At 70.9% G+C, this 57,671-nt stretch carries 50 protein-coding genes and 1 tRNA gene (2 of these 51 running past the window's edge); 13 read left to right on the top strand and 38 right to left on the bottom strand.

Features of this window, described 5'->3' with window-relative positions; all coding sequences use genetic code 11:
* Positions 1-481 carry the 5' portion of a 3-hydroxyacyl-CoA dehydrogenase family protein gene (locus AB0B94_RS19660; protein WP_124773549.1) on the bottom strand. Its footprint begins 368 nt before the window's first position, so the window shows 481 of its 849 coding nt (coding positions 1-481); the start codon lies at positions 479-481; its stop codon lies beyond the left edge, outside the window.
* A 79-nt stretch (positions 482-560) separates the two neighbouring features.
* A complete protein-coding gene (murA, locus tag AB0B94_RS19655; protein WP_357281796.1) occupies positions 561-2,003 on the bottom strand; it encodes a UDP-N-acetylglucosamine 1-carboxyvinyltransferase in 1,443 nt (480 codons plus the stop codon).
* On the opposite strand from murA, the gene AB0B94_RS19650 reads away from it, so the two are divergent.
* Entirely contained in the window at positions 2,002-2,574 is a 573-nt protein-coding gene (locus tag AB0B94_RS19650) for a cob(I)yrinic acid a,c-diamide adenosyltransferase (protein WP_357281793.1), read from the top strand. The two genes, murA and AB0B94_RS19650, sit on opposite strands and share 2 nt — an antisense overlap.
* 325 nt (positions 2,575-2,899) lie before the next feature.
* Here the strand turns inward: AB0B94_RS19650 and AB0B94_RS19645 are convergent, their stop codons facing one another.
* From AB0B94_RS19645 to glyA, 13 genes are all read right to left on the bottom strand, one after another.
* The gene (locus tag AB0B94_RS19645) at positions 2,900-3,355 is read right to left on the bottom strand and encodes a DUF2550 domain-containing protein (RefSeq protein ID WP_124857610.1); all 456 of its coding nucleotides are present in this window, start codon (positions 3,353-3,355) and stop codon (positions 2,900-2,902) included.
* A gap of 12 nt (positions 3,356-3,367) precedes the next feature.
* Positions 3,368-3,649: a F0F1 ATP synthase subunit epsilon gene (locus tag AB0B94_RS19640; protein WP_030488054.1), complete on the bottom strand. Its 282-nt coding sequence runs from the start codon at positions 3,647-3,649 to the stop codon at positions 3,368-3,370.
* Positions 3,650-3,737: 88 nt separating this feature from the next.
* Positions 3,738-4,880 (bottom strand): LCP family protein, encoded by a 1,143-nt coding sequence (locus AB0B94_RS19635; RefSeq protein WP_357281788.1) that lies wholly within the window; start codon positions 4,878-4,880, stop codon positions 3,738-3,740.
* A gap of 223 nt (positions 4,881-5,103) precedes the next feature.
* On the bottom strand, positions 5,104-6,540 hold the full coding sequence (gene atpD, locus AB0B94_RS19630; RefSeq protein WP_350858522.1) for a F0F1 ATP synthase subunit beta: 1,437 nt from the start codon (positions 6,538-6,540) through the stop codon (positions 5,104-5,106).
* Positions 6,540-7,469, bottom strand: coding sequence for a F0F1 ATP synthase subunit gamma (locus AB0B94_RS19625; protein WP_328652358.1), 930 nt, complete (start codon positions 7,467-7,469; stop codon positions 6,540-6,542). Before AB0B94_RS19625 ends, atpD begins: the two co-directional genes overlap by 1 nt.
* Positions 7,470-7,473: 4 nt before the next feature.
* Complete coding sequence (gene atpA, locus AB0B94_RS19620; RefSeq protein WP_357281783.1) at positions 7,474-9,126, bottom strand: F0F1 ATP synthase subunit alpha; 1,653 nt, start codon at positions 9,124-9,126, stop codon at positions 7,474-7,476.
* 165 nt (positions 9,127-9,291) lie between these two features.
* Positions 9,292-10,113, bottom strand: a complete 822-nt coding sequence (locus AB0B94_RS19615; protein ID WP_357281780.1) for a F0F1 ATP synthase subunit delta — start codon at positions 10,111-10,113, stop codon at positions 9,292-9,294.
* Complete coding sequence (locus AB0B94_RS19610) at positions 10,113-10,652, bottom strand: F0F1 ATP synthase subunit B (protein WP_112584053.1); 540 nt, start codon at positions 10,650-10,652, stop codon at positions 10,113-10,115. Before AB0B94_RS19610 ends, AB0B94_RS19615 begins: the two co-directional genes overlap by 1 nt.
* A 32-nt stretch (positions 10,653-10,684) precedes the next feature.
* Complete coding sequence (locus tag AB0B94_RS19605) at positions 10,685-10,918, bottom strand: ATP synthase F0 subunit C (RefSeq protein WP_091405890.1); 234 nt, start codon at positions 10,916-10,918, stop codon at positions 10,685-10,687.
* A gap of 65 nt (positions 10,919-10,983) precedes the next feature.
* Positions 10,984-11,781 carry a F0F1 ATP synthase subunit A gene (gene atpB / locus AB0B94_RS19600; RefSeq protein ID WP_091405892.1) on the bottom strand — a complete coding sequence of 266 codons (798 nt, stop codon included), beginning with the start codon at positions 11,779-11,781 and terminating at the stop codon, positions 10,984-10,986.
* A gap of 11 nt (positions 11,782-11,792) precedes the next feature.
* Entirely contained in the window at positions 11,793-12,029 is a 237-nt protein-coding gene (locus AB0B94_RS19595) for an AtpZ/AtpI family protein (RefSeq protein WP_091405894.1), read from the bottom strand.
* A gap of 181 nt (positions 12,030-12,210) precedes the next feature.
* On the bottom strand, positions 12,211-12,636 hold the full coding sequence (locus AB0B94_RS19590) for a hypothetical protein (protein WP_357281776.1): 426 nt from the start codon (positions 12,634-12,636) through the stop codon (positions 12,211-12,213).
* Positions 12,629-13,918, bottom strand: coding sequence for a serine hydroxymethyltransferase (gene glyA / locus AB0B94_RS19585; RefSeq protein WP_357281773.1), 1,290 nt, complete (start codon positions 13,916-13,918; stop codon positions 12,629-12,631). Before glyA ends, AB0B94_RS19590 begins: the two co-directional genes overlap by 8 nt.
* A 35-nt stretch (positions 13,919-13,953) precedes the next feature.
* Here glyA and AB0B94_RS19580 point away from each other — a divergent pair, with 35 nt between their 5' ends.
* Positions 13,954-15,417 carry an SDR family oxidoreductase gene (locus tag AB0B94_RS19580; RefSeq protein ID WP_357281769.1) on the top strand — a complete coding sequence of 488 codons (1,464 nt, stop codon included), beginning with the start codon at positions 13,954-13,956 and terminating at the stop codon, positions 15,415-15,417.
* 171 nt (positions 15,418-15,588) lie between these two features.
* On the opposite strand, the gene AB0B94_RS19575 is transcribed toward AB0B94_RS19580, so the two are convergent.
* The 4 genes from AB0B94_RS19575 to prmC form a co-directional block, all read right to left on the bottom strand.
* A complete protein-coding gene (locus AB0B94_RS19575; RefSeq protein WP_357281767.1) occupies positions 15,589-17,700 on the bottom strand; it encodes a transglycosylase domain-containing protein in 2,112 nt (703 codons plus the stop codon).
* Between the two features lie 106 nt (positions 17,701-17,806).
* Positions 17,807-18,418: a phosphotyrosine protein phosphatase gene (locus tag AB0B94_RS19570; protein ID WP_357281765.1), complete on the bottom strand. Its 612-nt coding sequence runs from the start codon at positions 18,416-18,418 to the stop codon at positions 17,807-17,809.
* Positions 18,419-19,066 (bottom strand): L-threonylcarbamoyladenylate synthase, encoded by a 648-nt coding sequence (locus AB0B94_RS19565; RefSeq protein WP_091406475.1) that lies wholly within the window; start codon positions 19,064-19,066, stop codon positions 18,419-18,421.
* Positions 19,066-20,013 carry a peptide chain release factor N(5)-glutamine methyltransferase gene (gene prmC / locus AB0B94_RS19560; RefSeq protein WP_357281762.1) on the bottom strand — a complete coding sequence of 316 codons (948 nt, stop codon included), beginning with the start codon at positions 20,011-20,013 and terminating at the stop codon, positions 19,066-19,068. Before prmC ends, AB0B94_RS19565 begins: the two co-directional genes overlap by 1 nt.
* A gap of 73 nt (positions 20,014-20,086) precedes the next feature.
* Between prmC and AB0B94_RS19555 the strand changes: the two genes are divergently transcribed.
* A complete protein-coding gene (locus AB0B94_RS19555; RefSeq protein WP_238670541.1) occupies positions 20,087-21,631 on the top strand; it encodes a GGDEF domain-containing protein in 1,545 nt (514 codons plus the stop codon).
* Between the two features lie 154 nt (positions 21,632-21,785).
* On the opposite strand, the gene prfA is transcribed toward AB0B94_RS19555, so the two are convergent.
* Positions 21,786-22,874, bottom strand: a complete 1,089-nt coding sequence (gene prfA / locus AB0B94_RS19550) for a peptide chain release factor 1 (protein WP_238670542.1) — start codon at positions 22,872-22,874, stop codon at positions 21,786-21,788.
* 133 nt (positions 22,875-23,007) lie between these two features.
* Positions 23,008-23,232, bottom strand: coding sequence for a 50S ribosomal protein L31 (gene rpmE / locus AB0B94_RS19545; RefSeq protein WP_030333150.1), 225 nt, complete (start codon positions 23,230-23,232; stop codon positions 23,008-23,010).
* Positions 23,233-23,507: 275 nt separating this feature from the next.
* Here rpmE and AB0B94_RS19540 point away from each other — a divergent pair, with 275 nt between their 5' ends.
* Positions 23,508-24,404, top strand: coding sequence for an AAA family ATPase (locus AB0B94_RS19540; RefSeq protein WP_357281758.1), 897 nt, complete (start codon positions 23,508-23,510; stop codon positions 24,402-24,404).
* A 43-nt stretch (positions 24,405-24,447) separates the two neighbouring features.
* Here the strand turns inward: AB0B94_RS19540 and AB0B94_RS19535 are convergent, their stop codons facing one another.
* The 10 genes from AB0B94_RS19535 to argS form a co-directional block, all read right to left on the bottom strand.
* A complete protein-coding gene (locus tag AB0B94_RS19535) occupies positions 24,448-27,942 on the bottom strand; it encodes a phosphodiester glycosidase family protein (protein ID WP_357281756.1) in 3,495 nt (1,164 codons plus the stop codon).
* Positions 27,943-28,125: 183 nt separating this feature from the next.
* Positions 28,126-30,288 (bottom strand): transcription termination factor Rho, encoded by a 2,163-nt coding sequence (rho, locus tag AB0B94_RS19530; protein WP_357281752.1) that lies wholly within the window; start codon positions 30,286-30,288, stop codon positions 28,126-28,128.
* A 297-nt stretch (positions 30,289-30,585) separates the two neighbouring features.
* Positions 30,586-31,530 (bottom strand): homoserine kinase, encoded by a 945-nt coding sequence (gene thrB, locus AB0B94_RS19525; protein ID WP_357281749.1) that lies wholly within the window; start codon positions 31,528-31,530, stop codon positions 30,586-30,588.
* A 64-nt stretch (positions 31,531-31,594) separates the two neighbouring features.
* A complete protein-coding gene (locus tag AB0B94_RS19520) occupies positions 31,595-32,839 on the bottom strand; it encodes an MFS transporter (protein WP_357281746.1) in 1,245 nt (414 codons plus the stop codon).
* A gap of 11 nt (positions 32,840-32,850) precedes the next feature.
* Complete coding sequence (locus AB0B94_RS19515; RefSeq protein WP_357281743.1) at positions 32,851-33,693, bottom strand: polysaccharide deacetylase family protein; 843 nt, start codon at positions 33,691-33,693, stop codon at positions 32,851-32,853.
* A 135-nt stretch (positions 33,694-33,828) separates the two neighbouring features.
* Positions 33,829-37,107 (bottom strand): efflux RND transporter permease subunit, encoded by a 3,279-nt coding sequence (locus AB0B94_RS19510; RefSeq protein ID WP_357281740.1) that lies wholly within the window; start codon positions 37,105-37,107, stop codon positions 33,829-33,831.
* 140 nt (positions 37,108-37,247) lie between these two features.
* Positions 37,248-38,297: a threonine synthase gene (gene thrC, locus AB0B94_RS19505; RefSeq protein WP_112625875.1), complete on the bottom strand. Its 1,050-nt coding sequence runs from the start codon at positions 38,295-38,297 to the stop codon at positions 37,248-37,250.
* 138 nt (positions 38,298-38,435) lie between these two features.
* Positions 38,436-39,746, bottom strand: coding sequence for a homoserine dehydrogenase (locus AB0B94_RS19500; RefSeq protein WP_357282151.1), 1,311 nt, complete (start codon positions 39,744-39,746; stop codon positions 38,436-38,438).
* An 8-nt stretch (positions 39,747-39,754) separates the two neighbouring features.
* Positions 39,755-41,140: a diaminopimelate decarboxylase gene (gene lysA / locus AB0B94_RS19495; RefSeq protein ID WP_357281736.1), complete on the bottom strand. Its 1,386-nt coding sequence runs from the start codon at positions 41,138-41,140 to the stop codon at positions 39,755-39,757.
* A gap of 1 nt (position 41,141) precedes the next feature.
* Entirely contained in the window at positions 41,142-42,809 is a 1,668-nt protein-coding gene (argS, locus tag AB0B94_RS19490) for an arginine--tRNA ligase (protein WP_357281733.1), read from the bottom strand.
* Between the two features lie 97 nt (positions 42,810-42,906).
* Between argS and AB0B94_RS19485 the strand changes: the two genes are divergently transcribed.
* The 5 genes from AB0B94_RS19485 to AB0B94_RS19465 all read left to right on the top strand — a co-directional run bounded on the left by AB0B94_RS19485 (position 42,907) and on the right by AB0B94_RS19465 (position 46,240).
* The gene (locus tag AB0B94_RS19485; protein ID WP_357281730.1) at positions 42,907-43,710 is read left to right on the top strand and encodes a DUF3105 domain-containing protein; all 804 of its coding nucleotides are present in this window, start codon (positions 42,907-42,909) and stop codon (positions 43,708-43,710) included.
* Between the two features lie 8 nt (positions 43,711-43,718).
* The gene (locus tag AB0B94_RS19480) at positions 43,719-44,387 is read left to right on the top strand and encodes a DUF305 domain-containing protein (protein ID WP_238670554.1); all 669 of its coding nucleotides are present in this window, start codon (positions 43,719-43,721) and stop codon (positions 44,385-44,387) included.
* Positions 44,388-44,837: 450 nt separating this feature from the next.
* Positions 44,838-45,530, top strand: coding sequence for a winged helix-turn-helix domain-containing protein (locus tag AB0B94_RS19475; protein WP_238670588.1), 693 nt, complete (start codon positions 44,838-44,840; stop codon positions 45,528-45,530).
* A 90-nt stretch (positions 45,531-45,620) separates the two neighbouring features.
* Positions 45,621-45,695, top strand: a tRNA-Arg gene (locus tag AB0B94_RS19470).
* An 86-nt stretch (positions 45,696-45,781) separates the two neighbouring features.
* The gene (locus AB0B94_RS19465) at positions 45,782-46,240 is read left to right on the top strand and encodes a hypothetical protein (RefSeq protein ID WP_357281726.1); all 459 of its coding nucleotides are present in this window, start codon (positions 45,782-45,784) and stop codon (positions 46,238-46,240) included.
* Positions 46,241-46,250: 10 nt separating this feature from the next.
* On the opposite strand, the gene AB0B94_RS19460 is transcribed toward AB0B94_RS19465, so the two are convergent.
* The 5 genes from AB0B94_RS19460 to AB0B94_RS19440 form a co-directional block, all read right to left on the bottom strand.
* Complete coding sequence (locus AB0B94_RS19460; RefSeq protein ID WP_357281724.1) at positions 46,251-48,632, bottom strand: excinuclease ABC subunit UvrA; 2,382 nt, start codon at positions 48,630-48,632, stop codon at positions 46,251-46,253.
* 29 nt (positions 48,633-48,661) lie between these two features.
* Positions 48,662-49,072 (bottom strand): VOC family protein, encoded by a 411-nt coding sequence (locus tag AB0B94_RS19455; protein ID WP_238657381.1) that lies wholly within the window; start codon positions 49,070-49,072, stop codon positions 48,662-48,664.
* A 5-nt stretch (positions 49,073-49,077) separates the two neighbouring features.
* The gene (locus AB0B94_RS19450; RefSeq protein WP_357281721.1) at positions 49,078-49,527 is read right to left on the bottom strand and encodes a helix-turn-helix transcriptional regulator; all 450 of its coding nucleotides are present in this window, start codon (positions 49,525-49,527) and stop codon (positions 49,078-49,080) included.
* Between the two features lie 70 nt (positions 49,528-49,597).
* Positions 49,598-50,557, bottom strand: a complete 960-nt coding sequence (locus AB0B94_RS19445; protein WP_357281719.1) for an ATP-dependent DNA ligase — start codon at positions 50,555-50,557, stop codon at positions 49,598-49,600.
* Positions 50,558-50,588: 31 nt separating this feature from the next.
* Positions 50,589-52,073: an MFS transporter gene (locus AB0B94_RS19440; protein WP_357281717.1), complete on the bottom strand. Its 1,485-nt coding sequence runs from the start codon at positions 52,071-52,073 to the stop codon at positions 50,589-50,591.
* A gap of 73 nt (positions 52,074-52,146) precedes the next feature.
* On the opposite strand from AB0B94_RS19440, the gene AB0B94_RS19435 reads away from it, so the two are divergent.
* From AB0B94_RS19435 to AB0B94_RS19425, 3 genes are all read left to right on the top strand, one after another.
* Entirely contained in the window at positions 52,147-52,581 is a 435-nt protein-coding gene (locus AB0B94_RS19435) for a helix-turn-helix domain-containing protein (RefSeq protein WP_238670560.1), read from the top strand.
* A gap of 101 nt (positions 52,582-52,682) precedes the next feature.
* The gene (locus AB0B94_RS19430; protein ID WP_238670561.1) at positions 52,683-53,270 is read left to right on the top strand and encodes a TetR/AcrR family transcriptional regulator; all 588 of its coding nucleotides are present in this window, start codon (positions 52,683-52,685) and stop codon (positions 53,268-53,270) included.
* The gene (locus AB0B94_RS19425; protein ID WP_357281712.1) at positions 53,270-55,495 is read left to right on the top strand and encodes an MMPL family transporter; all 2,226 of its coding nucleotides are present in this window, start codon (positions 53,270-53,272) and stop codon (positions 55,493-55,495) included. The genes AB0B94_RS19430 and AB0B94_RS19425 overlap by 1 nt, the downstream gene beginning before the upstream one ends.
* Before the next feature lie 104 nt (positions 55,496-55,599).
* On the opposite strand, the gene AB0B94_RS19420 is transcribed toward AB0B94_RS19425, so the two are convergent.
* Positions 55,600-56,856, bottom strand: a complete 1,257-nt coding sequence (locus tag AB0B94_RS19420; protein ID WP_357281709.1) for an erythromycin esterase family protein — start codon at positions 56,854-56,856, stop codon at positions 55,600-55,602.
* Positions 56,857-56,983: 127 nt separating this feature from the next.
* Here AB0B94_RS19420 and AB0B94_RS19415 point away from each other — a divergent pair, with 127 nt between their 5' ends.
* Positions 56,984-57,175 carry a DUF2795 domain-containing protein gene (locus AB0B94_RS19415; RefSeq protein ID WP_238670564.1) on the top strand — a complete coding sequence of 64 codons (192 nt, stop codon included), beginning with the start codon at positions 56,984-56,986 and terminating at the stop codon, positions 57,173-57,175.
* A 129-nt stretch (positions 57,176-57,304) separates the two neighbouring features.
* On the opposite strand, the gene AB0B94_RS19410 is transcribed toward AB0B94_RS19415, so the two are convergent.
* Positions 57,305-57,671: the final stretch of a Gfo/Idh/MocA family oxidoreductase gene (locus AB0B94_RS19410; protein WP_357281706.1), read on the bottom strand. Its footprint extends 536 nt past the window's final position; the window shows 367 of its 903 coding nt (coding positions 537-903); the start codon falls outside the window, past its right edge; it ends in the stop codon at positions 57,305-57,307.

Below are 57,671 nucleotides of genomic sequence, written 5' to 3'. Positions count from 1 at the left end.
CGTCGCTGGTCTTGTAACCGCGCACCAACTCGCAGAGCTGCATCATCGGCACCGGGGAGAAGAAGTGCGTGCCGACGACAGCCTCGGGCCGCTCGGTCACCGCGGCGATCTGGGTGACCGGGATCGCCGACGTGTTGGTGGCGAGCACCGCGTCCGACTTGCAGATCTTGTCCAGGGCGCGGAACACCTCGTGCTTGATCTCCAGGCGCTCGAATACCGCCTCGACCACGATGTCCGCGTCCGCCGCCGCCTCCAGGTCGGTGGTCGGGGTGATCCGAGCCAGCGTCGCCTCGACCTCGGACGCCTCGATCTTGCCCTTCTCGGCGAACTTCTCCAGTGACTTCCGAATACCGCCCAGACCCCGGGTGGTGGCCGCGTCGTCCAGGTCGCGCAGCGTCACCTGCCAGCCCGCCTGCGCCGCCACCTGGGCGATGCCGGAACCCATCAACCCGGCCCCGACGACCGCGAGTCGACCCGCCATCTGCTTCTCCCTCGCTGCGATTGAGTGCCTGCCTGCACCCTAGTCGGCGAGACTGAACGATGACTAAGTGGCGGGGCCGTCAGATCTCCAGTGCCGGCTCCTCCGGCGTGGTGCCCCGCTCGACAGCCACCCCGAGCGCACGCAGGTCGGCAACGAAGTCCGGGTAACCCCGGTCGACGTGGTGCACGTGGGAGACCTCGGTGACCCCCTCCGCGCAGAGCCCGGCAATGATCAACCCCGCGCCGGCCCGGATGTCGGTGGCCCGCACCGGGGCACCGGAGAGCCGGTCCCGTCCCCGGACCACCGCGTGATGCCCGTCGGTCTTGATGTCCGCGCCGAGCCGCATCATCTCGTTGGCGAACATGAACCGGCCGTCGAAGATGTTCTCGGTGATCAGGGAGGCGCCGTCGCTGACGGCCGCCAGCCCGATCGCCATCGGCAGCAGGTCGGTGGCGAAGCCGGGGTACGGCAGCGTCACCACGTCCACCGCCCGGGGTCGCTCGTCCATCCGTACGCGGAAGCCGTCTCCCCGGGTCTCCACCAGCCCACCCGCGGCCACCACCTTGTCCAGGGCGACCTCCAGGAAGGCCGGGTCCAGCCCGGTCACCGTCACGTCGCCCCGGGTCATCGCCGCGCCGAACGCCCAGGTGCCAGCGACGATCCGGTCCCCCACCGTGGCGTGGCGCACCGGACGCAGACCAGGCACACCGGTGATCCGCAACGTGGACGTGCCCGCGCCGACGATGCGCGCGCCCATCTGGTTGAGCATCGTGCAGATGTCGACGATCTCCGGCTCCCGGGCCGCGTTGTCGATCATCGTGGTGCCCTGGGCCAGCACCGCCGCCATCACCAGGTTCTCGGTCGCGCCGACACTGGGGAAATCCAGCACGATGTCAGCGCCCCGCAGACCGTGCGGGGCGGAGGCGATGACGAACCCGTGCTCACCGGAGATCTCCGCGCCCATCCGGGTCAGCCCGGAGATGTGCATGTCCAACCCCCGCGACCCGATCGCGTCGCCGCCGGGATGGGCCACCCGCACGTACCCTCGGCGGGCCAGCAACGGGCCGAGCACGCAGATCGACGCGCGCAACCGTCGGACCAGGTCGTAGTCGGCCTCCGCGCCCGGCTGCTCGGGCACGTCGATCGTCACCGACCGGGACCGGGCCACGCCGCCACTGGCGACCATCGGGTCGACCGGGTCGTCGGCGTCGAACTGGACGTCGCAGCCCAGCCGACGCAGCACCTCCCCCATGATCGCGATGTCGGTGATCCGGGGGACGTTGGTGATCACGCTGCGGCCCGGCGCGAGCAGCGCGGCGGCCATCAACTTCAACGCCGAGTTCTTGGCACCGACCACGTGCACGGTGCCGGACAGTCGGGCGTCACCGCGTACCCGGATGACGTCGACATCGCTGACCGCCGAATCGCCGGCGTCGCCGGGGCCCACCACCACCGGCCAGCCGGCGGTGCTGTCCGGCCGCGCCGGGATCGTCAGGTCGGGAATCCGTAGGCTGTGCGTCATGGCCGTCCACCTCACGCGCATCTACACCAAGGCCGGCGACGCCGGCATGACCAGGCTGAGCAACAACGAGCAGGTGCCGAAGACCGATCCACGGATCGCCGCGTACGCGGATGTCGACGAGTGCAACGCGGCGATCGGCGTCGCGCTCGCGCTGGGAGACCTCGACAAGGAGCTTCGCGGCGTGCTGGGGTCGGTGCAGAACGACCTGTTCGACGTCGGCGCCGACCTGGCCACCCCGGTCGAGCCGGAGCCGAAGTACCCGCCGCTGCGGGTGACCGAGGAGTACGTCGAGCGCCTGGAGGGCTGGTGCGACGAGTACAACGCACGCCTGAGCAAGCTCGACTCCTTCATCCTCCCCGGCGGCACCGCAGGTGCGGCGCTGCTGCACGTGGCGCGGACCGTCGCCCGGCGTGCCGAACGGGCAGCGTGGGCGCTGGTGAGCCACGATCCGGAACGAACCAGCACGCTCCCGGCAAAGTATCTCAACCGGCTCTCCGATCTGCTCTTTATCCTGTCAAGAACGGCAAATCCGGCAGGAGACGTGCTATGGGTGCCGGGCGGCAAGCGCTGAACGTCGGGCGCTCCGCACCACGTCGAGGTCTGGGTTCCCACTCTGCCCGCCACCACGCGTAGCCAGGGCCGACTCGTCCTCCGGGCGACCCCCGCCAGGGCCGGGGCGAGTCAGCGTCGAGATCGACTCGGGTTCCATGAAGTCGGGCCATCCTGGCCACCACGACACCACGGTTTCAAGAAACCCGAAAAACGCGCCAGAACGGCGGACAGTGCCCACGAAGGGGTTTGCGGGGGGAGCCCGCCCGGCGCAGGGATCAAGCCTGACCGCCCGGAGCCGGGCGGGCTCCCCCGCAAACCCAGAAGAGCAACCACAGAAGAGCGGATCAGGCGGCAGGCCAGTCCTGGGAGGCCATACGCGGCGAGACCGCCCCCGGAGGGGCGGCCTCGAGCCAGGAGAGAAAACCGGTGACTGTCGATCGCGCCATGGCGATCTCCACCGGTGCGTGGTGACTGGTACAGCGGAGGATCACCCAGTCGGCCGGCATGGAGAACCGTTCCTGACCTTCGGGCAACCGGCGGCGCTCCACTGCCAACCCCTTGCGGGAGAGCACCCGCTTGGGCCGGATCGCGAAGCTGAACATCCGGTACCAGCGCAGCTCGTCACCGGCGAACCGGCCGAAGCCGGGCGACCAGCCGCGGCCGTCGAGCATGGTGGAGACCCGGACGCTGAGCCGGATGATGCCACCGCTGCGGGTGACCAGAGCTCGCCGGACGAAGAGGATCAGAAGCGCGCCGAGGATGACGACAACGCCGATTCCGAATCCTTCGACGATCTCCATCCCCGGTGTGGCTCAGCGGCTCTGCGCGGAGACCGGGGTTGCGCTCTCGGCCAGCACTGTGACACCGTCGGCGCTCACCGAGAGGAAGCCGCCGGCCACCTCGTAGGCGATCTGCTCGCCGCCGGCGAGCTTGATACGCACCTGGCCGGGCTCGGCGAGTTGGCCGAGTAGCGGCGCGTGCCCCGGCAGGACACCGAGCTCGCCTTCGGTCGTCCGGGCGACGACCATCTCGGCGTCACCGGACCAGACCTTCTCCTCGACGGCGACGAGCTCGACGTGAAGCTGCTGTGCCACGCTGTCTCCTTGCTGCGGCTACGGATTGCCGAAAGTCTAGCCTGACGACGCGGCGCGCCCAACGCGGGTGGCGACAACGCCTACCTGACTACTTGGTCTTGTTGACGAATTCCGGGTGCTCCAGCAGGAACGGGTCGAGTTGCTCGTTGTGTAGGGCGGTGAAGAAGTCCGGGACACCGTCCTGGAACTGCTCGCCCAGGTACTTCTGACCCTCGAAGACCCCGCCACCGGGCAGCTTGATCATCTCGATGGTGTTCGGGCGGATGTCCTTCAGGGCGAGGCCGAAGTCGACCACGCTGTTGCCTCGACCGTTGAAGATCAACGACTGGCCGGCGGCGCGGAGCACCTTGTCCAGCTTGATCGGATTGGACACCACGTCGGCGCTGAACGCCTGGCCGACCATGGCCTTGACGAACTGCTGCTGGTGGCGCTGCCGACCGTAGTCGGAATCCGGAACGCCGTTCTTCGGGTAGCGCTGCCGGACGTAGTCCAACGCCTGCCACCCACTCAGGTGCCGGTTGCCCTTCTTGTAGAGCGCCTGCGGGCCGACGTAGCCCTCACCACGGGTGTTGCCCGGCCGTGGCTTGCCGTCCGGCTGCTTGTGCTCGGACTTCACGTCGCGCTCGATGTACATGTCGACACCGCCCATGGCGTCGACGATCTTCTGGAAACCGGTGAAGTTGATGATCGCGCCAGCGTCGAAGCGCTTGATGCCCGTGACGTTCTGCACTGTGGTGGCCAGCAACTCGAAGCCCCGTGCCGCGTCGGGGTTGCCTCCCGGCACCTTGCTGCCGAACGACATCGCGGCGTTGATCTTCGTGGTCTCGCCCGGGAAGTCAGCCTTCTTGAACGCCGGGATCCGCACGTAGAGGTCACGCGGCAGCGAGAACAGGTAGGCCCGGTCCATCGAGGCCGGCACGTGCAGCACCATGATCGAGTCGGCCAGCGGCGCGGCGGTCGGCGTACGCGGGTCGATGCCGACGAGCAGGATGTTGAGCGGGCCCTTGATGTCGCTCTTCTTCGCCTGGGCGCCCGCCGCCTGGTCGCCGAAGAGGTCTGCCTTGCCGACGGACCCCTCGTAGCGGGCCATCAGCACCTCGGTGCCGACCAGCACAGCGCCGCTGAGCACGGCCAGCACGGTGCCGAACACGGTGCAGATCCTGGCCCACCGCGGCACACCTCGCCAGATGGACGGCTTGCGGCCCCTCTTGCCGGCCTTACCCACGAGCATCTCCGTTCGTTACGCCCACGACGAGGAAGACGGGCGCACGTCGCCGAAAGGTTGCAAAGATCAACGCTCGTTCAGGTGAGCGCGGAACGAACCGTAGCTCGGGAGCCTCCAAAGTGACGACCACGAGTAACGGACCGCGACGATGGTAGGACGCGAACATGAACAAAAGACTGCCCCGGCATTGCCGGGGCAGTCTTTTTGCTACAGATCGGACGAGGGCTGGTCAGCCCTTCATCAGCTCCTCAGCCTTACGCTCCAGGTCCTCGAGACCGCCGCACATGAAGAACGCCTGCTCGGGGAAGTGATCGTACTCACCCTCGCTGATCTTACGGAACGCCTCGATGGTCTCCTTGATCGGGACCGTCGAGCCCGGCACGCCGGTGAACTGCTCCGCCGCGTAGGTGTTCTGCGAGAGGAAGCGCTCGATCCGCCGGGCGCGCGCCACGGTGATCTTGTCTTCCTCGGAGAGCTCCTCGATACCGAGGATGGCGATGATGTCCTGCAGGTCGCGGTAGCGCTGCAGGATCCGCTTCACCTCGGTGGCAACCTGGAAGTGCTCGTTGCCGACGAACTCCGGGGCGAGGATCCGGGACGAGGACGCCAGCGGGTCCACGGCCGGGTAGATGCCCTTGTCGGAGATCGACCGCTCCAGGTTGGTGGTCGCGTCCAGGTGGGCGAACGTGGTGGCCGGGGCGGGGTCGGTGTAGTCGTCCGCCGGCACGTAGATCGCCTGCATGGAGGTGATGGCCTGGCCCCGGACGGAGGTGATCCGCTCCTGGAGCTCGCCCATCTCGTCGGCCAGGGTCGGCTGGTAACCCACCGCGCTCGGCATACGGCCGAGCAGGGTGGACACCTCCGAACCGGCCTGCGTGAAGCGGAAGATGTTGTCGATGAAGAGCAGCACCTCCTGCTTCTTCACGTCCCGGAAGTACTCGGCCATGGTCAGCGCGGAGAGCGCCACCCGCAGCCGGGTGCCCGGCGGCTCGTCCATCTGGCCGTAGACCAGCGCGGTCTTGTCGATGACGCCGGACTCGGTCATCTCGGCGATGAGGTCGTTGCCCTCACGGGTGCGCTCACCCACGCCGGCGAAGACCGAGGTACCACCGAAGTTGCGGGCAACACGGGTGATCATCTCCTGGATGAGCACCGTCTTGCCCACGCCCGCGCCGCCGAACAGGCCGATCTTGCCGCCCTTGACGTACGGGGCGAGCAGGTCGATGACCTTGATGCCGGTCTCCAGCATCTCGGTCTTCGGCTCAAGGTCGGCGAAGGCCGGGGCCTTGCGGTGGATGCCCCACCGGTCGTCGGCCTCGAACGTCTCGCCCTCGGTGAGGTTGAGCACCTCGCCGATCGCGTTGAACACCTTGCCCTTGACCGCGTCGCCCACCGGCACCGTGATCGGCTCGCCGCGGTCGCGCACCTCGGCGCCCCGGACCAGGCCGTCGGTCGGCTGCATCGAGATGGCACGGACCAGGTTGTCACCCAGGTGCTGGGCAACCTCCAGGGTCAGCGTCTTCTCACCGCCGGACAGGTTCACCTTCACGTTCAGGGCGTTGAACAGGGCCGGCATGGCGTCGCGCGGGAACTCGGCGTCGACGACCGGGCCGATGACCCGGACCACGCGACCCGTGGCCGTCTTGGTCTCTACTGGTGCAGTCATCACACTTCACTTCCCGACGCGGCCAGCGCGTTGGCGCCGCCGACGATCTCGCTGATCTCCTGGGTGATCCCGGCCTGGCGAGCCGAGTTCATCTCGCGCGTGTACTTCTCGATCATCTCTTCGGCGTTGTCGGTGGCGCTCTTCATCGCCCGCCGCCGTGCCGCCGACTCACTCGCCGCCGACTCGATCAACGCCGCGTAGATCCGCGTGTTGATGTACCTCGGCAGGAGCGCGTCGAGCAGCGCCTCCGCCTCCGGCTCGAACTCGTACGCCGGCAGCAACCCCTCGGAGCGCGGCCGGTCCTCCACCTGCATCGGACCGATGACCTTGGTAACCGGGCTCTGCGTCATGAGCGAGTGGAACTCGGTGTAGACGATGTGCAACTCGTCGACGCCGAGCACCCCGTCCGCTCCGGCGCCGCCGTCGACGTCGTCCGCACCGGCCGTGAACGCCTTGATCAGCGTCTCACCAACGGTACGGGCGTCCTCGAACGACGGCTGCTCGCTGAAGCCGGTCCAGTTCGCCTCGATCGGCCGCTCGCGGAAGCGGTAGAACCCGACGCCCTTGCGCCCGATGACGTAGAGCACCGGCTCCTTGCCGTCCGCCTTGAGCCGCGCGATCAGCGACTCCGCCATCCTGATCGCGTTGGAGCTGTAACCGCCGGCCAGGCCACGGTCGCTGGTGACCAACAGGACGCCGGCCCGCCGCACCCGCTCACGCGGGGTGAGCAGCGGGTGGTCGATCCGCGCGTTGGACGCCAGCGCCGTGAGCACGCCGGTGATGGCCTGGGCGTACGGCAGGGACGCCTGCACCCGGGCCTGAGCCTTGGCGATCCGGCTCGTCGCCACGAGCTCCATCGCCTTGGTGATCTTCTTCATCGACTTCGCCGAGCGGATCCGTTGACGAAGAACGCGTACCTGGGCCGCCACGGGATCAGCTCTCGGCCGGGCGGTCGGTCGCGCCGTCGCGGAAGCGGGTCACCGTCTCGCGGTTCTCGTCGCCCTCAAGCGGCGCGGCCGGCGCGTCGTTGACCTTGCGCTCGTCCTCCTTGCCGAGGAAGACCTGCTTGAACTCGGCGATCGCGCTGTCCAGGGAGCCGATGATGTCATCGTTCCACTGGTTGTCCGCGATGCCGGCCAGCACACCCTCGTGCTTGTGCCGCAGGTACTGGAGGAACTCCGACTCGAAGCGCCGCACCTCACCCACCGGAACGTCGTCCAGCTTGCCCTCGGTGCCGGCCCAGACCGAGACGACCTGCTCCTGCACCGGGAACGGCGAGTAGTTCGGCTGCTTGAGCAGCTCGACAAGGCGCGAACCGCGGTCCAGCTGGGCACGGGAGGCCCGGTCCAGGTCGGAGGCGAAGGCGGCGAACGCCTCCAGCTCGCGGTACTGGGCCAGGTTGAGCCGCAGCGAACCGGCGACCTTCTTCATCGGCTTCACCTGCGCGGCGCCACCGACCCGGGAGACCGAGGTACCGACGTTGATCGCCGGACGGACGCCCTGGTTGAACAGGTCGGTCTCCAGGAAGATCTGGCCGTCGGTGATCGAGATGACGTTGGTCGGGATGAAGGCCGAGATGTCGTTGGCCTTCGTCTCGATGATCGGCAGACCGGTCATCGAGCCGCCACCCAGCTCGTCGGAGAGCTTCGCGCAGCGCTCCAGCAGGCGGGAGTGCAGGTAGAAGACGTCACCCGGGTACGCCTCACGGCCCGGCGGGCGACGCAGCAGCAGCGACACGGCGCGGTACGCCTCGGCCTGCTTGCTCAGGTCGTCGAAGACGATCAGAACGTGCTTGCCGCCGTACATCCAGTGCTGCCCGATGGACGAGCCGGTGTACGGGGCGAGGTACTTGAACCCAGCCGGGTCGGAGGCCGGCGAGGCGACGATGGTCGTGTACTCCATCGCGCCCGCCTCCTCCAACTGCCCCTTGATGGAGGCGATCGTGGAGGCCTTCTGGCCGATGGCGACGTAGATGCAGCGAACCTGCTTCTTCGGGTCGCCGGTGCGCCAGTTGTCCCGCTGGTTGAGGATGGCATCCAGAGCGACAGTGGTCTTACCGGTCTTCCGGTCACCGATGATCAGCTGCCGCTGACCCCGACCGATCGGGGTCATCGCGTCGATGGCCTTGATGCCGGTCTGCAGCGGCTCGTCGACGGACTGCCGGGACATCACGTTCGGAGCCTGCAGCTCCAGCTCGCGGAAGCCCTCGTTGGCGATGTCGCCGAGCGCGTCGATCGGCTCACCGAGCGCGTTGACCACGCGGCCGAGGAAGGCGTCGCCGACCGGAACGGAGAGAACCCGCTCGGTGCGCTTGACGCGCTGCCCTTCCTCCAGCTTGGCGGAGTCACCGAGAACGACGACACCGATCTCCCGGACGTCGAGGTTCAACGCCACGCCGAGCGTGCCGTCCTCGAACTCCAGGAGCTCGTTGGTCATGGTCGAAGGCAGGCCCTCGACGTGGGCGATACCGTCACCGGTGTCGGCGACGGTGCCGACCTCCTCGCGGGAGACGTCGGACGAGTAGGAAGAGACGTAGCGCTCCAGGGCGCCGCGGATCTCCTCCGTCGAGATGGTCAGCTCGGCCATCCTCTGCTTCCTTAAAATTCAGGGGCCCGGGATACCTAGTACCGACCGGTCCGAATGGCGTCTGTCATTCCGGGCGCTGAGCGGTCCAGCCACCCCGATGCTGGGCGGCGGAGCCGCTCAGCGGCGGGGCGGCGAAGCCACCGCATTGCTGGGCGGCGGAGCCGCTCAGCGCTTCGCGAGCGCGTTGCGGGTCTCGTTGAGGCGGCGCAGGATGGTGCCGTCGTACAGGTCGGAGCCGACCCGCACGCTCACGCCACCCAGGACGTGGGGGTCCACCGTCTGCTTGACGGAGACCTCTCGACCGTATATCGCGCTGAGGCTCGCACCCAGCCGGCGCTCGTCCTCGTCACTCAACGGGGCCGCGACGATCACGTACGCCACCTGCCGGTCACGTCGCTCGGCGGCGAGTTCCACCAGCCGGGTGAGCGCGCCGGTGAAGGAGCGCCCGCCGTACCCGCCCAGTGCTACCTCGACGAGGCGGACGGTGACCGGACGGGCCTTGTCGGCGAGCAGCTCGCGGGCCAGGGTGGCCCGCTGCTCGACCGGGGCGACCGGGTCGGCGAGCGTGTTGCTCAGCGCCGACTGACCGGCCACTACCTGGCCGAAGCGGAACAGCTCGTCCTCGACCTCGCCCAGCTCGCCGGCGGAGTCGGCGCTGGCCAGCAGCGCCTCCACGCCCAGGCGCTCGGCGCCGTCGAGCAACTCCGACGGTGCCGACCACCGGCCGGAGACCAGCGACACGAGCAGGTCGAGCGCGTCCGCGCCGATCCGCCCGCCCAGCATGTCGCCGAGCAGAGCGCCGCGATCCTCGCCGGACCGGGACGGCTCGGAGAGCGCCCGGCGCAGCCGCGGCTCACGCCGCAGCAGGGTCGCCACGGAGAGGATGGCGTCGGCGGTGGAGGCCACCGCTGACGGCTCCGCGCCGCGGACGTACGTGTCGAGGCGCTCGGCCGCGACCTTGTACGACTCCCGGCTGGCGGCCTGCATCAGCGGGCCCCCGTGCTCTCGAGACCGCTCAGGAACCGGTCGACGGTGCCCTTACGCCGCGCCTCGTCGGCCAGCGACTCGCCAACGATCTTGCTGGCCAGGTCCACCGCGATGGTGCCGACCTCCGCGCGCAGCTCGCGCACGATGGTGGCCCGCTCGGCGGCGAGCGCGTCCTTGCCCGCCTGGATGACCCGGTCGGACTCTTCCCGCGCCTTGGCGAGGATGTCCTGCCGGATGCCCTCGGCGTCGGCCCGCGCGTCGTCACGGATCTTGGCGGCGTCGGTCCGGGCCTCGGCGAGCTGGGCACGGTACTGCTCGAGCAGCTGGTTCGCCTCGGCCTGGGCGGCCTCGGCGCGCTTGATGCCGCCCTCGATCGCGTCGACCCGAGCCTGGAACGTCTGCTCCATACGCGGGAAGACGAACTTCATCAGCACGAAGCAGAGCACGGCGAAGGCGACCGTGCCGACCACGATCTCCTGCCAGATCGGAATGATCGGGTTGTGGTCTGACTCACCACCCTCGGCGGCGAGGAGGAACAACATGGGTGACCTCCCGGTCGGAAGGGGCGGAATCAGCCGGCCCAGATGAAGCCGAAGGCGATGCCGAACAGCGCGAGCGCCTCGATGACGGCGAAGCCGATCCAGACGTACGGCAGGGTCATGCGCGACGACTCGGGCTGCCGGGCGGTCGACTGGATGTAGGCGGCGAAGACCAGGCCAACGCCGATGCCCGGGCCGATGGCGGCGAGACCGTAGCCGATGGCAGCGGTGCTACCGGTGACCTCGGCGAGAACGCTAGCGTCCATTGGTGTGGTTCCTCCTGGTTATCACGCGTGACTCTCACGCGGGACGACAACGGTTGGTGCGTGGATCAGTGCTCTTCGGCGAGCGCACCCTGGATGTAGCTGGCGCTCAGCACGGTGAAGACGTAGGCCTGCAGGACGATGACCAGCGCCTCGAGGAGGGTCAGCGCCACGGTCATCACCCAGGAGACCACCGAGATCGGCGCCAGCCAGGCGTTGGCGTTGAGCATCGCGAAGCCGCCGAGCGTGAAGACCAGCAGGAGCATGTGGCCGGCGAACATGTTGGCGAAGAGACGAACGGCCAGCGAGAACGGCCGGATGATGAAGGTCGAGAACGCCTCGATCGGGATCAGCAGCGGCAGGATGTACCACGGTGCCGGTGGGATCAGGGCGTGCTTGAAGTATTTGCCGAAGCCGTGGTGCCGGATGCCGATGTAGTTGAACAGCACGTAGCTGATCACCGCGAGGATCGCCGGGAAGGCGATGTGCGAGTTCGGCGAGATCTGGAAGAGCGGAATGATCGCGAACGCGTTCGTCAGCAACACGAAGCAGAACAGCGTCGTGAAGTACGGAGCGAACCGCACGCCCTGGTGACCGATCATGTCGACCGAGATGTTGTTCCGGACGAATCCGTAGATCGACTCGGCGAACCACTGCTTCTTGGTCGGCACCAACTTCGGGTTCCGGTACGTCGCCAGGAAGAAGATGATCAGAACGCCGACCGCGATCCAGATCATCAGCGTGAACTTGGTGAACCACGGAGCGTTCTCCACACCCCAGGGCGCGATCGCGGGCAGGTAGAAGTCGTCCACACTGGGTGGGAATGCCGCCTGGCCCGCTGCCAGAACGTTCGCCTGTCCGAACACCGTGTCCCTTCCTAAGTAGGCGTGCCGAGCCGACGGACGACGAGGATGATCCCCCCGGTCACGCCGAGCACGACGCCGATCCCGGTGGCGACGCCACCGGTATCGAGCCACTGGTCGACCAGCCAGCCGATGAAACCCCACACGAGCATTCCTCCGATGAGGTAGCTGAGCGCGGTCCAACCCTGACCGGCGCCGGACGGATAATCGTCCGGTTCACCGGCGGGACGGGGGGTTTGGTCACCAGCCATGACGGGGCGAACGATATCAGCCGGGAAGACGAGGCTGTGCCTCACCCCCCGCACAACCGTCGTTGTGTGGGCTTCTCGTGGGCGCCGTCGTCTGTGGGCACGCTACTCCCCTTCCGCCCGTCGGAAAATGACCGGAGGCCGACACATTGCGGCGCGTCCGCTGGTTGGGACGACCGCCAGGTCAGCCGCGGGGCCGGCGAGCGTGCACCGCGGTCAGCCACCAGAGGTGTACCGCTGTCCACACTGCCACCCCGGCGACGATGCCAAGGCAGAGAGGGATCAAACCGGGCCAACCGGTCGACGCCACAGCCACCAGCACCACACCCAGCAGGCTGAACTTCAGCACGTACAGGCCCACCCCGAGCGGCAGCAGCAACTGCGGGTTGATCTGGTCGGCCCGGGCCAGTACCACAGTGGTGAGGGTGTAGCTGAGCACCGTGACGCCCACGCCGGCCGCCGCGCCGAGCGCCCCCGTCACGCCGCCGGTCACAGCGCCCACCACCGCGGCGACAACGGCGAGCGCCGCCGACGCGCCCAACAACACCGGCAGGTGCCGCAGCCGCCACCGCCGGTCGGTGCCCGGCTCGACCACCCCGGGCTCAGCCACGGGGGTACGCCGGAAACGCCGCTACCAGCTCGGACACCTCGGCACCGAGCCGGACCAACTCGTCGGCCCCACCCGGGGCACCGGGATCGGTGCGCACCGCACGGGCGATCAGGGTGGCCACCTGGCGCAGCTCCCCCTCGCGCATCCCCTGCGTGGTGACGCTCGGGGTGCCCACCCGGATGCCGGAGGCCACCATCGGCGGCTGCGGGTCGTACGGGATGGCGTTCTTGTTCAGGGTGATCGACGCGGCGTCGCAGCGTCGCTCGGCCTCCGTGCCGGTCACCCCCAGCTCGCGCAGGTCGATCAGGGCGAGATGGGTGTCGGTGCCACCGGACACCGGGCGCATCCCCTCGTCGGCCAGCCCGGCGGCGAGCGCCTGGGCGTTGCTGACCACCTGCCGGGCGTAGGTCTGGAACTCCGGCTGGGCGGCCTCGCGCAACGCCACCGCCTTCGCCGCCACCGCGTGCATCAGCGGACCGCCCTGGGTGAACGGGAAGACCGCCTTGTCGATCCGCTGGGCCAGCGACTCGCGGCACAGGATCATGCCGCCGCGCGGGCCGCGCAGCACCTTGTGGGTGGTGGCGCAGACGACATCGGCGTACGGCACCGGGGACGGGATCGCCCGGCCGGCGACCAGGCCGATGAAGTGCGCCGCGTCCACCATCAGGTACGCGCCGACCTCGTCGGCGATCTCCCGGAACCGCGCGAAGTCGATCAGGCGCGGGTACGCGGTGGCCCCACAGATGATCAGCTTGGGTCGGTGCGCCCGCGCCAGGTCCCGTACCTCGTCGTAGTCGATCTGCTCGGTGTCCGGCCGGACCGGGTAGCCGACCGGGTGGAACCACTTGCCGGAGAAGTTCACCCGGCTGCCGTGGGTGAGGTGCCCGCCGTGCGGCAGGTCCATCGCCAGCACCGTGTCCCCCGGCTGCACCAGCGCGGCGTACGCGGCCAGGTTGGCGCTCGCCCCGGAGTGCGGCTGCAGGTTGGCGTGCTCGGCCCCGAACAACTCCTTGGCCCGGGCGATGCCGATCTCCTCGGCCCGGTCCACCTCGGCGCAGCCACCGTAGTAGCGCCGGCCCGGGTAACCCTCGGCGTACTTGTTGGTCAGTGTCGAACCGAGCGCGGCCAGCACCGCCGGCGAGGTCAGATTTTCGCTGGCGATGAGCTGAAGGCCGCCCCGCAACCGGTCCAGCTCGCCGAGGACCACCCCGGCGATCTCCGGATCGGTGGCCCTGAGCTGCGCGAAATCCGGCCCCCAGAAGGTGCTCGTCTCGGTCTCCACAGCGAACGAGTCTAGGGGGCCGCAGACTGGGACCTGTGAGATGCCTCGTCACCGGAGCGACCGGCTACATCGGCGGGCGGCTGACGCCGCTGCTGCTCGCCGATGGGCACACAGTGCGTTGCCTCGCCCGCAAGGCGGTGCGACTGCGCGACGTGCCCTGGGCCTCGGCGGCCGAAATCGTCGAAGGGGACCTGAGTCGACCGGAGACGCTGACCGCCGCGTTCGCCGACGTGGACGTCGCGTACTTCCTGGTGCACTCGTTGGGCCGCTCCGACTTCGAGGCGGCCGACCGAACGGCGGCGACCAACTTCGCGGCGGCGGCGCGCGCGGCCGGCGTACGGCGGATCGTCTACCTGGGCGGCCCGGAGCCGGCGTCCGACGCGGAGGTGCCCTCCCCGCACCTGCGGTCCCGTGCCGAGGTCGGTCGGATCCTGCTGGAGAGCGGGGTGCCCACCGCGGTGCTCCGTGCCGCAGTGATCATCGGGTCCGGCTCGGCGTCGTTCGAGATGCTGCGTTACCTGACCGAGCGGCTGCCCGCCATGATCACCCCACGCTGGGTCCGCAACCGGATCCAACCGATCGCGGTCCGCGATGTGCTGCACTACCTGGCCGGCTGCGCCGAACTGCCGGCCGAGGTCAACCGGGGCTTCGACGTCGGCGGGCCGGACGTGCTGACCTTCCGCGAGATGATGCAGCGCTACGCCCGGGTTGCTGGGCTGCGCCAGCGGATCATCGTGCCGGTCCGCCCGCTCACCCCGTCGCTCTCCTCGCACTGGGTCGGTCTGATCACCCCGGTGCCGAACAAGATCGCCCGCCCGCTGGTGGAGAGCCTGATCCACGAGGCGATCGCCCACGAACACGACATCGCCCGCTACGTCCCCGACCCGGCCGGCGGGCTCACCGGCTTCGACGAGGCGGTGGCGCTGGCGCTGGCCAAGGTGCGCGACGCCCAGGTGGAGACCCGCTGGTCCACAGCGAGCGGCCCGGACGCCCCCGCCGAGCCACTGCCCAGCGACCCGGTGTGGTCCGGTGGCACCGCCTACACCGACGTCCGGGAACGGGTCGTGGACGCGCCGCCCGCGGCGCTCTGGCGGGTCGTCGAGGGCGTCGGCGGCGAACACGGCTGGTACTCGTTCCCCCTCGCCTGGTCGATCCGCGGCTGGCTGGACCGGCTGGTCGGCGGGGTCGGGCTACGCCGGGGTCGACGCGACCCGCACCGCCTCCAGGTCGGTGAGGCGCTGGACTTCTGGCGGGTCGAGGAGATCGTCCCGGGCGAGTTGCTGCGACTGCGCGCCGAGATGCGGCTACCCGGCCGGGCCTGGCTGGAAATGCGGGTACTACCGGCCGACGACGGCAGCAGCCGCTACCAGCAACGCGCCGTCTTCCTGCCGCGTGGCCTGCCGGGGCACGCCTACTGGAAGTCGGTGGCCCCGTTCCACGCTGTGGTCTTCGGCGGAATGGCCCGCAACATAGCCCGCAACGCCGAACAACCCCGCTAACCCGCTCCCCGCTCCCCGCTCCCCGCTCCCCGCTCCCCGCTCCCCGCTCCCCGCTCCCCGCTCCCCGCTCCCCGCGATCTTGCCCTTTGTGTTGGCGATTTGCAGACCTTGGCGCCTTTTGTCGCGGCAGAAAGTGCAAGATCGGCGAGCGGGGTGGGGTGGGGTGCGGGGTTAGTTGCCGGCTTGGGGTTGGGTTTGGAAGGCGGTTCGTTCGCTCGGCGGGACGAAGTCGCGGACCGGTTGGTCGCGCAGGGCGAAGGCGAGCACCTCACCGACCGCGTTCACTATCTGGGCCTGCACCGTCTGACCGACAGCGTCCCGGGGATCGTCCGGGTTCGCGGCCATCGAGGCGACCGCGAGCTGCGGCGTGAACGCCACCACCGTCTCCGTCTCGTACCGCTCCGAGCTGCCCGTCTTTCCCGCCACCGGACGGCCGAGCTTCGCCCGCAACCCGGGTGCTGTGGCGCCGTCGCAGCGTCCGTACATCGACTGGTCGCCGACCGGGCAGCGGGCCGCGTCGGTGGCCGCCCGCGCCACGTCGGGGTCGAGCACCTGTCGGCAGTCCGGCTTGGCGGCGTCGACCGGCCGGCCGCCCGAGTCGGTGATCGAGACCACCGGCAGCGGCGCGCACCAGGTCCCCTCGGCCGCCACGGTGGCGTACGCGCTGGCCAGGTCCAACGGGGTGGTCGCGGCCACGCCCAGGGTGAACGGACCCCAGTCCTTCGCGCCGTAGCGGGCCAGCTTGGCGTCGGATTCGGCCCGCAACACGATGCCGAGCCGTTCGGCCATCTCCACCACCCGGTCGGCGCCGACCTTCTCGGTGAGCCAGGCGAAGTACGTGTTCACCGAGCGGCCGAACGCGCTCCACATGGTGCGGGGGCCGTCCATCGACGACGGGCTGGCGTTCGCCGGGCACCACCGTCCGTCGCAGCTCGCCTCCCCGGTCACCGGAAAGCGGGTGAGCAACTGCGTCGGCGCCACGAAGCTTGTCGACAGCGGCAGGCCGGACTCCAGCGCGGCCAGCAGGGTGAAGAGCTTGAACGTCGAACCGCCCTGGTACCCCTCGATCGCGCCGCCGCCGGCGACCAACTGGTTGACGGTGTTCGGGCGGTTCTTCTGCCCGACCGGGTTGTCCGCCACGCTGTAGGCACGGTTCACCGACATCGCCAGCACCCGCCCGGTGCCCGGTTGCACCACTGCGGTGGGCACCGCCTCGGCCCTCGTCGTCGGATAGATCTTCAGCACCTGCTCGGTGGTGGCCCGTTGGACCGCCGGGTCCAGCGACGACACGATGGAGAAGCCGCCCCGGCGCAGCGCGCGCTGCCGGTCGTCGGCGGTCGCCCCGAACGCGGACTGGCTGCTCCACCAGCGGGTGAACCAGTCACAGAAGAAGCCCCAGTCGTTGTGCCCGTCGGGCACTCCCGTGCAGTCGTTCGGGGTCTCGCTGGGCCGCAGTTGCAGCGGTTCGGCGCGGGCCGCCGCCGCCGCGTCCGCCGGCACCTGCCCCGTCTCCACCAGCCGCTCCAACACGTACGACCGTCGGGCAACGGCGCTGTCGGCGTCGCCGTTGATCGGATCGTCGCTGTCCGGCGAACGCACCAGACCGGCGAGCAGTGCCGCCTGGGCCAGTGTCAACTCGGCCGGGGACCGGGAGAAGTACCGCTTGCTGGCCGCCGCGATGCCGTACGCCCCGGCACCGAAGTAGGCGATGTTGAGGTAGCGGGTGAGGATCTCGTCCTTGTCGAGTTCCCGCTCCAACGCGAGCGCGTACCGCATCTCCTGGAGTTTGCGGACTGTGGTGAGTTCGGTGGCGGCGTCCCGTTGCGCCTCGGTCAGCCGAGGGTCGTTGCTGAGCACGTTGCGGACGTACTGCATGGTCAGCGTGGAGGCGCCCTGCCGGGTCTGGCCGTCGCGCTTGTTGACTGTGAACGCGCGCACCACGCCCCGCAGGTCGACCCCGCTGTGCTGGTAGAACCGGACGTCCTCGGCGGCCACGATCGCCCGGCGCATCACCGGAGCCACCTCGTGCAGCGGCACGTCCACCCGGTCCTCCTGGTAGAAGGAGGTGATCAGTGTGGTGCCGTCGTTGGCGTAGAGGTTGGAGCGCTGCGCGGTGGGCGGCGTCCGGAGTGTGTTCGGCAGCTCCGAGTACGGCGTCGACAGGGCGCTGAAGCCGATCCCGAAGACCAGGGCTGCTGGCAGTGCGGCGGCGGCCAGCACCAACCCGGCCAGCACTCCGGCGATCACCACGGTCAGCAGTTTGTCGAATTGGGCCCGGATCATCAGCTCTCCCCGCAGGAGCCGGTCACGCTAGGACCCGTTCAGAATGACCCGGAACGCCCCTTTAGCCCTGGGTTTTCCCCAAACCCGGAGGAAACTCGCACCACGCTCAGGGCAGCAGCGCGCCGGCCAGCGGGTGGACCGTCTCCTCGATCTCGTCGGCGACCCGGCTGAAGCACTGGTCGCCACGACCCCACGGGTCGTCAAGATCATCGGTGGTCAGCGCCGAGGCGCCGAGGCGCGCGTCGTGAGCCGCCGCCACCAGTGCCACTCCACGGGCGTAAACGGCCTCCGGAGTGGCGTCACCCGGCGGCAGCGCGGTGGCGTCCACAGCAGCCAGCAGCCGACCGAACTCGCCCAGCACGAATGTGCGGGCCGCCGCGTCCGGACGAAGCGCCACCACGTACTCCTGCTGATCGGCGGTGGCGGTCAGGACCAGGTCGGCGGCGTCGATGTGGTCCGAGCGCAGCTTGCGCGCGGCGAACCCTTCCACGTCCCCACCACGGCCGGTGACCTGCCGTGCCGCCGGCGGGTTCATCTCCTCGCCCGCGTGCCAGCCACCCGTGCCGGCGCTGTGGCTGTGCACCAGCTCCTCGGCCTGGGCCGGGTCCTGCGAACGCCGGGTCAGCCGCTCCCGCACCGCCAGGGCGAGCAGCCGCTCCGCCATCGGTGAGCGGCAGATGTTGCCCATGCAGACGTGCAGAACAGTGAAGGGGGGCACTCAGACCGCCCGACCGTCGACGAGGTCCGGAACCACGTCGCGCAGCTTCTCCAGCGGGATCGCCCCGGCCCGCAGGAGCTGTGGCACCTCACCGGTCAGATCCACGATCGTGCTCGGCACCGGATCCGGGCAGGGACCGGCCTCCAGGTAGGCCCGCACCGAGTAGCTGAGCTGGTCACGCGCCTCGTCGGCGGTGACGGCTGCCGGCTGGCCGGTCTTGTTGGCCGACGAGACCGCCATCGGACCGGTCTCGCGCAGCACCTCCAACGCGACCGGGTGCAGCGGCATCCGCACCGCCACCGTGCCGGTCTTGTCGCCCAGGTCCCACTGCAGGCTCGGCGAGTGCTCGACCACGATCGTCAGGGCACCCGGCCAGAACGCCTCCACGAGGTCCCGTGCGGCGGTGGGCAGCGAGAAGACCAACCCGTCCAGGGTGTGCCGCGAGCCGATCAACACCGGCGGCGGCATCTGCCGACCCCGGCCCTTGGCATCGAGCAGCGCCTTCACCGCGTACGGGGTGAACGCGTCCGCGCCGATCCCATACACGGTGTCCGTCGGAAGAACAACCAGCTCGCCGTTCTTGACCGCCTCGATCGCCGCAGCGATGCCGCGGTCCCGATCGGCGGGCGACCGGCAGTCGTAGAGCATCACGAGGAGTCAGTCTGCCACGCCGCCCCGATCGGGGCGTGCTGGCCGTCCGCCCGTCGGGACGCCGTCGCGTAGCGGGGACGCCCGGTGAGGTCCAGATGCTCCGCGACAGCGGTGAAGCCGTCGCCCTGGGCGAGCAGCTCGGGCACCGCCACACCGTGGGTGTCGTCGTGCTCGACGCCGAACACGCCGCCCGGGCGCAACAGCACCGCCGCCCGGGCGACGACCGGTCGGATCACCACCAGACCGTCCGCGCCGCCGAAGACCGCTTCCGCGGGGTCGTGCCCGGCCACCTCCGGCGGGACCACCACGTCGTCCGGCACGTACGGCGGGTTGCAGAGCAGCACGTCCACCCGGCCCACCAGCTCGGCCAGCAGGTCCGGCGCTGTCACGTCGGCCTCTACCACCTCGATCGGGCGGTCCCCCGCCGCGGCGCGCTCCGCCGCGTTGCGGCGCAGCCAGGCCAGCGCCTCCGGGGACCGCTCCACCGCAATCACCCGCGCTCCCGGCAGCTCCTGAGCCACCGCCAACGCGATCGCACCCGAGCCGCTGCACAGGTCCACCACCACCGGGTCGGGTCGACCCTGGGCCTGCTCGACACCCCAGCCGGCCAACAGCTCGGTCTCCGGCCGGGGCACGAAGACACCGGGGCCGACCGACAACTCCAGGTGCCGGAACGCGGCCCTACCGGTCAGGTACTGCAACGGCTCGCGCGCGGCGCGGCGGCGCGTCAACCCGTCGAGCCGCACCAACTGGTCGTCGCTCAGGTCGTCGGCGAGAGCCAACCGACCCCGGGGAACCCCCAGCACGTACGCCGTCAGCAACTCGGCCTCCACCCGGGCGGACCCGACCCCGGCGGCGGCGAGCGCGCGGGCCACTCGGGCCACCGCGGCGGACGGCCGGATGGGGCCTGTCCCTTCGGGGGGGTGTTGCGGCAAAGTACTCACGACATAATCATGAAGCGTCGCGGGCGACGTGACGAACAGGTGCGCCCGGGCGCGCACGACAGGAGGTTGACGGGTGGGCTGGCTCGACCGGGTCGATGACCAGGTTGACGCCCTGACGCACGCCCGGGCGTTGCAGGAGGCCAGCCGCTCTGCGGAGGCGTACGTCCTGCTGGAGCGTGTGATCCGCACCACCAACGACCCGGCGGCGCGAGCGGACGCGATGGTGCAGCGCCTCTCCGCGCTGATCAATCTCGGTCGGACCGCGGAGTTCACCCGGGCCATCGAAGAGGCGTCGGCGGCGGTCCGCGACCTCGCCGAGCCCTATCTGCACGGTCACCTCAACGCCCTCGCCGCGCTCGCCGCGCACCACCAGGGCGCACTGGACCGCTGCGTCATGCACCTCGTCCGAGCGGCCCGGGCGCTGGGCGCCGTCGCCGACCCGGACCGGGACACCGCCTGGGGCTGGCACGACCTGGCCATGGCCTACAGCTACCTCAGCTTCCACGGGTACGCCCTGGGCGCCATCGAACGGGCCCGGCAGCTCGGGCTGACCGCCGGGATCCCGGAGGAGACGTTCGCCGCGCCGGGCATCCGGCTGCGCAACGCCGTGGCCCTTGACCACAACGGCGACAGCGATGGGTGCCTGCGGGTGCTCCGGGACGTGGCCGCCGACCTGACCCGCTTCGTCCGTGCCGGCCGGGCCGGCCAGCTACGCCCGAGCAGCCTCGCCGCGTACGGCTACGCGGCGGCCCGACAGGCGGCGCTCGGCGACCAGGTGGCGACCGAGGGCCCCGAGCCGGCCCGGTTGATCACCCATGGCGGGGACAGCGCCCGCGCCCGCGACCTGCGTCAGCTAGGGCAGGTGTGCCTCGCCGTCGCCGACGGTCGGCCGATCGAGGCGGTCGCGCGACTGGACACCGTCCAGGTCTCCAACGAGACGCTCGGGGCGGCCGAGCCGGCCCGGCTGCGCAGCATCGCGTTGACCCGCGCCGGGGACCACCTGGCGGCGCACCGGGCCGACCGGCTGGCGTTCCGGCTCGCCGCGCAGCGCAACGACAGACTGCGCGACGTCTACATCGACGGCATCGCCGCCCGCATCGACCACGAGGAGATGCGCCGCGAGGCGGCGCGCTTCGAGGGCGAGGCGTTGACCGACCCGCTCACCGGGCTGCCGAACCGCCGCCGGCTGGAGCGCTACATCACGGCCGTGGTCACCCGCGGCGATCGGGTGGTGATCGGCGTCTGCGACCTGGACGGCTTCAAGGCGGTGAACACCCGGCACGGGCACCACTCGGGCGACCTGGTGCTGCAACGCATCGCTGGCGTGATCAACCGGGTGATGCGCCGGGGCGACTTCGTGGCCCGCTACGGCGGTGACGAGTTCGTTGTGGTGCTGCCGGACACCGGCATGACCGAGGCCACCGAGGTGGCCCGCCGGATCGAGGCCGCGGTCCGCCTGGAGGACTGGGAGTCGTTGGTCCCGGGCACCCCGGTCGGGGTCAGCATCGGCTTCGCCGAGGTCTCCGGTGGCAGCGGGCTGCGCGACGCGCTCAGCGTCGCGTTCGAGCAGGCCGACCGCGAGATGCTCCGCGCCAAGACCCGCCCCCGCGCGAGCTGATCGCCCCCCCACCCGGCGGGGTCGATCAAGGAGTTGTGGTGCCTCAGAAAAGCCCCACGACACCACAGTCGACCCACCACGACTCCATGATCGACCGGGTGGGCCGGCGCCAGCTCGGTGCCGCGGTCAGCGGCGGGTCAGCTCGGTGCCGCGGTCAGCGGCGGGTCAGCTCGGTGTCGCCGGCGAGCCGGGCGGCCCGGTCGGCCTCGGTGAGGGCGTCCAGCACCCCGTCCAGCTCGCCGCCGAGCGCCAGGTCCAGGTTGTACGCGGTGTAGCCGATCCGGTGATCGGTGATCCGGTTCTGCGGGAAGTTGTAGGTGCGGATCCGCTCCGAGCGGTCCACGGTGCGCACCTGCGCCTTGCGCGCGTCCGAGGCGGCGGCGTCGGCCTGCTCCTGGGCAGCGGCGAGCAGCCGGGCCCGCAGGATCCGCATCGCCTGCTCCCGGTTCTGCAACTGGGACTTCTCGTTCTGACAGGAGACGACGATGCCGGTCGGCAGGTGGGTGATCCGCACCGCCGAGTCGGTGGTGTTCACCGACTGGCCACCCGGGCCGGACGAGCGGAACACGTCGATGCGCAGTTCGTTCTGGTCGATCGTGACGTCGACGTCCTCGGCCTCCGGCAGCACCAGCACTCCGGCGGCGCTGGTGTGGATCCGGCCCTGCGACTCGGTCACCGGGACACGCTGCACCCGGTGCACGCCGCCCTCCCACTTGAGCCGCGACCAGACGCCGTTGCCGCCGTCCGGCACCCCCTTGGTCTTGATCGCCAGGGAGACGTCCTTGACCCCGCCGAGGTCGGAATCCTGCGCGTCGATCACCTCGGTGACCCAGCCGTGCCGCTCGGCGTACCGGGTGTACATCCGCAGCAGGTCACCGGCGAACAGCGCCGACTCCTCGCCACCCTCACCGGCCTTGATCTCGACGATCACGTCCTTGGCGTCGTGCGGGTCGCGCGGAATGAGCAGCTCGGCGAGCCGCTCCTCCAGCACCGGCAGGGACCCGGCGATGGCATCCGCCTCACCCGCGAAGGACGGGTCCTCGGCGGCCAGCTCGCGGGCCGCTGCCAGATCGGCGCGGGCCTGCTCCAACTCGTCGGCGGCCTTGTGCAGCGGCACCAGCTCGGCGTACCGGCGGCCGACCCTGCGCGCGGTCGCCTGGTCGGCGTGGATGGCCGGGTCGGCCAACCGCTTCTCCAGCTCCGCGTACTCGTCGAGAAGGCCGGCCAGACGCTCGCTGCTCATGCTGCGGATGCTCCTTCGACGGTGCGCGACGACCGGGCCGGGGCCGGGGGGCCAGCGGCCGGGCGGAAGTGGAGGAAAACGCGGACGGCGCCCGCGTCCGGTGAAAAACCGGACGCGGGCGCCGAACGAGGAGTTACTTGGCCTTCTTGGCCTGAACCTTGGCGTACTTCTGCTGGAACTTCGCGACCCGGCCGGCGGTGTCGAGGACGCGCTGCTTACCGGTGTAGAACGGGTGGCAGGCGCTGCAGGTCTCGGCGTGGATCGCCCCGCCCTTGGCGGTGCTGCGGGTCGTGAACGTGTTGCCACAGGAGCAGCTGACCTCGGTGGTCACGTACTCCGGGTGGATGTTTGCCTTCATGTCGCCTCGGTCCTCTCGTTGGTGGTCGCCGGGTCGCCGTCATCACTCGTCGCGCCGTACGCGACGGGCTCGGGCGTGAACCGGAACCGGTGGCCGATTGACCAGTGTGCCATGGGCCTGAGCCCACCCGGTAATCGGGCCGCACACCTCGTCCGGCATCGTCAACACGGGCCTACCCGTCCGCATTCCCGCCGGCTGGTGGGGCATTCGCGCGTCCGGCGGACCGCCGCCAGGTACCCCGGCCGGGGTACGCCCGTCGAGCCGGAGGTGCGCCGATGACACGCCTGATCGCCACCCGGGGACTGCCCGCCTCCGGCAAGACGACGTTCGCCCGTACGCTCCAGCCGTCGGTGCTCCGGGTCAACCGGGACGATCTGCGCCGGATGCTGCACGGCGAGCGGTTGTTCACGCAGTGGGCCGAGGCGCAGGTGACCGCCGTACAGCGGGCTCAGGTCGAGGCGCTGCTGCGGGCCCGAGCGGACGTCTGCGTGGACGACACCAACCTGCGCGCGCGAACCCTGCGGGGCTGGGCCGAGCTGGCCGCCCGCCACGGCGCCGACTTCGAGGTGCACGACTTCACCGACGTGCCGCTGGACGAGTGCCTGCGCCGCGACGCCGCCCGTCCGGCCGCCGAGCAGGTCGGCGCGGACGCGATCCGCCGGCTGCACGAGCGGTACCTACAGGGGCGGGAGTTGCCGTTGCCGGTGCCGCAGGCCCGCACCGGACGCCCCGCCGTGGTGCACCCGCCGTCGACCGAGCCACCGGAGATCGTCCTGGTGGACATCGACGGCACCGTCGCGCTGGCCGTCTCCCGCAGCCCGTACGACATGACCCGGGTGGACCAGGACGCGCCGAACCCGGCGGTGATCGCGGCGGTCCGGGCGATGCACGCGGCCGGGTACGGGGTGGTCTTCTGCTCGGGGAGGGACGCCTCCGCCCGCCCGGCCACCGAGGCGTGGCTGGCCCGGCACGTACGTGTGCCCTACCTGGGCCTGCACCTGCGGGCCGTCGGCGATGCCCGGAAGGACTCGATAGTCAAGCGGGAGATCTACGACCGGGAGATCCGGGACCGTTACCGGGTGGCGGGCGTCTTCGACGACCGTGTCCAGGTGGTCCAGATGTGGCGATCTCTCGGTCTCGCCGTCTTCCAGGTGGCCGACGGCGACTTCTGAGGTGTCCGGACGGGCCCCGCGCGTGGGGGCCCGTCCGGACAGTTCACCCGGTGACGGTGGTGATGGCCTCGGCGCGGACCCCGTTGACCTCGACCGTCAGCCGGATCGGCGCGCCGGGCCGCAGCGCCGTCAGGGTGCCGGTGGCCGGGTCGAATCGGGCCGTGTGCCACTGGCGCACCCCGGCCGCCGAGCCGACGTGCACTCCCGGCGAGGCCGACCAGTCGGCGCTGACCGGGGCGGCCACCGGGACCGTACGCCCACCGGGTTGGGTCAGCATGGCGGTGACCGACGCCGGGGTGCCGACCGCGACGCTGGCCGGGGCGGTCAGCGCGAGCCGATCGGTGTGCGCGTGGAACTCCGCGTCCACCCAGCGCGGGCCCTCGGCGAGCGGGTCACGACGGGCCCGGTCGGCCTCGGCCGGGGTCACCGGGTCCACGCCGAACTCCGTCCAACCGGTGAAGCCCCCCTGGTCGGCAGGGGTGGACGGCGTCTTGCCCGCGTTGCCGTTGATCACGTACGGCACCCCGTCCACCCGGTCGGCGTGGAAGGTGCCGACGTGCCCGCCCACGAACAGCGCGCCCTTGCCGGTGCGGTGCTGGAAGTCGGCCAGCCACTGCTCCAGCAGCGCCGCCTCCTTGCGGTCGCCGAGCTGGCTGGCCTGCGCCGGGCTGGGGTCACGCGGCGGGTGGTGGTGCAGGACGACGACCGAACCCACGCGCCGGTCGGTGGCCGCCGCGTCCAGCGTTTCGCGCAGCATCCGTACCTGGTCGAAGCCGCCGCCGCGCAGCGTCCCGGTGGACGAGTTCAGCGTGACGAACCGGGTGCCGTTGTGGTCGAACACCCGGGAGGTGGCACCGAAGGCGGCAGCGAAGTTGCTGATCGGGGCGCCCATGATCTCGTGGTTGCCGGGCACGTAGTACCAGGGCAGCGCGTCGCCCAACTCCTCGTCGAGGATCCGCCGGGCCAGCGCGAAGTCCGCCGGGTAGGCGGTGTCCACGAAGTCGCCGTTGATCAGGAGGAAGTCCGGCCGGGCCGCCCGCACCTCGCGCAACGTCCGCCGGGCCTGGGCAACGAGGTCACTGTCCGGGTCGGCGGCGACGAACTGGGCGTCGGAGAGCACCGCGAACCGCCACGGCGCGCCGTCCACGGTGCCGTCGCGCACCACCACCCGATCGGTACGCGGGGCCACCGCCGGCACGTCGACAGTCGGTGGCACCTTCGCCACCAGGTCGTCGATGATCACCTCGCTGGTGTACTGCGCCGCGGCGTTCGTCTCGGCCACGTAGAAGCGGCGTACCCGCACCGGGTACTGCACCCCGGCCGGCACCGCGAACTCCACGTACCGCCAGCCCGTCCAGGTGATCAGTGGGCCACGCAGCACGTGCTGGGTGTCCTGGGCGTCGTGCAGGTGCAGGCTGGGCCACTCCCCGGTGCCGTTGCCGTGGATCCACATCCCGAACGCCTGCGGCTGACCGGGCACCTCGATCCAGGCGGGCGGGTCGGCGTACGCGGCCCGGGTGCCAGTGGACTGGCCGAAGTCGTACGACATTCGCAGGCCGGTGCCGCTGTGCCCGGGGGCCGGCGCCACCGAACCACTGGCCCGGGCCTGGCTGAACCGCCAGGACGCGGCGTCGTCGAAACCGGCGACCGGCACGTCGGTCAGCCCGACGGTGACCGGCAGGACAGCGCTCGTGCGTCCGACGTGAACGGTCACCAGGCCCGAGCCGGTGTCCCGCAACGCGGCGATGGACAGGTTGCCGTCCCTCGTGGGGGTGATCCGCAGCAGGTCCCGGTCGTAGTCGAGGGTGAGGTCGGCCGGCTCGATCGGCGCGGTGTTGCCTTCGGCGTCGTACCCGACCACGCCGACCACCGCGTTAGCGTCCCGGCCGACCAGTCCGACCCGCGGCGCGGTGGCCCCGATCCGGGCCAGCGGGCCGAGCACCGTGAGGTTCAGCGAGCCGGTGACCCGCCCCCGTGCGGCGGTGACGGTGCTGGCCCCCGGCGCGCCGGCGTGGAACACGCCGTCACTGTCGACCCGGCCGCGTACCGCCGGGGTCGCCCGCCAGGTGGGGGCGCCGGCCGCCGGGCCGTACGTCTCGTCGTAGCCGGATGCGGTGATGGTGCGGGTCAGCCCGGGGAAGACCCGGTCGGGCCGCCCGCCTCGCACCGGTGAGACGCCCGGGGCGGCGGTGGGGTCGCTGGCCGTCTCGACCCAGTAGCCGGTGAGTCGCCCGCTGCCCTTCGGCGCGTAGATGGCCAGGCCGTTGGGCACGGCCCGCTCGCTGCCGTCGGAGGGGCCGTTCTCCAGTTGCACGGCGGGCGCGCCCGGCTCCCGGGCCAGCAGCGTGGACGATCCGCCACCGTCCAGGTTGAGCGCGTGGTGGGCGCCCAGTTCGGCCATCATCCGGCCCATCTCGGTCTGCGTCACGCCACGGCTGTCGACCTGACGCCCGTCCACCGTCAACATGATCATCTTGCGGCCGTCGGCGCTGAACCCGACGGCGGTGCGGGGGGCGAGGGTCGGGTCGGCGATGCTCTGCACGACGCCGTCGCGGACCAGGACGTTGCCGCCCCCGACCGCCGCGTGCAGGGTGCTGCCGTCGGCGGGCTTCGGCCGCCAGGCCACCGCCACCGGGTCACCGGGGCGCAGGGCGGCCAGCGCGTCCGCGCCGAGGTCGCGGCCGAGCAGCACGGTGCTCCCCGCGACGATCGGGCCGCTGCCGGCCACGCTTCCCACAGCGGCCACCCGGCCGCCGGTCACTGTGACCTCGACCACCCGGTCCGCGCCCTCGACGGCACGCTGCCGGGAGTACGTCCCCCACAGCTCGGTGAAGGCGCCGATGCCGTCGGCCTGCACCATGTTGTTGAACTGGGTCAGCGGGACCGGCCCGGTGGGCAGTGTGGCGCTGCCGTCGAAGTTCACCTCGATCACCCGCCCGAGCCCGTTCGTGGTGACCGCCACCGCGTTGCGGTGACCGCTGACCGCCGACTGGATCAGCTCGCCGTCACGGACGCCGACGCCCTGGGCGGCGCCGGAGTTGTTGATGTCGAAGAAGTCGCCGTTGACCGCGGCGACGGCGTGCGTCTGGTCCACCGCCTCCCGCAGCGGCTCGGCCCGGCTGACAGCGCCGGAGTTGACGTAGTCGACGGTGGAGCCGCCGGCCAGGTCGGTGGTGAGCGCATCGGCGCGCAGCCAGCCCTCGGCGTCGTACCTGTCGAAGGACGTCAGCTGCACGCCCGGCGCGACCGGCCGGGTGGCCTTCGTGGTCTCCAGCCCGCCGGCCGGCTCCAGACCACCGGCGCCGGTGGTCGGGGCGGTCGCGGCTGTCGGGGCGGCGGCCAGGCTGACCGAGCCGGCCGGACGGGAGGACGCGGGCGGCGCGTCCTCGGCGATGGTGGGTGAGGCCACTGACGTTGCGGCCACTGTGGGCGGGTCGATGGTGGGCGCGGCGGTGGCCGGCGGCGACAGGGCCAGGGCGAGCAGCGGCGTCAGCAGCAGGACGCCGGTGCGGCGGGCGGATCGTCTGCGGGTACGCATGGACGACAGTCAACCCGGCAATGAATAGAAGTTTCAATACCTGTCGACTTAACCGAAGGAAAATTCCATCACCTCACGCCGCAAGCGTCATCTCCCGCCCGCCGACCGCGGATGTCGGCCAGCGGACATGACGAAGGGGCACGGCCGCGATGGCCGTGCCCCTTCGTCGTCACGCGGGGATGGTTACTCCCCCGGCGTCGACTTCGCGATCTGCATCAGGAACTCGATGTTCGTGCGGGACTGCTTGAGCCGGTCCAGCAGGAGATCCATCGCGGCCTGCGAGTCCAGCGAGTGCAGCACCTTCCGGAGCTTGTGGATGATGGCCAGCTCTTCCGGTGCGAGCAGGACCTCTTCCTTACGCGTACCGGACGGGTTGATGTCGATGGCCGGGAAGGTCCGCTTGTCGGCGATCTTCCGGTCCAGCTTCAACTCGGCGTTGCCGGTGCCCTTGAACTCCTCGAAGATGACCGTGTCGGCCATGGAACCGGTCTCCACCAGCGCCGTGGCGATGATGGTCAGCGACCCACCGTTCTCGATGTTGCGGGCCGCGCCGAGGAAGCGCTTCGGCGGGTAGAGCGCCGTGGAGTCGATACCACCCGACATGATCCGGCCGCTGGCCGGCGCCGCCAGGTTGTACGACCGACCGAGCCGGGTCACCGAGTCGAGCAGCACGACGACGTCGTGTCCAAGCTCGACGAGGCGCTTGGCCCGCTCGATGGCCAACTCCGCCACTGTGGTGTGGTCCTGCGGCGGACGGTCGAACGTGGCCGCGATGACCTCGCCCTTGATCGACCGCTGCATGTCGGTGACCTCTTCAGGCCGCTCGTCCACCAGCACCACCATCAGGTGGCACTCCGGGTTGTTGCGGGTGATCGCGTTCGCGATCGCCTGCAGCACCATCGTCTTACCCGCCTTGGGCGGAGACTGGATGAGTGCCCGCTGGCCCTTGCCGATCGGCATGACCAGGTCGATGACCCGGGTGGTCAGGATGTGCGGCTCGGTCTCCAACCGCAGGCGCTCCTGCGGGTAGAGCGGGGTGAGCTTGTAGAACTCCGGACGACGCCGCGCCTCCTCCGGCTCCATCCCGTTGATCGTGTCCAGCCGCATCAGCGGGTTGTACTTGTCGCGCCGCTGGTCGCCGCTGTTGCCGCCCTCTCGGGCCGCCCGCACCGCACCGGTGATCGCGTCACCGCGGCGCAGGCCGTACTTCTTGATCTGGGACATCGAGACGTACACGTCGTTCGGGCCGGCCAGGTAACCGGTCGTCCGCACGAAGGCGTAGTTGTCGAGCACGTCGATGATGCCGGCCACCGGGACGAGCACGTCGTCGTCGTTGACCTGCGGCTCACGTCCGCCGGTGTCGGCACCGGTCTCGGTGCGCTCGCCGCGCCCGCGGCGACGGTCCCGGAAGCGGCTGCGCCGGCCGCGCCGGCCGCCACCCTCGTCGTCGTCGTCGCTGTCCCGCTCGGCACGCTGACCACGGTCGTTCCGGTCGTTGCGGTCGTTGCGGTCGTTGCGGTCACCGCGGTCGGGTCGGTCGTTGCGCTCGGCACGCTCGCCCCGATCGGCACGCTCGCCCCGGTCGTTGCGCTCGGCCCGCTCGCCCCGATCGGCACGCTCGCCCCGGTCGTTGCGCTCGGCCCGCTCGCCCCGATCGGCACGCTCGCTCCGGTCGTTGCGCTCGCCCCGCTCGGCACGCTCGCCCCGGTCGGCACGGTCGCCCCGGTCGGCACGGTCGCCCCGGTCGGCACGCTCGCCCCGGTCGCCCCGCTCGGCGCGCTCCGGACGCTCGGCCCGCTCGCGGCGGTTCTCGCCACGGTCGGCCCGCTCGCCGGCTTCCGCCTCGTCGGTACGCGGCTCGGTCGCCCGCGCTTCGGTCGCCCGCGGCTCGGTCGCCCGCGCCTCAGCGGGGCGAGCCTCGGTGGTGCGGGCCTCCGCCGTTGCGGTCCGGCTCCGCCGGGTGCGGCTACGGCCCTCGGTCTCGGCGGCCGGCTCGGCCGGCGCCTGCTCGGCACCGCGTCCTTCGGCTGCCGGCCGGTCGGCGGTCTCCCGCACCTCGGCGCGCACTCCCTCACGGGTCGGGGCGGCCGCGGCCGCGACCTCGGCCCGTGGTCGAGGGGTCCCGGCGGCGTTGCCGCCCTGCCGCTCGGAAATCGCGGCGATCAGCTCGCCCTTGCGCATGCGAGCCGTGCCGGAGATGCCGAGCGACGCAGCCAGGCTCTGCAGCTCCGGCAGCAGCATCGCCGACAGACCGGTGCCGCTACGCCGACGACGGGCGGGAGCGGCTGCGGTGGCATCGCCAGCGACGTTGGAAACATCCGACGTCACGTCGGTGGTGTCGCTCAATGGATTCCTTCCCTCGATAAGGCCGGGACTGCCCGGAGTCGGAACTCAGGTGGCCGGGCGGCCTCGGTGCACCCGCCTCGCAAGGACGCGTCGCGGGAGTCTGTGACACAGCAGCCGGTCGGTATCCCGACTCACCAACGTCGGTGAGCAGGTCTCGCCGTCTGCGGCGACCTGTGGAAACTGCGGTGCGGCGTGGGCCTTTGGCAGGGGTAGACGGGCTGACCGCCGAGAGCTTCGGGGGTGCGCCGCCCCGCAGGAGATCGCGTGCTTCGCGGCTGTGCTAGGTCTAGAGCGTAATCAACTCTTCCGACCTGCGGCAACAGGGTCCCGCTCGGCGTGTCCAAGTCTACCCCGAGCGACCCGCGCGCCGCTGACGTCTATCGGTAACTGCCAGATCTCCCAGTCTGTTCCCACCGGGAAGCCCGCTGGAGGCTGGCTGAGCGCCAGCACAGTCGGCCCCGCCCCACTGACCACAGCTGCCACATCGGCCGCACGCAACGCGCTGACCAGGGCAGACGTGCTTGGCATCCCGGCGGCGCGGTAATCCTGGTGGAGTCGGTCGACGGTGGCCGGCAGCAGCAGGGACGGGTCCGTGGTGAGCGCGTGCACCAGCAGCGCCGCCCGCCCGGCGGTCAACGCGGCGTCACCATGAGGCACGGTTGCCGGCAGAGCCGCCCGCGCGGTCGCCGTCAAACCACGCTCCGCCGGGACGAAAACAGTGGGGCGCACCGCCGCGGCGACCGGCAGGGAGACCGCCCGGGCACCGCCCGGCTCGGACCAGGCCAGCGTGAAACCGCCGAGCAGGCACGGCGCCACATTGTCGGGGTGGCCCTCGATCTCGGCGCACAGCCGCAGCGCAGCGGCGTCGTCGAGGCGGTCCTCCCCATCGACGACGAGGGCACGGGCCAGCAGCACCCCGGCGACGATCGCAGCGGACGAGGAGCCCAGCCCTCGTGCCTGGGGGATCCGGTTGACGCACTCCACGCTCAGCCCCGCGGGGTGGGCCCCGAGCACGTCGAACGCGGCGCGCATGGCACGCACCACCAGGTGCCGGTCGTCGTCTGGCAGCTCACCGGCGCCCTGCCCGGTCACTGTCACCCGGACACCACCCGAGGCGATCTCGGCGGCCACGTCGTCGTAGAGCCCGAGCGCGAGACCCAGCGCGTCGAAGCCTGGGCCCAGGTTGGCGCTGGTCGCCGGGGTGCGGACCCGGACCGGCTCGGCGGTGAAGTTCGTCGGCACGCGCTCATGCTAGGGCCCGGGACCGACGAGTTGGTCCCGCGCCCGCTGCCTGGGACCGCCGAGTTCAGCCGGCGGGGTCCGGGACCGGCTCGACGGCCGGGTCGGTGAGCGACAGCCGACGGGTGGCGATCCGCCAGCCGACCGCGTACACGAGAGTGATCAGACCGCAGCCGGCGAGCACCACCCGTTCGTCGACCGAGTCCACCACCAGGGCCACCGCCAGCTGACTCACCGAGATCGCCAGCGTCGCCAGCATCATGTCGGTGGCGAAGACGCGGCCCCGCAACCGGTCCGGAACTTCCCCCTGGAGGGCGAAGTTCGACATCACCCAGTTGCTGCCACCCGCGAAGTGCGCCACGAAGACCAGCAGCAGCACCAGCGGAAACCATCGCACCACCGAGGTGCCCAGGTAGGACAGGCCGTAGAGCGACATGGACAGCGCGAGCCCGGGCAGCAGCCAGGCCCGGTTGGTCAACACCCGGCGCATCAGGATCGGCCCCACCAACGCTCCCGCGCCGCGTACGGCGAAGAGCAGGCCGGCGCCGAGCGGGCCCACCCCGTACACGCCGGCCAGCAGCGGAAACACTGTCAGCACGCCGTTGCCCAGGCCCACCGCGGACTTGACGGTGACCAGCGCGAGCACCCGGGGGCGGTGGCCGATGTAGCCGAGCGCCTCGCGGACCGCCGACCACGTTCGCTGGGCTGGTTGGTCGGCGTCCCGGGGCGCCTGCAACGGCCGGCGGATCCGGGTGGCGAGGGTCGCGGCAACCGCGAGGCTCGCCGCCGCCACCCAGAAGCAGACGTACGGGCCGGCAGCGGTGCTGAGCACGCCGCCGAGCGAGGCACCGACCACTGTCATGGTGCCCCAGGCCGAACCGGCGACGGCGTTGCCCGCGGCGAGTTCGTGCGGCTCCAGCACGTTGGGCAGCGCGGCCTGGGCGGCCGGCGAGTAGAACGCCTTGGCGACCGCCACCGCGCCGATCGCCACCAGCGCCAGCCACGCCGTTCCGGCGTTGCGCACGCCGAGCAGCAGCAACACGCCCGCGAGCGCGGCCACGTTCGCGGCGATCATGATCTTCCGGCGGTCGAAGCGGTCAGCGATCGTGCCCGTGTACGGAAGCAGCAACGCCACGATGCCGGTGTCCACCGCCAACACCAGTGCGCCCCAGACGCCGCTGCCGGTCAGTTGCGGCAGCAGCACCAGCAGCGGCACCATGACGAACCAGTCGGCGCCGAAGACCACCAACTCGGCGAGGAACAGGTTGCGGAAGCTCCGATTGCCGGTCAGAACCGAGAGGGTGGACGCCACGGAGCGCGACCCTACCTGGTCGGTGTCGGAGCCACACCTGCTCCCAGCAGCGCCGAAACCGTGACGAAGGTGTAACCGCGCGACCGTAACCCGTCGATCATGTCGGTCAGACCCCGCAGCGCGACCAGCCGCCGGCGGGCCCCCACATCGTGGCCGAGCACTATCGTTCCCGGTCGAACCTCGGCCACCATCCGTTGGGCGTGACCGGCCGGATCGTCGGGGAACTGGCGCTCCACCATCTGCAACGACCAGAGCACCAGCCGATAGTCCAGCCGGGCCGCCGCGTGCAGCACCGCCCCGCCCAGGTGGCCGTACGGCGGGCGCAGGAGCGCCGGCGGCACCCCGGTCAGGTCCGTGATCGCGTCGTGGCTGCGGCGCAGGTCGTCGTACGCCTCGGCGGCGTCCAGTTCGGCCAGGTCCCGGTGTTCCCAGCTGTGGTTGCCCACCTCGTGCCCGGCCAGCCGGTCCCGGACGACGTCGGCGTGCCGGCGGACCTGCGCCCCGACCATGAAGAAGGTGGCCGGAACCCGGTGCTGGGCCAGGGTGTCGAGCACCATGGGTGTCCACTGTGGTGCTGGGCCGTCGTCGAAGGTGAGGGCCACCAGGCGTTGGCTGGTCCGCCCGGACCAGACGACCTCCAGCGCGCCGGGGCCGACATCCTGTTGACCGCTACCGAGGGTGGCGCTGGCGGGGCCGCCGGCGATCGGCATCCGGCGATGAGTGATCCACCACGCCTCGGACGTCCCGGCGCCGATGGTCACACCGCCCACCACCAGGAGGCCACGGCGCAGCAGGTCGCGTCGCCCCCACCCGCGCGCGCCCCCGGCCACCTGCCCGCCCCGCTTCACCCACACCCCCCACCTGTCTACGAGGAGTATGCAAGAAGTTACACAAAGTATGGGGTGGTCGAGTCGGAGTGTTTTCGGTCGAATGAACCTGGAACGCCCCCGGCGAACACTCGCCGGGGGCGTTCCGAAACGCGCTGCGACCTACTCGGTCGGCTCCGCCGGAGGCAACGGCGAGGTACGGCTACGCGGCAACCGCAGCACCTCGAACTGGTCCGTACCCTCCACCAACGCGGCCGACGGCGCGGGTCGCCCGGCCGGCTGCTCACCCTCGGCAGCGACCGGGGCGGGCGCGCCGCTCGGCACCGCGACCTGGTTCGGCGCTGGCACCTCGTCGGTCTGCGTCGTGGTCTCCGCCGACCCTCCGGAACGACGCCGTGCACGCCGAGCCCGCAGCGACTCCTTGGTGTGCTCCACCATCGTGTAGAGCGTCGGCACCAGGATCAACGTGAGCAGCGTCGAGCTGAGCAGACCACCGATCACCACGACCGCCAGCGGCTGAGAGATGAAGCCGCCCTCACCGGTCAACCCGAACGCCATCGGCAGCAGCGCGAAGATGGTCGCCACCGCCGTCATCAGGATCGGGCGCAGCCGGCGACGGCCACCTTCGACCACCGCCTCCCGGACCCCCATGCCCTGCGCCCGGTACTGGTTGATCAGGTCGAGCAACACGATCGCGTTGGTCACCACGATGCCGACCAGCATCAGCACACCGATCAGCGCCGGCACGCCGAGCGGCGTCCCGGTGACCAACAGCAGACCGATGGCACCGGTCGCCGCGAACGGGATGGAGATCAGCAGGATGAGCGCCTGGGTGAGGCTGCGGAACGTGGCCACCATGATCAGGAAGACGATGGCGATCGCGGCCAGCACCGCCAGGCCCAGGTCCGCGAAGGCATCCGCCTGATCCGCGCTGACACCACCGATGGTGAAGCTCGCACCCGGCACGTTGATGGCGTCCAGCCGCTTCTGCAACTCCTGGCTGGTAGCGCCCAGGTTCGACCCGGTCGCCGCGCCGGTCACCGACACGCTGCGCTCACCGTCGATGCGGGTGACCTGCTGCGGGCCTTCGCCCTGGGTGACCTGCGCGATGTCGCCCAGCTTGACCGGACCAACAGGCAGCGCCCGCAGCTCCTCCACTGTCATCGGCGGCTGCGTGCCCAACCGCAGCACCACGTTCTGCTGCTGGCCGTCGAGCGCTACCTGACCCAGCGGCGCTCCCCGGAACGCCTGCGACACGAGCTGCCCCACGGCGGCCTCGGTGAGCCCGACCCGACCGGCGGCGACCCGGTCGACCACCACGTCGACCCGCGGCACCCGCGCTGCCAGGCTGGTGGAGACGTCCTCGACGTCCGGGACGCCGTCCATCGCGGCCCGCACCTCCTCGGCGGCCCGGGTCAGCGTCTCCGGGTCGCTGGCCTGGACGATCACCTCAAGCTGGCTGGTCGACGCCTCCTGCCCGCCACCGAAGCTGATCTCACCCACACCGGCGCCGAGCTTGTCGAACTCCTTGCGCAGCACCTCACGCATCTGCTTCGCGTCGGTGTCACCGTCGAGCGCCAGCGACCAGCTGGCGACGTTGTTGCCGCCGCCGCCCGCCCACGGGTTGTCCCCACCGCCGGCTGTCACCTGGTACGTCTCGACACCGTCGGTGCGGGACAGCACCGACTCGACCTGCTTGGCCGCCGCGTCGGTGGCCGCCAGGCCACTGCCGGCCGGCAGTTCCTGGCTCATGTTGAGGGTGTCCTGGCCGGAGTCGTCCAGGAAGTTGGTCTCCAACTTCTGCGCCAGACCGAAGGTGCCGAAGAGCACCAGCAGGCCGAGCCCGACGGTGATCCAACGGGTCGACCGCTTGCGGGTGGCGAACCCGATCACGGGCAGGTACGCCCGCTGCAACGGGCTGCGCAGCTCCTTCTCCTCCGCGGCGTGCCGTACCGCCTCGTCGTCAGCGGTGCCGCCGCGCGGCTTGAGGAACCAGTACGCGAGGACCGGGATCACGGTCAGCGACACCAGCAGCGAGGCGAGCAGAGCCACCGTCACGGTGATCGCGAACGGCGCGAAGAGTTGGCCCACGAACCCGCCGACCAGTGCGATCGGCGCGAACACCGCCACCGTGGTGAGGGTGGACGCGGTCACCGCACCGGCGACCTCCCGGACGCCGGTGATGATGGCGTGCCGTTTCTCCTCGCCGTACTCCAGATGCCGTTTGATGTTCTCCAACACGACGATCGAGTCGTCGACCACCCGACCGACCGCGATGGTCAACGCGCCGAGGGTGAGCAGGTTGAGCGAGTAGTCACCGATCCACAGGGCGATCAGCGCCACCAGCACGGAGAGCGGGATGGAGACCGCGGTGACCACCGTCGAGCGCACCGACAGCAGGAAGACCAGGATGACGATGACCGCCATCACCAGGCCGAGCAGGCCCTCCGTGGTCAGCGACTCGATCGACTTCTCGACGAACGGCGCCTGGTCGAAGACCACTGTCAGCTCCGCGCCGGAGGCGTCCTTCAGGTCGTCGAGCCGGTCCCTGATCTCGTGCGAGATCTCCACGGCGTTGCCGTCCGGCGAGGCGGTGACCGCGATGCCGAGGCTGTCCTTGCCGTTGGTCCGGGTGATCGCCGTGGCCGGCGCGAGCTGCTGCTCGACCGTCGCCACGTCACCGAGGCGAACCGGTGCCGCGGCCGGGGCGACAACGATGCCGCGCAACTCCTCCAGGGTGGCGATCGGCGTGCCGACCTGCACCGGGAGGGCCAACGCGCCGTCGGTCACCGCGCCGGCCGGAACCGCCACGCCGTTGGTCTTCAGCGCCGCGCCGATCGCCGTCGGCTGGATCTTCGCGGCGGCCAGCTTCGCCGGGTCCGGGGTGACCACCACGACGTTGTCGCGGGTGCCGGTCACCTCGACAGTGCGTACCCCCTCGATGCCCTCCAGCTCCGGCAGCACAGTCGCGCGCAGCTTCTCGGCGAGCGCCCGCTCGTCCGCCGCGCCGGCCGCGGCCAGCACCACCGCCGGCAGGTCGTCGGTGCTACCCGCGATGACCTGTGGGTCGACGCCCTCCGGCAGTTGGGCGTCGATCCGGCTCAACGCGGTCTGCATCTTGTTGACCACGTCGTCGAGGTCGGTGCCGAACTCGTAGGTCACCTGGACGGTGGCCGCCCCCTCGCGTGAGGTGGAGGTGACCTGGTCCAGCCCCGGGATGCCCTGGAGGGCGTTCTCGATCGGCTCGGTCACCTGCGACTCGACGATCTCGGGGCCGGCGCCGGGGTAGGGAGCCACGATGAACGCGGCCGGGAACTCGAGCGACGGCAGCAGTTGCTGCTTCAGCGACGGCACGGCGAACACTCCGAACACCGTGGTCACCACCGCGATGAGGGCAATCAGCCCTCGGTTGGCGAGGCTGAATCTGGCGAGCAGCGACATCGGCCTGGCTCACTCCTGAACGAGAATGCGGGCGGGGATACCCGAAAGTGTGCCGGACTCGCATACCTCGGCCCCCGCCGCCCCCGGACCGTCGCGCCGTCCAGCCACCCGCCGTCGGTCACCACCCGGAGGTGACGCGCTCAGGCCAGGTCGAGGGCGCGCGCCGCAGCCAGCGGGTCGTTCGCGATGGTCACCGGCGCCGGCGCGGTGGAAATCGCCCATTCCGGGTCCTTCAGCCCGTGACCGGTCACCGTGCAGACCACAGTGGAACCAGGCGGCACCGCGCCCGCCGCTGCCTGCTGCAACAGGCCGGCCACGCTGGCCGCGCTGCCCAGCTCGACGAAGACCCCCACCTCACGGGCGAGCAGACGGTACGCGGAGAGGATCTCCCGGTCGGTCACCGACGCGATCAGGCCACCGGAGGCGTCCCGGGCGTCCAACGCCTTGGTCCAGCTGGCCGGGTTGCCGATCCGGATCGCGGTGGCGATGGTGGACGGCTCCGGCACCACCTGCCCGGTCACGATCGGGGCCGCCCCGGCGGCCTGGAAGCCGTACATCTTCGGGGTGCGGGTGGTGGCGCCGGCGGCCAGCTCCTCCGCGTATCCCATCCAGTACGCGGAGATGTTGCCGGCGTTGCCGACCGGCAGGCAGTGGATGTCGGGCGCGTCACCGAGCGCCTCGACGATCTCGAAGGCGGCGGTCTTCTGGCCGTGCAGCCGGTCGATGTTCACCGAGTTGACCAACGCGACCGGGTAGTCCTGGGCAAGCTTGGCGGCCGTCGCCAGGCAGTCGTCGAAGTTGCCGTTCACCTGCAGCAACTTCGCGCCGTGCACCAGCGCCTGGGCCAGCTTGCCCAGCGCGATCTTGCCCTGCGGCACCAGCACGGCGCAGGTCAACCCGGCCCGGGCCGCGTACGCCGCGGCGGAGGCGCTGGTGTTGCCGGTGGAGGCGCAGATGATGGCCTTGTTGCCGGCCTCGACCGCCTTGGACACCGCGAGGGTCATCCCCCGGTCCTTGAAGGAGCCGGTCGGGTTGGCGCCCTCCACCTTGAGGTGCACGTCGCAACCGAGCCGCGCGGACAGCACCGGCGCCGGCAACAGCGGGGTGTTGCCCTCGTGCAGCGTGACGACCGGCGTGGCCGCAGTGACCGGCAGCCGATCCCGGTACGCCTCGATCAGACCCCGCCACATGTCGCTCTCCTCGCTTCTACCGCTGCACCCACCCGATATCAGGGCCACCTTGGACCAGCCTGCTGGAGTGGTCAATGGCACACCCCCGCCTACCCACCTGGCGGGACGCGCGAGCCGTTCCGTCGATGATGCAACGACTCAGGCGTCGCCCTCGACCCGCAGCACACTGGTCACCGACCGGACAGTGTCCAGACCGCGCAGCTCGCCGACTGTCGCGGCGAGCGCGGCGTCCGGTGCCACATGCGTGACGATGACCAGCTCGGCGTCGCCGTCGCGGCCCGCTGGCCCGCCCGCCGAGCCCTGCCGCACCGTCGCGATCGACACGTCGTGCCGGGCGAAGACGCCCGCCACCGAGGCCAGCACACCCGGGCGGTCGGCCACGTCGAGGCTCACGTGGTAGCGGGTCAACGCCTCACCCATCGGCCGTACCGCGAGGGCCGCGTACGCGCTCTCGCTGGCCGCACGCACCCCGGCGAGCCGGTTGCGGGACACCGCGACCACGTCACCGAGTACCGCGCTGGCGGTGGGCGCGCCACCGGCGCCCCGACCGTAGAACATCAACTGCCCGGCCGCGTCCGCCTCCACGAAGACCGCGTTGAACGCGTCCCCGACGCTGGCCAGCGGGTGGCTGCGCGGGATCATCGCCGGGTGTACCCGGACGCTGACCGTCTCCCGGCCGGTGGGGTCGACACCCCGGGCCGCGATGCAGAGCAGTTTGATTGTGCAGCCCATCGCCTGGGCGCTGGCCATGTCCGCGGCGGTCACCTCGGTGATGCCCTCGCGGTGCACGTCGGCGGCGCCGACCCGGGTGTGGAACGCCAGCGAGGCGAGGATCGCCGCCTTCGCCGCCGCGTCGAAACCCTCCACGTCGGCGGTCGGATCGGCCTCCGCGTACCCCAGGGAGGTGGCCTCTTCGAGGGCCTCGGCGAAGCCGGCCCCGGTCGCGTCCATCGCGGAGAGGATGAAGTTGGTGGTGCCGTTGACGATGCCGGTGACCCGGTTGATCCGATCGCCGTGCAGCGACTCCCGTAGCGGGCGCAGCAGCGGGATGGCCCCGGCCACTGACGCCTCGTAGTAGAGGTCGCCGCCGCCCTCGGCCGCCGCCTCGTGCAGGGCCACGCCGTCCTCGGCGAGCAGCGCCTTGTTGGCGGTGACCACGCTCTTGCCGGCCCGCAGCGCCTCGACCAGCCAACTCCGGGCCGGTTCGATGCCACCGACCACCTCGATCACCACGTCCACGTCGTCGCGCTTGATCAGGCCAAGCGCGTCGGTGGTGAACAGGTCCTCGTCGACCGGCAGGTCACCCCGGTTGCGGCCGAGCCGGCGGACGGCGATGCCGGCGATCTCCAGCGGAGCGCCGATCCGCGCGGCGAGGTCGGCCGACTGCTCGTGCAGCAGCCGGACCACCTCCTGGCCGACAGTGCCACAGCCGAGCAGCGCCAAGCGCACAGGTGACGTCATCCAACATCCAATGCGAGCAGGTCCTCTTCGGTTTCCCGCCGGACGATCAGGCGCGCCTGGCCGTCGCGCACCGCCACCACCGGTGGCCGGGGCACATGGTTGTAGTTGCTGGCCATGCTTCGGCAGTACGCACCGGTGCCGGGCACTGCTACAAGATCTCCGGGCTGCACGTCGGCGGGCAGGAATTCATCCTTCACCACGATGTCCCCGGACTCACAGTGCTTTCCCACCACGCGGGCGAGCAACGGCTGCGCGGTCGACGCCCGCGAGGCCAGCGTCGCCGAGTAGGTCGCGTCGTAGAGGGCGGTGCGGATGTTGTCACTCATCCCGCCGTCGACGCTGACGTACGTCCGGAGGCCGTCGAGGTCCTTCACCGTGCCGACCTCGTAGAGGGTGAACACGGCCGGCCCGACGATGGCCCGGCCCGGCTCGATCGACAGGCGCGGCACCGCCAGGTTCTCCGCGGCGCACTCCGAATCGACGATCCTCCGAAGCCGCTTGGCCAGATCCTGCGGGGTCGCCGGGTCGTCCTGGGTGGTGTACGCGATGCCGAAGCCGCCGCCCAGGTCCAGCTCGGGCAGCTCCACCCCGCGCGCGTCGCGGATCTGCGCCTGAAGGGCGAGCACCCGCCGGGCCGAGACCTCGAAGCCGCTGGCGTCGAAGATCTGCGAGCCGATGTGCGAGTGCAGGCCGCGCAGCTCCAGCATACCCTCGTCGAGGATCTTGAAGGCGGCGTTCGCGGCGGCGCCGCCGGCCAACGAGAAGCCGAACTTCTGGTCCTCGTGGGCGGTGGCGATGAACTCGTGGGTGTGCGCCTCGACGCCCACGGTGACCCGGACCAGCACCCGGGGCCGGACCCCGCGCTCGCGGGCCAGCGCGGTGAGCCGGTCGATCTCGGTGAACGAGTCGACGATGATCCGGCCCACGCCCGCGTCCAACGCCCGGCCCAGCTCGGCGACCGACTTGTTGTTGCCGTGGAAGCCGATCCGCTCCGGCGGCATCCCGGCCGACAGCGCGGTGGCCAGCTCGCCACCGGTGCAGACGTCCAGGTGCAGCCCCTCCTCGGCGATCATCCGGACCACCGCCCGGCAGAGGAACGCCTTGCCCGCGTAGAACACGTCCTCGGTCGGGAAGGCCGCCCGGAAGTCGCGGCAGCGCGAACGCAGGTCGGCCTCGTCGAGGACGTACACCGGGGTGCCGAACTCGGCCGCGATGTCGCTGACGCTCAGGCCCGCGACGGCGACCGCGCCGTCCGGGCCGCGCGTCACGCTGCGCGGCCACAGCGCCGGCACGAGGGCGTTGACGTCGGCCGGGGTACGCAGCCAGGCCGGGCCCTGGTTGCTGATGTCCGCGTGCAGCGCACCGGCCTCGTGAGCCCTCATGTCACATCCTCTCGGGTGCGGAGACGCCGAGCAGGTAGAGGCCGTTGGCGATCACCGTGCGGGTGGCGTTGTTGAGCCAGAGCCGAGCGCGGTGCAGGTCGGTGATCTCCTCGTCGCCCAGCGGCAGCACCCGGCAGTTGTCGTAGAACCGGTGGTAGGAGGCGGCGACGCTCTCCTCCAGGTAACGGGCCACCCGGTGCGGCTCCCGCAGCTCGGCGGCCGTCGCCACCACCGCTGGGAACTGGGCGAGCGCCTTGAGCAGCTCGTTCTCCTTCTCGTGGTCGAGCAGCTCGGGGCGGAACGCGTCGGCGTCACCCGGGACCAGCCCGACCTCGGCGGCGTTGCGGGCCACGCCCGCCGTCCGGGCTGCCACGTACTGCACGTAGTAGACCGGGTTGTCGCGGGTCGCCCGGGTCCACAGCTCGATGTCGATGTCGATCGGGGAGTCGCTGGAGTAGCGGGCCAACGCGTACCGGGCGGCGTCCACCCCGATCGCGTCGACCAGGTCCTCCAGGGTGATCACGGTGCCGGCCCGCTTGCTCATCCGCATCGGCGCGCCGTCGCGCAGCAGGTTGACCAGCTGCCCGATGAGGATCTCCAGGTTGCGCTCCGGGTCGTCGCCGAAGCAGGCGGACATCGCCTTCATCCGGCCGATGTAGCCGTGGTGGTCGGCGCCCAGCATGATCACGACCCGCTCGAAGCCGCGCTCGCGCTTGTCCAGGTAGTAGGCGCAGTCCGCGGCGAAGTACGTCCACTCGCCGTTGGACTTGCGCAGCACCCGGTCCTTGTCGTCGCCGAAGTCGGTGGTGCGCAGCCAGGTGGCGCCCTCGGACTCGTAGAGGTGCCCCTGCTCGCGCAGCCGGTTCAACGCCAGGTCCAGCTCACCCCGGTCGTGCAGGTCCTTCTCGTTGAAGTAGGTGTCGAACTCCACCCCGAAGTCGCGCAACGAGGTGCGGATCTCGTCGAACATCAGCGCGACGCCCTCGACCCGGAAGACCTCCTGGGCGGCGTCGTCGTCGAGCGAGCGCACCTCCGGCCGGCGGGCCTGCACCTCGGCGGCGATCTCGGCGATGTACGCCCCGCCGTAGCCGTCCTCCGGCGCCGCCTCGCCCTTGGCGGCGGCGAGCAGCGACCGGGCGAACCTGTCGATCTGCGAACCGGCGTCGTTGAAGTAGTACTCGGTGCCGACGTCGGCGCCGGTGGCCCGCAGCAGCCGGCTCAGCGCGTCACCGACGGCAGCCCAACGGACCCCGCCGATGTGCACCGGCCCGGTCGGGTTGGCCGAGACGAACTCCAGGTTGATCTTCTCGCCGGCGAGCCGGTCGCTGCGGCCGTACTCCGCGCCGGTCTCGACGATCACCCGCGCGAGCTGACCGGCCGCGGCGGCGTCGAGCCGGATGTTCAAAAAGCCCGGCCCGGCGATTTCCACCGATTTGACCCCCGCCGCCCGACCCAGCTCATCGGCCAGGGCCGTCGCCAGCTCCCGGGGCGGGACGCCCACCTTCTTGCTCAACTGCAGCGCGAGCGTCGAGGCGTAGTCGCCGTGCTCGGGGTTGCGCGGTCGCTCCACCACCGTGCTCGCCGGCAACGCGGCGCGGTCCAGCCCACGCTGCTCGAAGACGGCGTGGGCGGCGGCAAGGACGACCGAGGCTAGTTCTGCAGGAGTCACCCAACCATGTTATCGGGGGTAGACTCGGGCACTCGGCGGCTCCCCTGCGCGTCATCCGGCCCGCCACTCCCCTGACCGACCGACTTGACGAGGCACGATGAGCATCAGCACCCCGGGTGGCCCTGAGCGCCGCCCGACCGTGGTCAGCACCGGCAAGAAGCCGGCTGCGGGCCGGCCGGCGTCCGGCGCCAAGGCCGGTTCCGGCAAGCCGACGGGCTCCCCCCGGGCCGGGGGCAAGGGCCCGCGCAAGCCGGTCACCCCGGTCAAGGTGAGCCAGGGCCGCGCGTGGGGGCCGATCGCGCTCTTCGTCGCGGTCGGCGTGCTCGCGGCCGGCATCATCGGCTACGGCGCCTGGGCGTCGTTCCAGGGCTCCAAGCCGTGGGACAAGCGCGCCAACGCCATCGACGGCATCGTCAACATCCGCAAGACCGACAAGGCGAGCCTCGACTACGAGTCGCACAAGTCGGGCCCGCTGACCTACAAGTACTCACCGCCGGTGGGCGGGGTGCACAACGCCGCCTGGCAGAACTGCATGGGCGACGTGTACGACGCCCCGATCGCCAGCGAGCACGCGGTGCACAGCCTGGAGCACGGCGCGGTGTGGATCACCTACCGCCCGGACCTGCCCAAGGACCAGGTCGACAAGCTCGCCGGCAAGGTGCGCGGCGTCGAGAAGATGCTGATGAGCCCGTACGAGGGCCTGGACAAGCCGATCTCGCTGCAGGCCTGGGGCTACCAACTCAAGGTCGACAACGCCGACGACTCGCGGATCGACGAGTTCATCAAGGACCTGCGGGTGAACGCCTCCGTGGAGGGCCCGACGGCGCTCTGCAACACCGGCATCACCGCCACCGGCACCACGCCGCGTGAACTCCAGCAACAGCAGCAGCCCACCCAGTAAGGACGGCAATGACCGCTCCGGCAACCACCGACAGCGAGTACGACGAGATCCCGGCCGCCCCGGACGAGGGCGGCCGGGCCCCGGCGTCGCGCTACGGCGTGCTGGCGCTCGCCATCATGCTGGTGGTGGGGCTCCTCCTCGGGTACGCGGGCGGTCTGCTCACCCCGCGGCTCACCCGACCCGGTGACGCCTCGGTCGAGGCGGGCTTCGCCCGGGACATGACGACCCACCACGCGCAGGCGGTGGAGATGAGCCTGATCGCGTACCGGTCGGCGACCCTCCCCGAGGTGCGGCAGATCGCCGTGGACATCGCCACCGGGCAGCAGGGCGAGATCGGCGCGATGCAGACCTGGCTGCGCGAGTGGGGCCTCAGCCCGACCGGGTCGAACCCACCGATGTCGTGGATGTCCGACGGGGCCACCGTCAAGGACGGCCTGATGCCGGGCATGGCCACGCCGCAACAGATGACCGCCCTGCGCGACGCCCAGGGCATCGAGGTCGACAGGCAGTTCCTGACCCTGATGTACAACCACCACCTCGGCGGCATCCACATGATCGACGCGGCGCTCGGCGCGACAGACAACGCCGAGGTGGTGCGGGTGGCGAACACCATGAAAGCCACCCAGCAGACCGAACTGAACAACCTCCGGCAGCTCCAGGCGCAGGCCAAGGGCTGACCGACCGGACGGCGCACCCGGCCCGCGTAACCGCCCATCCGTGGCGGTGACGCGGGCCGCACCATGTCACCACCAGCGCCTCCCGGCCCCGACCTGACCCCGACCCGACCTGACCCCGACCTGGCTTAGCCCCGATCTGCCTTAGCCCCGACCCGGCCTGGCGCGGCCCCAGCCCGGCCCCGGCTCGGCTCGGCCCCAGCCCGGCCCCGGCTCGGCTCGGCCCCAGGCCTTGATCGACTCGACTTTCAGAAAACCGCGCCGTCCTCGCAACCGGGACACCCCGACCTTCAGGAACCCGAGTCGACCATGGTGGCCGCCCACGTCGTGTATGACCTGAACACCCCTCTCGTCCCTTGTGGGCGTTTTGCGTGGCACAGGCGATTACGTTGCTTAGAGAGTTTTCTCCCCACATATCGTGACCAGTTGCGATTCGGGCTCGTTGCCCAAGACGTGGGGGTTGCACTCAGAGACGCACGGCGTTCGGTCACCAGTTGGTGCCGACGCCACACCATCGGTGGTGACGGGGCGGTGGCAGCCGTCCGTCGCGGACAGCGGCAGGGCGAGCCGGGAATGCTCAGCCGCGAACAGGAACTCGAGTTGATCGACACGCTGCGGGGCGTCCATCCCGACGAGTTCGGCCTGGACGAGGAGTTGTGGACACGGCAGAGCCTCACCACGCTCATCCAACGGCGTTTCGAGCTGCCGCTGGACACTGGCGCGGTCGGGGCGTACCTGCGGGCCTGGGGGTTGGGTCCGCGGGAGCCGCGCGAGCGGGCCTGCGGGCTCTGCGTCAGCGCGGTCGAGCGTTGGGTCCGCAGCGAGTACCCGGGGATCACCCGGGCCGCCCAGGAGCACCTCGCGGAGGTCTACTGGATCGGCCGGGTCCGGCTGCGCGGCACGATGCCGGCCGCCGACGTGATCTCCGCTGTCTCGTCCCGCGGTCGGGTGCGCTTCATGATCACTACGCCGACGGTGGACCCGCCGCTCCCCCGCGACTTCGTGCTGCGGCTCAGTGGCGAGGAGCAGCGCACCGTCCACCTGATCGTGGACGGCTCCTGGCCGCGCAACGAGTGGCCGCGCCGGCTCCCTCGACGAATCGTCCTGCACCCGCTGCCCAGTTGCGGGCGGGCGGTAGCCGCCTGAGCACCGGGTGGGCCGGTCCGACACGATCGGCCCACCCGATACCGATTCGGCGTACGCAGGGGAGGTTTGCTAGTCTTCTCCAGTCGCTGAGCCCCCGTAGCTCAGGGGATAGAGCACCGCCCTCCGGAGGCGGGGGCGCAGGTTCGAATCCTGCCGGGGGCACCAAGATTGACCAGCACGACAGGCTCCTGACCAGAAATTCGGTCAGGGGCCTTCATCGTTGTGGCGGAGCACAGGCCAGAATGTCGATCATGCTGTTTCTCGGTTTGCTCCTCGCCGCGCTGGGTGGGGCGGTCATGGCGACAGTCCTCACCGTCCGCGGGTTCCGCGCGATGTTCAGGAAGAGCGAACGGTCGGGTCGCCTGCGCACTGCGGCGCTGCTCCTCGGCGCGGGTGCCGTCGCGGTGTACGCATGGGGTCTGCTCCACCTCGGTTACGCGGTGATGCAGGCCGAGGACGGTGGCGCCGGATCCGCCCCGGTCGGGCCCTGTCGCCAGGCCGGGCCACAGGTGGCGAGCCTGGTCGTCGGTTACGACGTCAGCTTGCTACCGCTGCACTTCGAGTGCCGCCTCAGCGGTGGCGGCGCCTACGTGACCTCGTCCGTGCCCGGGTACGTCACCCCGGCCACTGTTGGCCTCGGTCTGGTCGCCGCCACCTGCGGAGTCCTCGCGCGCTCGACGGCACGCCGCGTCCAATCACCGGTGGCGTGAATGGCGGTCGTCAGGTGCCGACGTACGCCGCCAGGTGCTCGCCGGTGAGGGTGGAGCGGGCGGTGACAAGGTCTGTGGGCGTGCCCTCGAAGACGATCCGCCCACCGTCGTGGCCCGCGCCGGGGCCGATATCGATGATCCAGTCGGCGTGCGCCATGACCGCCTGGTGGTGCTCGATGACGATCACCGACTTGCCGGAGTCGACAAGGCGGTCGAGCAGGCCGAGCAGTTGCTCGACGTCGGCCAGGTGCAGGCCGGTGGTCGGCTCGTCGAGGACGTAGACGCCGCCCTTCTCAGCCATGTGGGTGGCCAGCTTGAGCCGTTGCCGCTCCCCGCCGGAGAGAGTCGTGAGCGGCTGCCCGAGGCTCAGATAGCCGAGCCCGACGTCGGCGAGCCGGTCGAGGATGGCGTGCGCCGCGGGCGTGCGCGCCTCACCGGCGCCGAAGAACTTCTCGGCCTCCGTCACCGACATGGCGAGCACCTCGCTGATGTCGCGACCACCGAAACGGTATTCCAGCACCGATGCCTGGAACCGCTTGCCCTCGCAGTCCTCGCAGGGGGCGGCGACGCCCGCCATCATCCCCAGGTCGGTGTAGATGACACCAGCGCCGTTGCAGCTCGGGCAGGCACCCTCGGAGTTGGCGCTGAACAGCGCCGGCTTCACCCCGTTGGCCTTCGCGAACGCCTTGCGGATCGGGTCGAGCAACCCGGTGTACGTGGCCGGGTTGCTGCGCCGTGAGCCGCGGATCGCGCCCTGGTCGATGGAGACCACGCCCGCGCCGGCCGGTATCGAGGAGTGCACGAGCGAACTCTTGCCGGAGCCGGCGACGCCGGTCACGACGACGAGCACCCCGAGGGGTACGTCGACGTTGACGTCCTGGAGGTTGTTGGCGGTGGCGCCCCGGATCTCCAGTTTGCCGGTGGGTGTCCGCACCGTCGCTTTGAGGGCCGCCCGGTCGTCGAGGTGGCGGCCGGTGATGGTGCCGCTGGCCCGCAGACCTTCCACTGTGCCCTCGTAGCAGACGGTCCCGCCCTCGGTGCCGGCGCCGGGCCCGAGGTCGACGACGTGGTCGGCGATGGCGATGGCCTCCGGCTTGTGCTCCACCACCAGGACCGTGTTGCCCTTGTCGCGCAGCTGGAGCAGCAGCTCGTTCATCCGTTGGATGTCGTGCGGGTGCAGGCCGATCGTCGGCTCGTCGAAGACGTAGGTGACATCGGTGAGCGAGGAGCCGAGGTGGCGGATCATCTTGGTGCGCTGCGCCTCACCGCCGGAGAGGGTGCCCGACGGTCGATCGAGCGACAGGTAGCCCAGCCCGATCTCCTCGAACGAGTCGAGGAGGTGTTGCAGACCGGCCAGCAGCGGGGCCACCGACGGGTCTTCGATCCCGCGTACCCAGGCAGCCAGGTCGCTGATCTGCATCGCGCACACGTCGGCGATGTTCAGGCCCTTGATCTTCGACGACAGGGCCTCCTTGCTGAGCCGGGTGCCGGCACACTCGGGGCAGGTCGTGAAGGTCACCGCGCGCTCCACGAAGGCGCGGATGTGCGGCTGCAACGCGTCGATGTCCTTGGCGAGGAAGGACTTCTGGATCGACGGGATCAGGCCCGCGTACGTCAGGTTGATCCCATCGACCTTGATCTTGGTTGGCTCCCGGTGGAGCAGGTCGTGCAGCTCCCGCTTGGTGAACTTGGCGATCGGCTTGTCCGGGTCGAAGTAGCCACAGCCCCGGAAGATCCGGCCGAACCAGCCCTCCATGCTGTAACCCGGAATGGTGATCGCGCCCTCGTTGAGCGAGAGGTTGTCGTCGTAGAGCGCCGACAGGTCGATGTCGGTCACCGCCCCCCTGCCCTCGCACCGCGGGCACATGCCGCCGAGACGGTTGAAGGTCGCCTTCTCGGTCTTCGTCCTGCCGACTCCGCGATCGACAGTGATAGCCCCGGTCGCCTTCACCGAGGGAACGTTGAAGGAGTACGCGTTGGGCGGGCCGATGTGCGGCTGCCCGAGCCGGCTGAACAGGATGCGCAACATCGCGTTGGCGTCGGTGGCGGTGCCGACTGTGGAGCGGGAGTTGGCGCCCATCCGCTCCTGGTCCACGATGATCGCAGTGGTCAGGCCATCCAGCAGGTCAACCTCGGGCCGCGCCAACGTCGGCATGAAACCCTGCACGAAGGTGCTGTAGGTCTCGTTGATCATCCGCTGCGACTCGGCAGCGATGGTGCCGAACACCAGCGAGCTCTTGCCGGAGCCGGAGACACCTGTGAACACCGTCAGCCGCCGCTTCGGGATCTCGACGCTGACGTCCTTGAGATTGTTCACCCGCGCGCCCTGCACCCGGATCAGGTCGTGGCTGTCGGCGACGTGCGGCGCGGACGGCTGGCTGGCCGTGCTCATCGTCTCTCCATCTGTCGGGCGCGCGGGACTCAGCGCACTTCCTGAATGCGGACCATATTGCCCGCCGGGTCCCGGAAGGCACAGTCGCGCACGCCGTACGGCTGCTCGGTCGGCTCCTGGACGACCTCGGCGTCGCTCGCCTCCAACTTGGCGAAGGTGGCGTCGAGGTCGGTGGTGGCGAGGTTGACGCCGAAGTAGCTGCCCTTGGCCATCAACTCAAGGATGGTCTGCCGCTCGTCGTCGGTGATGCCGGGGTTGGCGGCCGGCGGGTGCAGGACGATGGCGGTGCTGGGTTGGCCGACCGGCCCGACCGTGATCCACCGCATCCCCTCGTACCCGACGTCGAGGCGGACCTCGAAACCGAGGATGTCGCGGTAGAAGACCAGCGAGGCCTCCGGGTCGGTGTGCGGCAGGAAACTCGAATGAATGGTGATGTCCATGCTGGTCACGCTAGTTGCGCCTCGGTGACCTGCGCTTCTCGATTCCTGACCGGTCTGGTCACCTGCTTCGACACGCACGACGGCATCCCCGCCGTGGTTTGCGCCGCCTGCCGCCGGTAGACGCTGGGTGGCACGCCCACCAGCTCGGTGAAGCGGGTGCTGAAGGTGCCCAACGACGAACAACCGACAGCGAAACAGACGTCGGTAACGCTCAGGTCACCACGGCGCAGCAGGGCCATCGCCCGCTCGATCCGTCGGGTCATCAGGTAGCTGTACGGAGATTCGCCATAGGCGAGCCGGAACTCGCGGCTGAGGTGCCCGGCCGACATGTGCGCGCCGCGGGCGAGCGCCTCGACGTCCAGCGGAGACGCGTACTCCCTGTCGATCCGGTCGCGGACCCGGCGCAGCCGCGCCAGGTCGGCCAGTCGCTGGGTCGCGTCGGCTTTGCTGCTCACCTGCGAAATCGTGCCACAACCCACCGACATCGACCGCTCGCCGGGCGCGAGCTGAGGCCGACGGGCCTGGTCAGCCGGCCTCGCGGCGGGCGCGGGCCCGGCGCTTCCCCTCGTGCATGGCCTGCACCCGGGCCACCGGGATGGTCCGCCCCTCGGCGACCAGATCGGCGGGGAGCTGTTGGGGTGCCGGCATCAGCGCGGCCCACGGGTCGCCGTCGGCGAGCAGTGCTGGCGCGGTCCGGATGGTGAAGTCGGCGGGGGTCACCTCGGTCAGCTCCGCCCAGTCGACAGGGAAGGAGACCGGCATCCCCGGGCGCAGCCGGGGGCTGTACGCGGCGGCCACTGTCGCCCCACCCGCCCGGGTGGCGTCCACGAAGACCCGGCCACCCCGGTCCTCCTTGATGTAGGCAGTGGTGGCCAGCGCCGGGTCGAGCCGCTCGGCGCGGACGGCGAGTGCCCGGGTGGCGGCGGCCAGCTCCTCGGCCGTTGGTTCGTCGGTCACCGGAACGAAGACGTGCACGCCCTTGGCGCCGCTGGTCTTGACGGCGCCGGCCAGACCGGCGTCGGCGAGCGCCTGACGGACCAGCAGGGCGGCGTCGACGGCCGCGCGGAACCCGTCGCCGTCCGGCGGGTCCAGGTCGAGGATCAGGTGGGTCGGGCGGTGCAGATCCGCCACGGTGGCCAACGTCGGGTGGTACTCCACCGCCCGCTGGTTGGCGAACCAGAGCAGGGTGCGGCGGTCGTCGCAGAGGGCGTACGAGATCTCCCGGTGTGACGCCTCGGCCCAGACCGGTGCCCGGCGGATCCAGTCCGGGGTGTAGCGGGGCAGGTTCTTCTGCATGAACGGCGGCTGGCCGGGGCGGACCCTGATCACCGACAGCGGCCGGCCCCGCAGCTGCGGAAGGATTCGGTCCCGGACCGCGTCGAGGTAGTCGACCAGGTCACGCTTTGTCGCGCCGTCGCGGTCGGACAGCGGCTGGTCCAGGTTGGTCAGGGCCACGCCGTCCCGGGTCTCGTCAGCCTCGCTCACCCGACCACCCTCCCGGCCTGGATGCCGTCGGTCAACCGGACGCGGCGCTTCGGTACGGATCGATTCCGGCGCTCACCCCGGCCGGGCCAGACGGATCGGCGGCCGACGACGGCCGGGCCGGGCGTCGGGGCAGTGTGGTCAGCGCCACCAGCCACGCGGCGAGCACCAGACCGGCGGCCACGGCGAACGCGGTCCGGTAGCCGCCGGCGAGCGCGGCGGTCTCGGCCCGGCCGGCGGCCCTCAGCGCGTCGCTGCGGGCGGCGGCCAGGGTGGCCAGCGCGGCCAGGCCGACCGCTCCGCCGACCTGTTGGGTGGTGTTGGCAAGGCCCGAGGCGAGCCCGGCGTCGGTGTCGGTCGCGCCGGCCATGGCCACTGTGGTGACCGCCGGCAGGGTCAGGCCGCCGGCCACCCCGAAGATCAACATCGCGGGGAGTACGTCAGCGACGTAGACCCCGTCGGCGGGCAGCCGGGCGAGCAGGAGGAAGCCGACGGTCGCCACGCCGAGCCCGACCAGCAGAACCATCCGGGCGCCGAAGCGGGCGATCAGCCGACCGGCCAGGCCGAGCGAGACCACGGCGATCACGACAGGGGTGGGCAGGAAGGCCCAGCCGGTCGCGGCGGCGTCCAGCCCCAGCACCAGTTGCAGCTCCACGGCGAGCAGGAACTGGAATCCGAAGTACGCGCAGACCATGATGAACTGCACGGCGTTCGCCGCCACCAGGCCCGGGACGCGCAGCACCCGGGACGGCACCAGCGGGGTCGCCGCCACCCGCTGGCGCAGCGCGAACCCGGCGAGCAGCAGCGCCGCGAGGGCCACCGCGCCGAGCGTCCGGGGGTGGGTCCAGCCGTGCTCGCCGGTGCCGACGATGCCCAGCACGGCGGCCATCAGACCGGCGGTGGCGAGCAGCGCGCCGGGCACGTCCAGGCCGGCGCGCAGGCCGATCCCTCGTTCGGCCGGGAGTCGGCGGAGGGCCGCGACGAGGATGGCCGCCCCGATCGGCACATTGACCAGGAAGATCGTCCGCCACCCGGCGGCCTGGGTGAGCACCCCTCCGGCGACGGTCCCGACCGACGCGCCGGCCGCGCCGGTGAAGCTGAAGACGGCGATGGCGCGGGCCCGCTCGGCCGGTTCCGGGTAGAGCCGGACGATCATGCCGAGGCTGACCGCCATGGCCAACGCACCGCCGACACCCTGCCCGAACCGCGCGCCCACCAGCACTGCCGGCCCGGTGGCGACAGCGCAGGCCAGCGAGGCCGCTGTGAACAGCGTGACCCCGGCCAGGAAGACCCCGCGCCGGCCCAGCAGGTCACCGAGCCGGCCGGCGAGCAGCAGCAGCCCGCCGAACGCGACAAGGTAGGCGTTCACCACCCAGGCCAGGCCGGCGGCGCTGAAGCCCAGGTCGCGTTGGATGGCGGGCAGCGCCACAGCGACGACTGTGCCATCCAGGATGATCATCAGGCTGCCGGCGCAGAGCACCAGCAACGCCGGCCAACGGGATGGGACGACACGCTCCACGAATCCTCCTTGGTGCACGGTTTGTTACCGAGGTCATCGTCTGTGACCATGAGGCGGAGCGGAAGGAGGCACTTTGATGTCCCAGAGGAACAGCGATGTGTCCGCGCTGGTCGAGGCCGAGCTGACCTGCTCGGCCGGGAACGTGCCGTTCACCCCCGGTCAGGCTCGGGCGTGCACCGTCCGCGAGGTGCTCGACCGGGTCGGCGGCAAGTGGAGCATCGGCATCCTGGTGGCCGCCTCGCACGGGCCGGTGCGCTTCACCGAGCTGGAGCGGCACATCGAGGGGATCAGCCGCCGGATGCTCACGCTGACCCTGCGCAACCTGGAGCGGGACGGCCTGCTGCACCGCACTGTCTACCCGACCGTCCCGCCCAAGGTCGAGTACACCGCCACCCCGATGGCGCTGGAGCTCTACGAGTCGCTGGTGGCGCTGACCAGCTGGGCCGAGCGGCACCGGCGGGCCATCGCCGAGGCCCGGACCAGGTACGACACCCAGCACACCCGATAAACCGCCCCGGCGGTGTGGTGAACGCCACCGCTTCTATCTGACCGATCGGTCAGGGTCTGACCGATCGGTCAGGCATGCTGGTCTGCGGGAGGTGGACCGGCATGGTCAGAGCGGTACCCGACACGCACGGCGAGATCCTCGCCGCCGCGGCGCGGCAGTTCACTGTGAGCGGCTACCGGGGCACCTCCCTGCAGGACATCGCCCGGGAGGTCGGCTGTTCCAAGGCCACGGTGCTCTACCACTTCGCCAACAAGGAAGCCCTGCTCGCCGAACTGATGGCACCCGCGATCGCTGTGCTCCGCAACCTCGACGACCAGCTCAACGGCCTGACCGGAGCGGCCGCCCAGGAGGTCGCCGCACAGGGCTTCGTCGACCTCGCGGTCCGGTTCCGGCAGGAGATCGCGGTACTGCGCGGCGAGTTCCCGGAGCTGCTGTGCCAGCCGGCCTTCGCGCACATCCAGGAGATCTCCGACCGGCTGCGGGACGCGTTGGCCGGGCACTCCGACCGGCCGGGCGCCCGGATCGCCGCGCTGGTCCTGCTCGCCGGCATCTCCGAGGCATGCGCCGAGTTCGCCGACATCCCCGACGACGAACTGCGCCTCGGCCTGCTCACCCTCGCCCGGCGGGCCGTCGAACCCGTCGACGCTCCACTGCCCCATCCACCCACGACCGAGGACAAGGACTCCTGATGGCCACCCTGCTCTACCGGCTCGGCCGGGGCGCGTTGCGCCGGCGACGGCTCGTCGTCGCGCTCTGGCTCGTCGTACTCGTCGTCGCCGGCCTGGCCGCGGCGACCCTGCGCGGCCCGACGGCGAGCAACTTCACCATGCCCGGCACCGAAAGCCAGCGCGCGCTCGACCTGCTGGCCGACCAGTTCCCCGCGGCCAGCGGCGCCACCGGCACCATCGCGGTCAAGGCGCCCGCCGACGGCCAACTGGCCACCCCGCAGGGTCAGGCAGTGGTGCAGGAGCTCGTCCAGCAGGCCTCGGCACTGCCCGGCGTGGTCGGCGCGGTCAACCCGCTCCAGGTCGGCGCGGTCTCACCCAACGGCCGGTACGCGCTGGTCCAGGTCCAGTTCGCCACTGGCGGGGACGACGTGACCGACGAACAGCGCACCGCGTACGAGCAGGTTGGCGCGGCGGCCAAGGCGCAGGGCTGGCAGGTCGCCCCCGGCGGTGAGGTGCTCGGCGGCGAGCCGGAGATCGGCTCCACCGAGGCGCTCGGCGTGCTTGTCGCCGCGATCGTCCTGATCATCACGTTCGGGTCCCTGGTGGCCGCCGGCATGACGATGCTCAACGCGCTCATCGGCGTGGGCGCCGGCATGGCCGGACTGTTCGCGCTGAGCGGCGCCGTCCAGCTCACCAGCACCGCGCCGATCCTGGCGCTGATGCTCGGTCTCGCTGTCGGCATCGATTACTCACTCTTCATCACCTCCCGACACCGGCAGAACCTGCTCGACGGCCTGTCCCCGGAGGAGGCGGTCGGCCGGGCCGTGGGTACCGCCGGCTCGGCAGTGGTCTTCGCCGGCGCCACAGTGGTCATCGCCCTGGCCGGGCTCGCCGTGGTCGACATCCCGTTCCTCACCGTGATGGGTCTCGCCGCCGCCGGCACGGTCACCGTCGCCGTGCTGGTCGCCATCACCCTCCAGCCGGCACTGCTCGGCTTCGCCGGTCGCCGGGTGCTCCCCCGCCGGCTGCGCGCCGTTCCCACCGACGGCACCGTCGCTGACGAGGACGACTCGGACGTCACCGACCGGCCCGCCGCGGCCACGACCACGACCGAGGAGCGCAACCGGTTCGGTTTCCGCTGGGCGCGACTGGTCACCAGGTTCCGCGTACCGGTCATCCTGGTCGGCCTGCTCGGCCTGGGGCTGCTCGCGCTGCCCACGCCGGACATGCGGCTGGCCCTGCCGGGCGCAGCGACGGCCGCCGTCGGCTCACCCGCCCGGGTGGCGAACGACCTGACCGTCGAGGGCTTCGGGGCTGGCTTCACCGGCCGGCTCGCGGTGGTGGTCGCCGGTGACACGCCACAGGCCACCTCGGCCGCCGTGCCGCAGGTCACCGCACTGCTCCAGCGCACCGAGAACGTCCTCGCGGTGGCGCCGCCCCAGCTCAGTCCGGACGGCCGGACCGCGCTGCTCGGCGTGGTCCCGAAGACCGGCCCGACCGACGAGGCCACCGAGACCCTGGTGCACGACATCCGTGGCGCGGTGAGCGGAATCCCCGACGCGGACGTGCTGCTCACCGGCGTCACCGCCATCGGCATCGACGTATCCGAGAAGCTCTCCGACGCGCTACCGATCTACCTGCTGCTGGTGGTCGGCCTCTCGGTGCTGCTGCTGATGCTGGTGTTCCGTTCGCTGCTGGTGCCGGTCAAGGCAGCGCTGGGCTTCCTGCTCACCGTCGCCGCCACGTTCGGCATCACGGTGGCCGTCTTCCAGCAGGGACACCTCGCCGACCTCGTCGGCCTGGACACGCCCGGCCCGCTGATCAGCTTCCTGCCGATCCTGCTCATCGGCATCCTGTTCGGGCTCGCCATGGACTACGAGGTGTTCCTGGTCTCCCGGATGCGGGAGGACTTCGTCCACGGTGAGACCGCCCGACAGGCCACCATCAGCGGTATGGGGCACGGCGCACGGGTGGTCACGGCCGCCGCGCTGATCATGATCTCGGTCTTCGGGGGCTTCGTCTTCCTGGAGGACCCGGTGATCAAGTCGATGGGCTTCGCGCTCGCCATCGGCGTCGCCATCGACGCGTTCGTGGTCCGGATGACAATCGTCCCGGCGGTGATGTCGCTGCTCGGCGACCGCGCCTGGTGGCTGCCGCGCTGGCTCAACCGCGCCCTGCCCAACGTGGACATCGAAGGCGAGGGCCTGCGGACCCACCTCGAAGAGCGCACCCCCACCCACGTCTGACCCGCACCACCCCGTCGATCATGGAGTTGTGGTGCCCGTCGTGCCCCGATCAGAGGCCTTCGTCCAGCACCACAACTCCATGATCGACGCCATCAGGCACCGCGTCAGACGCCGGCCGGGTAGGTCTCCATCTCGCCGGGGACCGCTGGCACCGGTAGTGGGTGCAGGGCCGTCGTGTCGTCGCACCAGATGAAGGCGTCATAGCGGTCGCCGAGCCGGGTGGGCACGTAGTTGCCCCAGGACTCGAACGACGGGTCGTAGACGACCCCGATCGCCCGGTGGTCCACGGTCTCGGTGACCCAGCCCGGCTGGTCGTCACCGCCGAAGATCAGCACCGCCCGCTCCGGCATCAGCTCGTGCAACCGCCGCTCGATCGAGCCCTCCCGAGCCGGGGGCACCACCATCGCCTCGGGCGGCGAACCCCAGCGCGGTGCGGCGATCACGGTGCCCCGGTAGCTGCCGAAGCCGACCAGGGCCACCGTGTCCTCGCCGTGCCGCTCCCGGGCCAACTGACCAATGTTGACCATCCCGTCGGCGGCCATGTCGGTGGCCCGTGCATCCCCGACGTGCGTGTTGTGCGCCCAGACGACGCCCCGGGCGTCGGGGCCGTAGCGGTCCAACAGCCGGTCCAGGGTGTCCTGCATGTGGGTGTCGCGGATGTTCCACGAGTCCGGCCCACCGGCCACCATCGCCCGGTAGTAGCGCTCGGCGCCGGCCACCACCTCCGCGTTCTGCCAGGCCGAGAAGCGGTCCGGGCCATCGGAGAGGGCGTGTTCACGGGTCCGGGCGAGCAACCGGACGACCTCCTCCTCGCAGCGGGCGGAGACGAAGCGGCTGGCCGCGCCGTACTCCTCGACCCTCTTGCCGTACGGCTCGAAACAGCGGTACGCGTCCTGCGCGGCCTCCAGCGACTTCGGATCCTCCTCCCCCAGGTAGTCGAAGATCGCCTGCATCGACTCCCAGAGGCTGTAAACGTCGAGGCCGTGGAACCCGGCCCGCTGCTCCTCCGGCCGTTCCACGTTCCAGGCCCGCAACCAACTGGCGAACCGGGCCACCTCGGCATTGGCCCACATCCAGGTCGGCCATCGCTCAAACTGGTGGAGTGCGAGCTGCGGTTCGAGCGCGCCGCCGGGCGAGGCGGTCACCGAACGGTGCACCCGGTCGCAGTCGGGCCAGTCACCCTCCACCGCGACGAAGGAGAAACCGCACTCCGCGATCAACCGGCGGGTGAGCTGCTCCCGCAACCGGTAGTAGTCGTAGCTGCCGTGGGTGGACTCACCGATCATCACCACCCTGGCGTTCCGAACGCGCTCCAGCAACGGGTCGAAATCGCTCGGCGCGCCGAGCCGCTGAACCAGCATGGCAGCGGCTACCCGGCCGCCGCTGCGGCAAACCGTGCGCGCAACGCGGGCCGACACGCCGGCCGCCGGGCCGTCCTGGGCCCAACCAGGCCGGTGTACGACCACCGCGAGCGGGTAGCCGGCCGGCATGACCGTCACCGGGGTTCAGTTGCAGGAGTACCTGGCCGGGCTCGACTACCCGGTCTCCCGGGAGGACCTGATCCGCTGGGGTCAGGAGAACGGGGCCAGCACGGCGATGTTGCAGATGTTGCAGGCACTACCACCCGACCAGTTCAACTCCCCCGACGAACTGAACGCCGCCCTCTCCACCCCCACCTAACCCCCCAACCCCCCACCCCACCCCACCCCACCCCACCCCACCCCGTTGATCATGAAGTTATTGCCACCTGCCACGGCGTGTCGCGCCGCTAACTTCATGATCGACGGGAACGGCGGGTGGGGGTGGGGGTTAGGGGAGGGGGATGGTGCGGGATTCGGTGCGGGCGGTTTCGGCGGCGGCGAGGATGCTGACGACCTCGCGGCCGAAGCGGACGTCGCAGCGGTGGTCCCGGGTGCCGGCCCGCACCTGCTCGACGAGCTGGTCGATGGCGACGCCGAACGCGGTGGCGGCGTCGTTCTCGCCGAACGGGACGTTTTCGATGCCGTTCTCGCCGTAGAACACGAACTCCCGGGCCATCGACTCGGTCGGGGCGTCCAGGGACAGCGAGGCGCTGCTCGTGGCACCGCCCTCGTGGGTGAGCAGCAGATGCACCATCCCGCTCGGTCCGTCCATCGCCGCCACCTGGGTCACCCGGCCCAGCACCGGCAGCAGGATC

Origin of the sequence: Micromonospora sp. NPDC048986 (genome assembly GCF_040649335.1) — a bacterium.
Classification (GTDB): Bacteria; Actinomycetota; Actinomycetes; order Mycobacteriales; family Micromonosporaceae; genus Micromonospora; species Micromonospora alfalfae.
This window is presented reverse-complemented; position numbering and strand designations above follow the sequence as displayed.

Bases quoted from the DNA above. Each gene is read 5' to 3' on its own strand.
- thrC (WP_112625875.1), bottom strand. From the start codon at position 38,297: ATGTGGCGGGGTCTGATCGAGGCGTACCGGGATCGGCTGCCGGTCACT.
- rpmE (WP_030333150.1), bottom strand. From the start codon at position 23,232: ATGAAGGCAAACATCCACCCGGAGTACGTGACCACCGAGGTCAGCTGC.
- AB0B94_RS19480 (WP_238670554.1), top strand. From the start codon at position 43,719: ATGACCGCTCCGGCAACCACCGACAGCGAGTACGACGAGATCCCGGCC.
- AB0B94_RS19645 (WP_124857610.1), bottom strand. From the start codon at position 3,355: ATGGAGATCGTCGAAGGATTCGGAATCGGCGTTGTCGTCATCCTCGGC.
- AB0B94_RS19650 (WP_357281793.1), top strand. From the start codon at position 2,002: ATGGCCGTCCACCTCACGCGCATCTACACCAAGGCCGGCGACGCCGGC.
- murA (WP_357281796.1), bottom strand. From the start codon at position 2,003: ATGACGCACAGCCTACGGATTCCCGACCTGACGATCCCGGCGCGGCCG.
- AB0B94_RS19635 (WP_357281788.1), bottom strand. From the start codon at position 4,880: ATGCTCGTGGGTAAGGCCGGCAAGAGGGGCCGCAAGCCGTCCATCTGG.
- AB0B94_RS19535 (WP_357281756.1), bottom strand. From the start codon at position 27,942: ATGCGTACCCGCAGACGATCCGCCCGCCGCACCGGCGTCCTGCTGCTG.
- AB0B94_RS19565 (WP_091406475.1), bottom strand. From the start codon at position 19,066: ATGCTCTACGACTGCCGGTCGCCCGCCGATCGGGACCGCGGCATCGCT.
- AB0B94_RS19605 (WP_091405890.1), bottom strand. From the start codon at position 10,918: ATGGACGCTAGCGTTCTCGCCGAGGTCACCGGTAGCACCGCTGCCATC.
- AB0B94_RS19485 (WP_357281730.1), top strand. From the start codon at position 42,907: ATGAGCATCAGCACCCCGGGTGGCCCTGAGCGCCGCCCGACCGTGGTC.
- prfA (WP_238670542.1), bottom strand. From the start codon at position 22,874: ATGAGCAGCGAGCGTCTGGCCGGCCTTCTCGACGAGTACGCGGAGCTG.
- AB0B94_RS19575 (WP_357281767.1), bottom strand. From the start codon at position 17,700: ATGATCCGGGCCCAATTCGACAAACTGCTGACCGTGGTGATCGCCGGA.
- AB0B94_RS19455 (WP_238657381.1), bottom strand. From the start codon at position 49,072: ATGGACATCACCATTCATTCGAGTTTCCTGCCGCACACCGACCCGGAG.
- AB0B94_RS19425 (WP_357281712.1), top strand. From the start codon at position 53,270: ATGGCCACCCTGCTCTACCGGCTCGGCCGGGGCGCGTTGCGCCGGCGA.
- atpD (WP_350858522.1), bottom strand. From the start codon at position 6,540: ATGACTGCACCAGTAGAGACCAAGACGGCCACGGGTCGCGTGGTCCGG.
- atpA (WP_357281783.1), bottom strand. From the start codon at position 9,126: ATGGCCGAGCTGACCATCTCGACGGAGGAGATCCGCGGCGCCCTGGAG.
- AB0B94_RS19615 (WP_357281780.1), bottom strand. From the start codon at position 10,113: ATGCAGGCCGCCAGCCGGGAGTCGTACAAGGTCGCGGCCGAGCGCCTC.
- AB0B94_RS19420 (WP_357281709.1), bottom strand. From the start codon at position 56,856: ATGCTGGTTCAGCGGCTCGGCGCGCCGAGCGATTTCGACCCGTTGCTG.
- AB0B94_RS19430 (WP_238670561.1), top strand. From the start codon at position 52,683: ATGGTCAGAGCGGTACCCGACACGCACGGCGAGATCCTCGCCGCCGCG.
- lysA (WP_357281736.1), bottom strand. From the start codon at position 41,140: ATGAGGGCTCACGAGGCCGGTGCGCTGCACGCGGACATCAGCAACCAG.
- AB0B94_RS19415 (WP_238670564.1), top strand. From the start codon at position 56,984: ATGACCGTCACCGGGGTTCAGTTGCAGGAGTACCTGGCCGGGCTCGAC.
- AB0B94_RS19460 (WP_357281724.1), bottom strand. From the start codon at position 48,632: ATGAGCACGGCCAGCCAGCCGTCCGCGCCGCACGTCGCCGACAGCCAC.
- AB0B94_RS19540 (WP_357281758.1), top strand. From the start codon at position 23,508: ATGACACGCCTGATCGCCACCCGGGGACTGCCCGCCTCCGGCAAGACG.
- AB0B94_RS19465 (WP_357281726.1), top strand. From the start codon at position 45,782: ATGCTGTTTCTCGGTTTGCTCCTCGCCGCGCTGGGTGGGGCGGTCATG.
- AB0B94_RS19510 (WP_357281740.1), bottom strand. From the start codon at position 37,107: ATGTCGCTGCTCGCCAGATTCAGCCTCGCCAACCGAGGGCTGATTGCC.
- AB0B94_RS19595 (WP_091405894.1), bottom strand. From the start codon at position 12,029: ATGGCTGGTGACCAAACCCCCCGTCCCGCCGGTGAACCGGACGATTAT.